This window comes from Chitinophaga ginsengisoli, from assembly GCF_003014595.1.
GTDB classification, from domain to species: domain Bacteria; phylum Bacteroidota; class Bacteroidia; order Chitinophagales; family Chitinophagaceae; genus Chitinophaga; species Chitinophaga ginsengisoli.
In genome coordinates this window covers 115,343-173,013 of the sequence record NZ_PYGK01000018.1, presented here as the reverse complement: position 1 = coordinate 173,013, position 57,671 = coordinate 115,343, and the positions used below count along the sequence as shown (strand labels likewise).

General features: G+C 46.6%; 46 protein-coding genes (1 of these 46 cut by a window edge). 29 read left to right on the top strand and 17 right to left on the bottom strand.

What is annotated here, in order from left to right:
- Positions 1 to 755: 755 nt before the first annotated feature.
- The 16 genes from CLV42_RS29475 to CLV42_RS29405 all read left to right on the top strand — a co-directional run bounded on the left by CLV42_RS29475 (position 756) and on the right by CLV42_RS29405 (position 16,879).
- Entirely contained in the window at positions 756 to 1,379 is a 624-nt protein-coding gene (locus CLV42_RS29475; protein WP_106605532.1) for a DUF4294 domain-containing protein, read from the top strand.
- Between the two features lie 188 nt (positions 1,380 to 1,567).
- Positions 1,568 to 3,973: an ABC transporter permease gene (locus CLV42_RS29470; protein ID WP_106605531.1), complete on the top strand. Its 2,406-nt coding sequence runs from the start codon at positions 1,568 to 1,570 to the stop codon at positions 3,971 to 3,973.
- A 66-nt stretch (positions 3,974 to 4,039) separates the two neighbouring features.
- On the top strand, positions 4,040 to 4,564 hold the full coding sequence (locus tag CLV42_RS29465) for a hypothetical protein (protein WP_106605530.1): 525 nt from the start codon (positions 4,040 to 4,042) through the stop codon (positions 4,562 to 4,564).
- A gap of 40 nt (positions 4,565 to 4,604) precedes the next feature.
- On the top strand, positions 4,605 to 5,336 hold the full coding sequence (gene bshB1, locus CLV42_RS29460) for a bacillithiol biosynthesis deacetylase BshB1 (protein WP_106605529.1): 732 nt from the start codon (positions 4,605 to 4,607) through the stop codon (positions 5,334 to 5,336).
- A 750-nt stretch (positions 5,337 to 6,086) separates the two neighbouring features.
- Positions 6,087 to 6,650, top strand: a complete 564-nt coding sequence (locus CLV42_RS29455) for a peroxiredoxin (RefSeq protein ID WP_106605528.1) — start codon at positions 6,087 to 6,089, stop codon at positions 6,648 to 6,650.
- Between the two features lie 85 nt (positions 6,651 to 6,735).
- Complete coding sequence (locus CLV42_RS29450) at positions 6,736 to 7,323, top strand: carboxymuconolactone decarboxylase family protein (protein ID WP_106605527.1); 588 nt, start codon at positions 6,736 to 6,738, stop codon at positions 7,321 to 7,323.
- 243 nt (positions 7,324 to 7,566) lie between these two features.
- Positions 7,567 to 7,803 carry a 50S ribosomal protein L28 gene (gene rpmB / locus CLV42_RS29445; RefSeq protein ID WP_089836001.1) on the top strand — a complete coding sequence of 79 codons (237 nt, stop codon included), beginning with the start codon at positions 7,567 to 7,569 and terminating at the stop codon, positions 7,801 to 7,803.
- Between the two features lie 31 nt (positions 7,804 to 7,834).
- Complete coding sequence (gene rpmG / locus CLV42_RS29440; protein WP_012790733.1) at positions 7,835 to 8,017, top strand: 50S ribosomal protein L33; 183 nt, start codon at positions 7,835 to 7,837, stop codon at positions 8,015 to 8,017.
- Positions 8,018 to 8,127: 110 nt separating this feature from the next.
- A complete protein-coding gene (locus CLV42_RS29435) occupies positions 8,128 to 8,301 on the top strand; it encodes a DUF4295 domain-containing protein (RefSeq protein ID WP_089835999.1) in 174 nt (57 codons plus the stop codon).
- 123 nt (positions 8,302 to 8,424) lie between these two features.
- Positions 8,425 to 9,387, top strand: coding sequence for a signal recognition particle-docking protein FtsY (ftsY, locus tag CLV42_RS29430; protein WP_106605526.1), 963 nt, complete (start codon positions 8,425 to 8,427; stop codon positions 9,385 to 9,387).
- A gap of 118 nt (positions 9,388 to 9,505) precedes the next feature.
- Positions 9,506 to 9,628, top strand: a complete 123-nt coding sequence (locus CLV42_RS34475) for a hypothetical protein (RefSeq protein ID WP_262510015.1) — start codon at positions 9,506 to 9,508, stop codon at positions 9,626 to 9,628.
- 174 nt (positions 9,629 to 9,802) lie between these two features.
- A complete protein-coding gene (rimO, locus tag CLV42_RS29425) occupies positions 9,803 to 11,110 on the top strand; it encodes a 30S ribosomal protein S12 methylthiotransferase RimO (RefSeq protein ID WP_106605525.1) in 1,308 nt (435 codons plus the stop codon).
- Positions 11,111 to 11,227: 117 nt separating this feature from the next.
- Positions 11,228 to 12,967, top strand: a complete 1,740-nt coding sequence (locus CLV42_RS29420) for a DEAD/DEAH box helicase (protein WP_106605524.1) — start codon at positions 11,228 to 11,230, stop codon at positions 12,965 to 12,967.
- A 210-nt stretch (positions 12,968 to 13,177) separates the two neighbouring features.
- Positions 13,178 to 15,118 (top strand): 1,4-alpha-glucan branching protein GlgB, encoded by a 1,941-nt coding sequence (gene glgB, locus CLV42_RS29415; RefSeq protein WP_106605523.1) that lies wholly within the window; start codon positions 13,178 to 13,180, stop codon positions 15,116 to 15,118.
- A 157-nt stretch (positions 15,119 to 15,275) separates the two neighbouring features.
- Complete coding sequence (locus CLV42_RS29410; protein WP_106605522.1) at positions 15,276 to 16,178, top strand: DUF4382 domain-containing protein; 903 nt, start codon at positions 15,276 to 15,278, stop codon at positions 16,176 to 16,178.
- A gap of 98 nt (positions 16,179 to 16,276) precedes the next feature.
- Complete coding sequence (locus tag CLV42_RS29405) at positions 16,277 to 16,879, top strand: toxin-antitoxin system YwqK family antitoxin (protein WP_146154520.1); 603 nt, start codon at positions 16,277 to 16,279, stop codon at positions 16,877 to 16,879.
- Between the two features lie 128 nt (positions 16,880 to 17,007).
- Here the strand turns inward: CLV42_RS29405 and CLV42_RS29400 are convergent, their stop codons facing one another.
- The 4 genes from CLV42_RS29400 to CLV42_RS29385 all read right to left on the bottom strand — a co-directional run bounded on the left by CLV42_RS29400 (position 17,008) and on the right by CLV42_RS29385 (position 22,525).
- Positions 17,008 to 17,676, bottom strand: a complete 669-nt coding sequence (locus tag CLV42_RS29400) for a phosphatase PAP2 family protein (protein ID WP_106605520.1) — start codon at positions 17,674 to 17,676, stop codon at positions 17,008 to 17,010.
- A 117-nt stretch (positions 17,677 to 17,793) separates the two neighbouring features.
- Positions 17,794 to 18,180, bottom strand: a complete 387-nt coding sequence (locus tag CLV42_RS34055) for a KGG domain-containing protein (RefSeq protein WP_170117699.1) — start codon at positions 18,178 to 18,180, stop codon at positions 17,794 to 17,796.
- Positions 18,181 to 18,763: 583 nt separating this feature from the next.
- Positions 18,764 to 21,157 (bottom strand): glycoside hydrolase family 31 protein, encoded by a 2,394-nt coding sequence (locus tag CLV42_RS29390; protein WP_106605519.1) that lies wholly within the window; start codon positions 21,155 to 21,157, stop codon positions 18,764 to 18,766.
- A 306-nt stretch (positions 21,158 to 21,463) separates the two neighbouring features.
- On the bottom strand, positions 21,464 to 22,525 hold the full coding sequence (locus CLV42_RS29385) for a WD40/YVTN/BNR-like repeat-containing protein (RefSeq protein WP_106605518.1): 1,062 nt from the start codon (positions 22,523 to 22,525) through the stop codon (positions 21,464 to 21,466).
- A gap of 159 nt (positions 22,526 to 22,684) precedes the next feature.
- Here CLV42_RS29385 and CLV42_RS29380 point away from each other — a divergent pair, with 159 nt between their 5' ends.
- Positions 22,685 to 25,798 (top strand): ligand-binding sensor domain-containing protein, encoded by a 3,114-nt coding sequence (locus CLV42_RS29380; RefSeq protein WP_106605517.1) that lies wholly within the window; start codon positions 22,685 to 22,687, stop codon positions 25,796 to 25,798.
- A 104-nt stretch (positions 25,799 to 25,902) separates the two neighbouring features.
- On the top strand, positions 25,903 to 26,535 hold the full coding sequence (locus tag CLV42_RS29375; RefSeq protein WP_223233347.1) for a response regulator transcription factor: 633 nt from the start codon (positions 25,903 to 25,905) through the stop codon (positions 26,533 to 26,535).
- A 254-nt stretch (positions 26,536 to 26,789) separates the two neighbouring features.
- Here the strand turns inward: CLV42_RS29375 and CLV42_RS34050 are convergent, their stop codons facing one another.
- Positions 26,790 to 26,945, bottom strand: coding sequence for a hypothetical protein (locus CLV42_RS34050; protein WP_170117698.1), 156 nt, complete (start codon positions 26,943 to 26,945; stop codon positions 26,790 to 26,792).
- Between the two features lie 420 nt (positions 26,946 to 27,365).
- On the opposite strand from CLV42_RS34050, the gene CLV42_RS29370 reads away from it, so the two are divergent.
- Genes CLV42_RS29370 through CLV42_RS29355 form a run of 4 tightly spaced genes read left to right on the top strand, consistent with a single transcriptional unit; the run spans position 27,366 to position 33,153 of the window.
- Positions 27,366 to 29,285 carry a DNA topoisomerase IV subunit B gene (locus tag CLV42_RS29370; RefSeq protein ID WP_106605516.1) on the top strand — a complete coding sequence of 640 codons (1,920 nt, stop codon included), beginning with the start codon at positions 27,366 to 27,368 and terminating at the stop codon, positions 29,283 to 29,285.
- 23 nt (positions 29,286 to 29,308) lie between these two features.
- Positions 29,309 to 30,190 (top strand): DUF1835 domain-containing protein, encoded by an 882-nt coding sequence (locus CLV42_RS29365; protein ID WP_106605515.1) that lies wholly within the window; start codon positions 29,309 to 29,311, stop codon positions 30,188 to 30,190.
- Between the two features lie 25 nt (positions 30,191 to 30,215).
- Positions 30,216 to 30,614 (top strand): cupin domain-containing protein, encoded by a 399-nt coding sequence (locus tag CLV42_RS29360; protein WP_106605514.1) that lies wholly within the window; start codon positions 30,216 to 30,218, stop codon positions 30,612 to 30,614.
- 4 nt (positions 30,615 to 30,618) lie between these two features.
- Complete coding sequence (locus CLV42_RS29355) at positions 30,619 to 33,153, top strand: DNA gyrase/topoisomerase IV subunit A (protein WP_106605513.1); 2,535 nt, start codon at positions 30,619 to 30,621, stop codon at positions 33,151 to 33,153.
- A gap of 98 nt (positions 33,154 to 33,251) precedes the next feature.
- On the opposite strand, the gene CLV42_RS29350 is transcribed toward CLV42_RS29355, so the two are convergent.
- The 9 genes from CLV42_RS29350 to CLV42_RS29310 all read right to left on the bottom strand — a co-directional run bounded on the left by CLV42_RS29350 (position 33,252) and on the right by CLV42_RS29310 (position 41,380).
- On the bottom strand, positions 33,252 to 34,229 hold the full coding sequence (locus CLV42_RS29350; RefSeq protein WP_106605512.1) for a hypothetical protein: 978 nt from the start codon (positions 34,227 to 34,229) through the stop codon (positions 33,252 to 33,254).
- Positions 34,230 to 34,280: 51 nt separating this feature from the next.
- The gene (locus CLV42_RS29345; RefSeq protein WP_245901763.1) at positions 34,281 to 34,823 is read right to left on the bottom strand and encodes a D-glycero-alpha-D-manno-heptose-1,7-bisphosphate 7-phosphatase; all 543 of its coding nucleotides are present in this window, start codon (positions 34,821 to 34,823) and stop codon (positions 34,281 to 34,283) included.
- A gap of 14 nt (positions 34,824 to 34,837) precedes the next feature.
- Positions 34,838 to 35,533, bottom strand: a complete 696-nt coding sequence (locus CLV42_RS29340; RefSeq protein WP_106605511.1) for a nucleotidyltransferase family protein — start codon at positions 35,531 to 35,533, stop codon at positions 34,838 to 34,840.
- On the bottom strand, positions 35,530 to 36,105 hold the full coding sequence (locus tag CLV42_RS29335; protein ID WP_106605510.1) for a D-sedoheptulose-7-phosphate isomerase: 576 nt from the start codon (positions 36,103 to 36,105) through the stop codon (positions 35,530 to 35,532). The genes CLV42_RS29340 and CLV42_RS29335 overlap by 4 nt, the downstream gene beginning before the upstream one ends.
- Before the next feature lie 28 nt (positions 36,106 to 36,133).
- Complete coding sequence (locus tag CLV42_RS29330; RefSeq protein WP_106605509.1) at positions 36,134 to 37,153, bottom strand: GHMP family kinase ATP-binding protein; 1,020 nt, start codon at positions 37,151 to 37,153, stop codon at positions 36,134 to 36,136.
- Positions 37,154 to 37,425: 272 nt separating this feature from the next.
- Positions 37,426 to 38,559 (bottom strand): glycosyltransferase, encoded by a 1,134-nt coding sequence (locus CLV42_RS29325; RefSeq protein WP_106605508.1) that lies wholly within the window; start codon positions 38,557 to 38,559, stop codon positions 37,426 to 37,428.
- Between the two features lie 6 nt (positions 38,560 to 38,565).
- Complete coding sequence (locus tag CLV42_RS29320) at positions 38,566 to 39,513, bottom strand: glycosyltransferase family 2 protein (RefSeq protein WP_106605507.1); 948 nt, start codon at positions 39,511 to 39,513, stop codon at positions 38,566 to 38,568.
- 50 nt (positions 39,514 to 39,563) lie between these two features.
- On the bottom strand, positions 39,564 to 40,103 hold the full coding sequence (locus tag CLV42_RS29315; RefSeq protein WP_106605506.1) for a DUF4199 domain-containing protein: 540 nt from the start codon (positions 40,101 to 40,103) through the stop codon (positions 39,564 to 39,566).
- Positions 40,104 to 40,120: 17 nt separating this feature from the next.
- Positions 40,121 to 41,380 carry a dihydroorotase gene (locus CLV42_RS29310; RefSeq protein WP_106605505.1) on the bottom strand — a complete coding sequence of 420 codons (1,260 nt, stop codon included), beginning with the start codon at positions 41,378 to 41,380 and terminating at the stop codon, positions 40,121 to 40,123.
- A gap of 236 nt (positions 41,381 to 41,616) precedes the next feature.
- On the opposite strand from CLV42_RS29310, the gene CLV42_RS29305 reads away from it, so the two are divergent.
- The 5 genes from CLV42_RS29305 to CLV42_RS29285 all read left to right on the top strand — a co-directional run bounded on the left by CLV42_RS29305 (position 41,617) and on the right by CLV42_RS29285 (position 50,635).
- A complete protein-coding gene (locus CLV42_RS29305) occupies positions 41,617 to 42,165 on the top strand; it encodes an RNA polymerase sigma-70 factor (protein ID WP_106605504.1) in 549 nt (182 codons plus the stop codon).
- 128 nt (positions 42,166 to 42,293) lie between these two features.
- Entirely contained in the window at positions 42,294 to 43,244 is a 951-nt protein-coding gene (locus CLV42_RS29300) for a FecR family protein (RefSeq protein WP_106605503.1), read from the top strand.
- 222 nt (positions 43,245 to 43,466) lie between these two features.
- Positions 43,467 to 46,886 (top strand): TonB-dependent receptor, encoded by a 3,420-nt coding sequence (locus CLV42_RS29295; protein ID WP_106605502.1) that lies wholly within the window; start codon positions 43,467 to 43,469, stop codon positions 46,884 to 46,886.
- Positions 46,887 to 46,907: 21 nt separating this feature from the next.
- A complete protein-coding gene (locus CLV42_RS29290; protein ID WP_106605501.1) occupies positions 46,908 to 48,377 on the top strand; it encodes a RagB/SusD family nutrient uptake outer membrane protein in 1,470 nt (489 codons plus the stop codon).
- Between the two features lie 71 nt (positions 48,378 to 48,448).
- Positions 48,449 to 50,635: an alpha-N-acetylglucosaminidase gene (locus CLV42_RS29285; RefSeq protein ID WP_106605500.1), complete on the top strand. Its 2,187-nt coding sequence runs from the start codon at positions 48,449 to 48,451 to the stop codon at positions 50,633 to 50,635.
- 442 nt (positions 50,636 to 51,077) lie between these two features.
- On the opposite strand, the gene CLV42_RS29280 is transcribed toward CLV42_RS29285, so the two are convergent.
- On the bottom strand, positions 51,078 to 51,668 hold the full coding sequence (locus CLV42_RS29280; protein WP_106605499.1) for a GNAT family N-acetyltransferase: 591 nt from the start codon (positions 51,666 to 51,668) through the stop codon (positions 51,078 to 51,080).
- Positions 51,669 to 52,117: 449 nt separating this feature from the next.
- Here CLV42_RS29280 and CLV42_RS29275 point away from each other — a divergent pair, with 449 nt between their 5' ends.
- Positions 52,118 to 53,638, top strand: coding sequence for a family 43 glycosylhydrolase (locus CLV42_RS29275; RefSeq protein WP_170117697.1), 1,521 nt, complete (start codon positions 52,118 to 52,120; stop codon positions 53,636 to 53,638).
- A 118-nt stretch (positions 53,639 to 53,756) separates the two neighbouring features.
- Here the strand turns inward: CLV42_RS29275 and CLV42_RS29270 are convergent, their stop codons facing one another.
- Complete coding sequence (locus CLV42_RS29270) at positions 53,757 to 54,503, bottom strand: NUDIX hydrolase (protein ID WP_106605497.1); 747 nt, start codon at positions 54,501 to 54,503, stop codon at positions 53,757 to 53,759.
- Between the two features lie 130 nt (positions 54,504 to 54,633).
- On the opposite strand from CLV42_RS29270, the gene CLV42_RS29265 reads away from it, so the two are divergent.
- Positions 54,634 to 56,967: a glycoside hydrolase family 3 protein gene (locus tag CLV42_RS29265; protein ID WP_106605496.1), complete on the top strand. Its 2,334-nt coding sequence runs from the start codon at positions 54,634 to 54,636 to the stop codon at positions 56,965 to 56,967.
- Positions 56,968 to 56,971: 4 nt separating this feature from the next.
- Here CLV42_RS29265 and CLV42_RS29260 read toward each other — a convergent pair whose 3' ends face one another.
- Positions 56,972 to 57,671: the 3' portion of a helix-turn-helix domain-containing protein gene (locus CLV42_RS29260; RefSeq protein WP_106605495.1), read on the bottom strand. The gene runs 215 nt beyond the window's last position; only the last 700 of its 915 coding nucleotides appear in the window; its start codon lies beyond the right edge, outside the window; its stop codon occupies positions 56,972 to 56,974.

Here is a 57,671-nt window from a genome sequence, read left to right as displayed (position 1 = left end):
CTCCTGACGGAGTCCTATTGCCGCGAATGATGCCCAATTGTCCCAGGGTTACATCAGACCTCTTCCGGTCAAAAATCATGTTGAACTCATGTTATAGCATCCGTTTATAATGCGGATTATATTTATTACCAATAACTAACAAAATAAGTATTTTATATAATCCTTGTAAGGGCGCTATCCTGGCGTATTCAGGGAGATAACCCATATATAACCCATATATAAGCCATATATGACCCATATATAACCCATACTTGAAAGATATGGGTTATATATGGGTTATATATGGGTTTATGAAGGGACGTATATGAGAAAGCATAAGTAAAACACCCTGTTTAGAGTAGGTTTTAATGCCGAACAAACCGGAAAACCGCAATAAAAGAGTGCATCAGCTTTATTGATGGATTGGATATGAGAATTAGCGTAGGGAGACAACCCAGGGAATGCGGTAACGACAACAAAACATGAATCAACCCTGTTAGGGAGGGCTTGTTTGTAGCGGAGAGTGATAACCCCCAGTGATCGGTAACAACAACAAAACGCCGATCAACCCCCTTGGGGGTTGTCTTGTTTGTAGCGCGGGGTGCAACCCCGGGGATGGGTGCAACCCCGGGAAATGGGCGCAACCCCGGAGAATGGGTGATAAACCGCAGGGGAAACGTATGGTGTAACCCCGGGAAAACCCCCGGGAAAGATAATGGAGACAATCACGTTTTTAGCATATCTTTAGTATAGTTTTAAGATTAGTTTAGGAGTTTATGCGTCGTCTCATCGCTTTCATCATCCTGTCAGCCAGCTTGTTGTGCATCACAGGGCGTAGTAGGGTTAGTGCCCAGACGCGCCATGGTGCGGATAGTATTGCGGTGAGTGCGGTCATAGTAGGCTCCGATACCATCCCTTCCATCACCCTCCAGATCGTAGAGGTAATAGATAAACTGCCCAAAAAGTTCCGTAAACAAAGAGAAGCCTGGACCCGCCTGCGTAATGCCGTGTACGTGACTTACCCATACGCCAAATCAGCTGCCCGTATTCTGAAAGATGTGAATAGTCATCTGGCCACCCTGTCAGAAAAGAGGGACCGGAAAAGGTACCTGGCTGATATAGAGAAAAAGATGAAGGCTGAGTTCGGGGATAAGCTGGAAAACCTGTCCGTGTACCAGGGAAAGGTGCTGATGAAACTCATCAACCGGGAGACGGGAGAGAACTGTTACGAGATCATCAAGGAACTGAAAGGGGGCTTTTCCGCCAGGATGTGGCAGACGGTAGCCTTCTTCTTCGGTGGTAACCTGAAGAGTGAATACGATGCCCAGGAAGATAAGGACATCGAGGCTATTGTTCAGGAGATCGAAATGTACCGTGGTGGTTACAGAGCATATAATTGATCCATTTCCTGCCTGTTAAAATTGAATATTCTTTCTACTCCAATAACCCGGAACCTTTCAAAAAACGGACAATCACTGTAACAAAAACGGACAGATCCTTTACTCAAAGTATATGCATACTGTTGATTATGAACCCTCTAATGATGGGGTATATTTTTTGAGCGTTTAGCCATGCCAAAAAGACGATTATGTTCAGCAACTATTGCAGGATTGCCTGGCGGAATTTACGCCGGCACTCGTTCTACACTATCTTAAATGTATTCGGATTATCACTGGGCATTGCCTGTTGTCTTATACTCTTTCAGTTTATTACCTACCATCTCGACTTTGACACCCATCACCAGAAAAGGGACTACTTATACAGGGTTGTTTCCGATCTGCACCTGGATGATGGTTCCATACAATATGAAAAAGGCGCTCCGCTGGCCCTGGCAGCTGCTATACATGCTGAAATTCCGCAGGTAAAGAACCAGGCTTTTTTATTCTGCAATTACAGGGATCAGTCTCTGACGGTGACGGTACCCGGACAGGGAGGAGCCCATCAGCTGTTTACGGAACATGGGAATATCGCCTTTGCAGACCGCCATTGGTTTGAGCTGTTCGACTATGAATGGAAAACAGGAGATCCCGGCATACTGGAAGAACCGAATACGGCGGTGCTGACCAGCAAACAGGCGCAGAAGTATTTCGGACATGCAGATCCTATAGGTAAGACGATCCGGCTGGATAATAAGGTCGATGTGAAAATTGCTGGTGTATTGAAAGATTACCCGGCCAGCACAGATACTAAGGTGGACATTTTCGTCTCCCGGGCTACCATGAAGGTGTTTTATGCTGAAATGTATCCGGGGATAGAAACGGAATGGGGCTGGATCAATTCGTCCAATTCCCTATACCTGTTATTGCCCGGGCATGTTAGCATGGCAGCTGTCAATCGTGCCATTACAGCCGTGAAACAGCAGCATATGGGCGAGATGGCGAAGTACTATGATTTCCATCTGCAACCCTTGAAAGAAATGCATTTTGACGCCAGATATGGAGGAACCGTTTCCCGGTCGCTGCTGATGACCCTGGGTATTGTGGGACTTGTTATCCTGATCATTGCCTGTGTGAACTTTATCAATCTGGCCACGGCCCAGAATGCGGTACGGGCGAAGGAGATCAGTACCCGCAAGGTGCTGGGGAGCAGTGTAATGGGTATCTTCTGGCAGTTCATGACGGAGACGGCTTTCATTACATTATCGGCTACTTTGCTGGCTATTTTGTGGGTGGTATTGGTCTTGCCTTTGCTGAACCCCTGGTTGGGCACAGGACTGGCATTCCATCCTTTACGGGATAAGCTGCTGGCCACAGCATTATTACTGCTGATCATCCTGATCACGCTGATTGCCGGTATGTACCCGGCTCTGATGCTCAGCAGGTTCAAGCCGGTGGCATTGCTAAAAAATACGACTGGCGGTGCCAAACATCCCTGGTTGCGGAAAGGCCTGATCGTTTTTCAGAACCTGGTGGCACAGTCGCTGATCATCTGCACACTGATTATCGCTTTGCAGCTTAATTTCCTCAAAAACACCGATATCGGCTTTGTCAAGGATGGCGTGGTGATGATACCCATACCTAAACAGGGCAAAAAAGATATAGGCTACCTGAAGAGCCGGTTGTTGCAGATACCTGGAGTGAAAGATGCCAGTTTCTGTTTCCGGCCGCCGGCGTCGGCTACCTTCAAGGCGGGGTCGGTAAAATTTGATAACCGGGAATGGGAGAACTATACCGCCCTCAGTACCCTGGGAGATGCGCATTATCTCAATACATTCGGCCTGCATTTATTAGCAGGAAGGAACCTGGTGGAAAGTGATTCTGTCCGGGAATTCCTGGTGAGTGAAGATATGGTCAGAAAGCTGGGATTCCCGGACCCGGCGCAGGTGATTGGTCACCACATGGTAGCGGGCGCATTGAACGACCATCCGGGAACGATTGTGGGGGTGGTGAAGGACTTCCATTTGCATTCCCTGCATAGTAGTATCGGGCCGGTAGTGATGGCTACGCTGAGCAGGGAATATGCTTACGTGGGAGTTAAGATCGGCGGAGCAGGCGCCATGAAAAGTATCGGACAGATAAAACAGCTATGGGAGTCGGTATATCCGGATAATATTTTTGAGTACCATTTCCTGGACGATCAGATAGCCGAATTTTATAAAAAGGAAGACCTGCTGAATAAACTGATCACCAGTGCGGCGGTGCTGGCGATTGTGATCAGCTGTGTAGGATTACTGGGATTGATCTCTTTGCTGACGGTGCAGCGTACAAAAGAAATTGGTATCCGCAAGGTCATCGGTGCGTCGGTAATGAATATCATCCTCTTATTTTCGAATGACTTTCTCAAATTGATAGGGCTCGCGCTGGTGCTGGCAACCGCAATAGCCTGGGTAACCATGAATAACTGGTTGCAGGCATTTGCCTACCGGATATCTATCCCCTGGTGGATATTCCTGCTGGCAGGAGTAGGGAACGTGGTACTGGCGCTGGCGACCATTGCCTATCATGCCCTGAAGGTAGCGATGATGAACCCGGTAAAAAGCCTGAGAGCCGAGTGATGGAGCTTTCCTGCCATCTATACTAAGGGCGGCGGCGTTCTGACAATTCTACCGTACATTCACGATATGCTTTTAAGATTTATCATTATCGTATGCCTTCTTGTATGGAGGACTGCCGCTATGGCACAAGACCTGAGCTCGATACCCGGCGCTCCGGAGAACGCCCTGATCTTTGTGGATAGTGTGGAAAGTAAAAAGGGAATGGAAGGCCTGGACCCCAGTAAAATAGCCCTGATAGACATTGTAAGGGGCTCGAAGTTAAAGGAAAAGTACGGCCCCCGGGGAGAGAATGGGGTGATCTTCGTAGAAACCGTCGATTTTGCCCGCAAACGTTACACCCGGATGTTCGGTGAGATCAATCCGGCGTATGCAATAAAGCTGAAGGAGTATGGAAGCGATAGCGCTTTCCAGTATGTGCTGGACGGTTCTATGATTAGTAATAGCATCCCGCAGATGCTGGCGGCTATGGAGCGAAAAAACATAGAGCGTTTAGTTGTTATGCCGCCTAAAACGGCAAAGGACATGGTAAAGGACTATCAACCTAATGACAAGGTATTGTGGGTACTGATCCAAAGTAAGACGACGAAGTAAACCCTTATCTTTGCACTCCACCAAAAGAAAGGATATTTCGATGAAACTAGACATACTGGCGATAGCTGCGCATCCTGATGATGTGGAGCTGGCCTGTGCAGGTACCCTCATGGTACATGCAGCACAGGGGATGAAGGTAGGCGTACTGGACCTGACAAGGGGAGAACTGGGTACCCGTGGTACCCCTGAAACGAGAGCGGAAGAGGCGGCAGCTGCCGCCAAAGTGATGGGATTGGCAGTAAGAGATAACCTGGGGTTACGCGATGGCTTTTTCCGTAACGATACGGAAGAACAAATGAAACTAATTGCAGCCATTCGAAAGTACCAGCCCGATATTGTACTGGCTAATGCATTTGAAGACCGTCACCCGGACCATGGAAGGGCAGCCCGCCTGATTGCGGATAGCTGTTTCCTGGCTGGTCTGAGAAAGATAGAAACCTTTGAAGATGGGAAGCTGCAGGCCGCATGGCGTCCGAAACAGGTGTTCCACTTTATGCAGGACCGCTACGAACGCCCTGATTTCGTGGTAGATACAAGTGCGGTGATCGAGCGTAAGAAAGAAGCGATCAAGTGTTATAAGACACAGTTCCTGGCGCAGGGAGCAGACAATGAACCGCAGACATATATCTCTTCCAACGCATTTTTTGAGAGTGTGATTAACCGGGATGTGACATTCGGGAAGATAGTAGGGGTGTCTCATGCAGAAGGATTCAAAACAGCTAAGGTGCTGGGAATCAGTAGTTTTAAGGATGTTATTAACAATGTAACATGATGTCTGTGGAGATTTAACTACATGAATGGCAACATTTTGGAAACTACCACAAATAATAAAGCCCGGCCTGTAGGCTGGGCTTCTATATTTTACCCTGCGCCGGCAGGGAGCCTTGTTGAAATTAAAACAATAAGATGCCATCTTCTCCGGGGAGAAGCCGAACATTACAGGACACGGCACCACATTGCGCGTTAACCATTAGATGAACAGGTCTTGCGTAGCATCAAATTCATCATTTTTGCCGAGACTGTTTTTAATTAACGGGATGAGTGCAATTCCAATCGTAAAGATCACCAAGAGTACGTTTTTTAGTTTCATAGCCTGTCGTTTTATTACTTTTTGTTAAAATTTGGGTACTACAATAATAACTAAATAACGTGCCAAATTGTTCCGTTTGGCTGGAAATTATGTTAAGATTGTATTAATGCGCAGTTTTTTGGGGGGAAAAGTACGGGTATTGCAATACGACAGCAGTTTTTACCCGTATATAGAGATTTTCAATGTCGTGCATTTGAAAATCTATTTGATTAATAAATAATAGCGCCGCAATTTTGCACCCGAATAACCAGCTAAGACATATAGGCATTAGGGTGAATGTATCCCGATATAGCGTAGGGGGGATTCGTGTAATCACGAAATATCACGTAAGCAGGATATCGCTAAAACCAACCGGGGTATCAAAAGTGAGATACCGGGTAAGCTGTGTGTCATGTAAACAGGTATTAACGTAAAATAAATCATATACGCGCAATGAAGAATGTAACATTATCATTAGGCTCAAAGTTTCCTGAGTTCAAAAAGACTGCTGTAGTATCTATCGAAAAAGGTAAGGAGTTCTATGAACTGTCTTCCGAAGAACTGAAAAATTCCGGCAAATGGATGGTGATGTTCTGGTGGCCAAAGGACTTTACGTTCGTTTGTCCTACAGAGATCGCTGAGTTCAACAAACACTACCAGGATTTCGTTGACCGTGATGCTATCCTGATCGGTGCTTCAACTGATACTGAATACGTACACGTTGCATGGAGAAGAGATCATGACGACCTGCGTGGTCTGCAGTTCCCAATGCTGGCTGACACTTCCAAGTCACTGGCTGAAGAACTGGGTATCCTGGAAGCTAACGAGAAGATCGCTTACCGCGCTACTTTCATCGTTGATCCGGAAGGTATTGTACGTTGGGTTTCCCTGTACGACCTGAATGTAGGCCGTAATGTGAAGGAAGTACTGCGCGTGCTGGATGCATTGCAGACAGACGAGCTGTGTCCTTGTAACTGGGAAAAAGGTGAAGCTACACTTTCCAACAAGGCTAACTAATTTTTGGAGGTCCATAGTCAGATGTCCTGTTGAGGGGCCGGCTATGGACTTTTTATTTCTGCTAAATATTTAGAAAAATAATATTATGTTCGCGACTTCAAATACTGATACGGCTGTACAGCTGTTGCAGGCAGTAGGGCTGACAGAAGCTAATCTTTCTGACCGTCTGCGTACCCTGGCCAACACTGACGCCCGTTATCTGAAAGATCTTAAAATAAACGTAACCAACTCATTATCAGCCGGCACACTGACCAAAAAGGAAGCATACCTGTTGGGACTGTCTGTAGCTGCGAATGAGAAACATGCGGAACTGCAGGCAGCCTTTGAAAAGCTGGCTACCCAGGAAGGGGCTACAGATAAGGAGATCGCTGAGATCTATAGCTGTACTTCCCTGATGAACGCCAACAACGTGTACTACCGTTTCCGTCATTTTGTAAACAAGGAGTTCTATACAGTAACACCGGCGGGTATCCGTATGAGCATTATGGCCAACCCGGTTTTAGGTAAAGAGTTCTTTGAACTGGTAAGCCTGGTGGTATCTGCACTGAACGGTTGCGAGATGTGTGTGACTTCCCATGAAGAGGCATTGCTGAAACATGGCACTTCACAACAGCGTGTGCTGGAAGGTGTAAGATTGGGTGCTGTGCTGAGAAGTTTAGTTGTACTTTTGTAATCGTTATTGCCATAAAAGCGGCCCTGTTGTAAAATAGATAGCTGATTTTATGTTTTTTTTAAAATGTGGATATCTTAGTTTGAGGTCTTTTTAGGACGATAAAAACTGGTGATATTCAAGGAATTAGGAAGTGTGATTTGTAATTTACATTTACACATTCCACTATTGTTAATAAAATCGGATTGTAATTATTTGCAAAATCAATAAAAAATAGCGACTTTTGCAATCCAAAATTTTTCTATCATGGCAAGAGTATGTCAGGTGACAGGAAAGAAGCCGATCACGGGTCACCATGTTTCCTTCTCTAATATTAAGACAAAGAGAAGATTTCTGCCTAACCTGCAGAAAAAGCGTTTCTTCCTGGCGGAAGAGGATCGCTGGATTTCTTTGAAAGTATCTGCTGATGGTTTAAGAACCATCAACAAGAATGGTTTGTATGCAGTAGTAAAGGACTTGCGTGCAGCTGGACAGAACATCTAATTGTAAGCATTCAACTTAATTTGTATACAAAATGGCAAAAAAAGGTAACAGGGTGCAAGTGATACTGGAGTGCACAGAACATAAAACTTCTGGTCAGCCAGGTACTTCTCGCTACATCAGCACCAAGAATAAGAAGAACACTCCAGAGCGTCTGGAGCTGAAAAAGTACAATCCTATCCTGAGAAAGGTGACTGTACACAAAGAAATTAAGTAATTGATAGTTATTGTTGAGCGTTAATCGTTAGCATGTTAGTGCATTCCCTTCGCGATTAGCAATTAACAGGTAACCGTTGACTTTAACATTAACTTTTAATCTAGAATATTATGGCAAAAGCAGCCTCCAAGAACGCGAAAGTAAAAGATGCTAAGGCAGCCGCGGAATCTAAAGTGTGGACTAAAGTGATCAGAGCGGTACGTTCTCCGAAAACCGGTGCATATACTTTCAAAGAAGCTATCGTGCACAAGGATAAGGTGCAGGAGCACATGAACCAGAAGTAATTCGGCTTTACCAATTATACTAAAAAAGCTGTCCGTTATCAGGACAGCTTTTTGTGTTCTCTCAAAATGGTACCCCGTCAAGTATTTTCTGTATTTTGCGCATCTTAACAACCGACTACCGTCATGAGTTTTTTCAATAAGCTATTTTCAAGGGAGAAGAAAGAAAGCCTGGATCAGGGATTACAGAAGACCAAAGAGAGTTTTCTTACCAAAATAGGCAGGGCCATTGCCGGAAAGGCCAGTGTTGACACAGAAGTACTGGACAACCTGGAAGAAGCGCTGGTATCTGCTGACGTTGGTGTGGATACTACCGTACAGATCATTGACAGAATAGAAAAACGCGTATCGAAAGATAAGTACCTCGGTACTGGTGAGCTGAACAAGATCCTGCAGGAAGAGATCGCCGGATTGCTGGTGGATGCTCCGGACAGTGGGTTCCGTGATTTTGACATACCAGAAGGAAAGAAGCCCTACGTGATCATGGTAGTGGGTGTGAATGGGGTAGGTAAGACCACCACCATCGGTAAACTGGCCTACAACTTCAAAAAGGCAGGCAAAAGCGTTGTGCTGGGGGCCGCCGATACATTCAGGGCAGCCGCTGTTGATCAGCTGACCATCTGGAGCGACAGGGTAGGTGTACCTATCGTGAAACAGCAGATGGGATCCGATCCGGGTGCAGTTGCTTTTGATACTGTACAGAGCGGAGCCGCCAGAAATGCCGATGTGATCATTATTGATACAGCCGGACGTCTTCATAACAAGGCTCACCTGATGGATGAGCTGAGTAAGATCAAACGCGTCATGAAAAAGGTATTACCGGATGCACCGCACGAAGTACTGCTGGTGCTGGATGGTTCTACCGGGCAGAACGCACTCGAACAGGCCCGTCATTTTACGGCGGCTACCGAAGTTACTGCGCTGGCTATCACTAAGCTGGACGGTACAGCAAAAGGTGGGGTCGTACTGGCTATCGCCAATCAGTTTAAAATACCGGTAAAATATATTGGTATTGGCGAGCGCATGGAGGATCTGCAGGTGTTCAACAAGGAAGAATTCGTGGATTCTTTATTCAGCTTAAATGATTGATAATTAATACATAGTATTCGTTTCCTTACAATAATCAGAGAGACCACACCAGGTCTCTTTTTTGTTGCATGCATTGAATGATGCGCTGTGAGGAAAGCTAAATAGATTGTACCGTCTGATGGGATGGAGGGAAAGGAATGACCTGCTGATCATGCAGGCACCGGCGCGGTACTATCATTATAAACGCAAAGCGGAAGCGGGGAACCGAAAAGCTGTTAACACAGAATTCCTGAGGGAATAATTGACAATTCGCAATTTAATGTTACCTTTGCAATTCTTTAGTTAAATAACCCCCACTTAGGCTCATAGTCACATAACAGTAAGTCTAGCTGTTCTCTTCCGTTCGTGTCTGGATGTCTTCGTGGCGGTAAGCAAACGGGTATCAGGCCGGTTTGCCAGATTAAAATATTCGCGCTTGAAGACAAAAACTTTAAAGAAAGATAAGGTTAATATTATTACGCTTGGTTGTTCCAAGAATATGGTCGATTCAGAGGTACTCAGTGGTCAATTACTGGCAAACGAGATCGATGTGGTGCACGAAAACACCAAAAAGGACCATAATATCGTTGTTGTAAACACCTGTGGGTTTATTGACAAGGCCAAGGAAGAATCTATCAATACCATACTGGAACAGGTTGAATTAAAAAGCCGTGGGCGCCTGGAGAAGGTATATGTTACCGGCTGCCTGAGTGAACGTTACCGTGGCGACCTGGAAGCAGAGATACCAGGGGTAGACGCCTGGTTCGGTACGATGGAACTACCGCTTATCCTCAAGAAATTCGATGCTGACTATAAATCGGAGCTGATCGGTGAACGTTTGCTGGCTACTCCGACTCACTATGCTTACCTGAAAATTGCTGAAGGCTGTAACCGTACCTGCTCATTCTGCGCTATTCCGCTGATGAGAGGAGGACACGTATCAAGGCCTATTGAGCAGCTGGTGGCAGAAGCGGAGAAACTGGTGAATTCAGGCGTGAAAGAGATCATGCTGATTGCACAGGAACTGACCTATTATGGTCTGGACCTGTATAAACAACGTCGGCTGGCAGACCTGTTAAGGGCACTGGCAAACGTGAAGGGACTGGAGTGGATACGCCTGCATTATGCATACCCACACAAATTCCCGATGGAAGTGCTGGACGTAATGAATGAATTCCCCAATATTTGTAACTATATTGACATGCCGTTGCAACACGCGGCGGATAATATGCTGAAATCCATGAAACGCCAGATCACCCGCGTGGAAATGGAGGAACTTGTTACCGCTATCCGTGAAAAAGTACCTGGTATCTGTCTGCGTACAACGCTGATCACCGGGTATCCCGGAGAGACGCTGGAAGACGTGGAAGAACTGAAAGCCTTCCTTGAAAAGATGCGCTTTGACAGGGTTGGCGTATTTACGTACAGTCACGAAGAAGGCACCAGCGCATACGAGCTGGAAGATAATATCCCTGCAGAAGAGAAAGAACGCAGGGCGCAGGATATCATGGAAGTACAGCAGGAAATTTCCCTGGAAAAGAACCAGGAAAAAGTTGGCAAGGTTTTCCGTGTGATCGTAGACAAAAAAGAATCAGGCCGTTACCTGGCACGTACAGAGTTCGACTCTGTTGAAGTGGATAATGAGGTGATCATTAACACCAGCAAACGTCTGAAACCCGGAGAATTCGTTAATGTCAGGATCACCAAGGCATATGATTATGACCTGGAAGGAGAACTGGTATAACGCAGTCAGCGATGTCCATTGTGTTGACCAGACCATATAACTTTTAAAAATTAATCAGTTCAGAAGAGCTGAGATAGTATACCAAGGCTCCCGACGGAGCCTGCTCAAAGCAAATCAATGACTACATTTGAAACATTAGGCTTACAGGAGCCCATTTTGAAAGGAATCCAGGACCTGGGATTTATTGCGCCTACGCCGATACAGGAAAAAGCTATTCCTGTGTTATTAGGGGGCGACAGAGACTTCGTAGGTTTGGCCCAGACGGGTACAGGTAAGACGGCAGCATTTGGCCTGCCGCTGTTACAGCAGATCGATATTAAACAACGTCACCCACAGGGATTGATCCTGTGTCCGACACGCGAATTATGTTTACAGATCACCAATGACCTGAAGAACTTCAGCAAACACCTGGGTGATGTAAGCATCGTGGCCGTATATGGTGGTTCCAGCATCGTGCAGCAGCTGCGCGATCTGAAAAGAGGAGTGCACATCGTAGTGGCAACTCCCGGCCGTCTGCTCGATATTATAGAAAGAAAAGCAGTAAACTTTACCAACGTACGTTATGTTGTACTGGACGAAGCAGATGAAATGCTGAACATGGGTTTCCAGGAAGACATCAACAATATATTATCCAATACACCTGATGAGAAGACCACCTGGTTGTTCTCCGCTACCATGCCGCAGGAGGTTCGCCGTATTGCGCAGAAATACATGACAGATCCTTTTGAGCTGACTGTAGGTAACAAGAACAGTGGTAACGTTAATATCGAACACGAATATTACGTAGTACGCCCACGCGAAAAATACGCGGCGCTGAAACGTATCGTGGATTTCAACCCTGAGATCTTCGGTATCATCTTTACCCGTACCAAGATCGAATCACAGGAAATTGCGGAATCACTTATCCGTGATGGTTATAATGCCGATGCACTGCATGGCGACCTTACACAGCAACAGCGTGATAAGGTAATGAAACGTTTCCGCGAGAAATCATTGCAGGTACTGGTAGCTACGGATGTTGCTGCCCGTGGTATCGACGTTGATAACGTAACACACGTGATCAACTACGAACTGCCTGATGACGTAGAGAACTACACTCACCGTTCCGGCCGTACGGCACGTGCAGGTAAATCCGGTGTATCTATCGCTATCATCAGCGGTCGTGATATCGGAAAGATCCGCCAGATCGAAAGAGTGATCGGTAAGAAATTTACCAAAGTAGAAGTACCGGACGGTTTCGCAGTATGTGAAAAACAGCTGTTTGGACTTGTACACAAAGTACACAACGTAGTAGTAAACGAAGAACAGATAGAACCTTACCTGGAACGCATATTCGAAGAGTTTGCAGCCATGAGCAAGGAAGAGATCATCAAACGTTTTGCTTCCCTGGAGTTCAACCAGTTCCTGGAATACTACCAGGATGCACCAGACCTGAACGTGAAGGAAGAGAGAAGATCACTGGAAGGTGGTGCTGACCGCAGAAGCAGCGGTGGTAAATTTACCCGCCTGTTCATCAACCTGGGTTCTGTAGACGACTTTACGCGTGGCGACATGTTACGCTACCTGTGCGATACCAGTGGTGTACGTGGTAACAAGATCGGCCGTATTGATCTGAAAGGTGTTTACTCCTTCTTCGAAGTAGAGAACGATGTGGTGGAGAAATTCCAGCAGACCTTCAAGAAGGCTGAATACAATGGCCGCAGCGTGCGTATTGAAATGTCGCAGGATGGCGATAAACGCCGTTCCGGTGGCAGTAGCCGTCCTCCACGTGAAGGTGGTAGCGGCGGCAGACGTTGGGAAGGTAGTGGCAGCGGTAGCGGATCCGGCCGTTCCGGCGGTTTTAAAAAGAAATATTAATAGCTGAGCGGTAACAGGGGCAACCGCTGACCGGCAGGCATAATATTCAGTCCACAGATGGAAGTCATTCGATGGAAGACTGCTGTCTGTGGACTTTTTCTTTTGTGTTACCGCAGCTGTAACTGGTCTGAAACTTGCGTTTTTCAGTATAGCATGCGGGACAAAATGTGAAAAATTACGTTATATTGTTACCCTTAGTGCACTGTAATTATGACAACAGAAAAAAAGCCGAAACTACAATCCGTAGTACCGTTTTCCTTGTTCTCCGCCAGGGATGTAGAATTGTTCCAGGAAGGAAAACATCCGCATTTATATGAGAAATTCGGTGCACATGCGGTGGAGTATGAAGGGGTGAAAGGTACCTATTTCGCAGTATGGGCGCCAAATGCCGCCTTTATATCTGTGATCGGCGATTTCAACGATTGGGACCATTATAGTCACACATTGTATCCCAGATGGGACAAATCCGGTATATGGGAAGGATTTGTGCCACATGTGAAGAAGGGCACTCTCTATAAATATTTTATCCGTTCCAATTCAGGAGAAGAACTCCGCAAGGGAGACCCTTATGCCAACTACTGGGAAGTACGTCCGAGAACGGCTTCAGTGGCCTGGCAGCTGGATTACAAGTGGAAGGATAAACGCTGGATGGAAAGCCGTAAGGCACATAACAGCCTGGAAAGCCCCTTTACTGTATATGAGATGCACCTGGGCTCATGGCGCCGTCCTGACAAGCATAATCATGAAGTATTCTATACTTACGGGGAGATCGCCGAAAGGCTGATACCCTACGTAAAGGAAATGGGCTTTACCCATGTGGAACTGATGCCGGTGATGGAGCATCCTTTTGACGGCTCCTGGGGTTACCAGGGTACAGGGTATTATGCGCCTACGTCGAGATATGGTTCTCCACAGGATTTTATGGCCTTTGTAGATGCCTTTCACCATGCAGGTATTGGCGTGATACTGGATTGGGTGCCATCCCATTTCCCGTATGATGCACATGGCCTGTACAGGTTTGACGGTTCGCATGTATATGAATATGCGGATATGCGCAAAGGATATCATCCAGACTGGAACAGTTATATTTTCAACTATGCACGTAATGAAGTACGTTCATTCCTGTTGAGTAATGCTGTTTTCTGGCTGGATAAATTCCATGTGGATGGCTTACGTGTAGATGCAGTGGCCTCTATGATCCACCTGAATTATTCCCGGGACACCGGGGCCTGGGAACCCAATATCCATGGGGGAGAAGAGAACCTCGAGGCGATCTCTTTCCTGAAACATATGAACGAAACGATCTATCGTTTGTTCCCGGATGTACAAACCATCGCGGAAGAATCGACTTCGTTCTATGGGGTGTCCAAACCGGTATTTATGGGAGGACTGGGTTTCGGTATGAAATGGATGATGGGCTGGATGAATGATACGCTGGCCTATTTCAAACGCGATCCCTATCACCGTAAATACCACCAGGACCAGCTGTGTTTCAGTATTGCCTATGCGTTTACGGAGAACTTCATGTTGCCTCTGAGCCATGATGAAGTAGTGCACGGAAAATCGCCCATGCTTTATAAGATGCCCGGAGACGACTGGCAAAAGCTGGCCAACCTGCGTCTGATGTACAGTTATATGTTCACGCATCCCGGAACGAAATTACTGTTCATGGGAGATGAATTCGGGCAGACGAGCGAGTGGAACTATCGTTCAGAACTGGACTGGCACCTCCTGGTGCATGAGTCCCATCAGGGATTACAGGCTTACGTGAAGGAACTGAATCATCTGTATAGATCACAACCCGCACTTTATATCAAGCAGTTTGACTATTACGGTTTCGAGTGGATCAATTTAAATGATCAGGAGATCAGTGTAGTGTCTTACCTGCGTAAGGGATTTAAACAGGAAGAGGATATACTGGTGATCCTGAATATGACGCCGGTACCACGGGAAGATTATGCCCTGGGACTGGAACGTGGTGGCGAATGGCAGGAGATCCTGAATAGTGACGATAGCCGTTTCTTTGGCAGCGGTGTGGTCAACACTGGTATCCTGACAGCCCAGGATGGGCCACATCACGGTAAAAGTCATGTATTGCGTCTACGTATACCCCCGCTGGGCGCAACCATTTTAAAAAGAATCATACGGTAAGAATGTAAATGGTTGATAAAGATGAGCTTATAAAACATATAGCAGTTTTTCATTCTCTGTTAAACTTTTGTTTATTTTTGCCATCTAAATACTGCCTTTACTCAGGGAAGCAATCCTTCTGATGCGGGCGTATTATTAACCATAAACCATTCTTTTTATGAAGACCTATCTCCGAACTACCGGATGGGGACTAGCCACACTTGTACTGCTGGCTTTTGTTTTCCATGCCTGCCAGAAGGACAATTCCGCGTCCATGACGCCTGGTGCAGGGCAACAAAGATTAAGTGTTTATTTCGCCGACAATCCGGGCTACTTTGACAATGTATTCCTGGACATTCGTAATGTGGAAGTACTGGTAGATACCTGTACAACTAAAAAGGATGACGACGGCGATGACCGTTGGGACAATGACTACGAACGTTGCGGATGGTGGGAAGACCACCATGGTAACAAGAATGACTGCGATGTATGGGATTCTCTGGGTATCCGTCCCGGCGTGTACGATGTATTATCCCTGCGCAATGGCGCTGACACGCTGCTGGGCAACGGTATCGTACCTGAAGGTAAGGTGAAGAAGATCAGGATCACTCTGGGCGACAACAACTACCTGGTGAAGGACAGCACTACTTATCCGCTGAAATCACCTTCCGGCCAGGTAAAAATTGTTATCCAGGTGCGTCAGGACGAGTGGGAGGAATTCTCTGACAAGAATTTCCGTCTCTGGCTCGACTTTGACATTGATCGTTCTATCGTCCAGACCCGCCAGGGCCAGTTCATTCTGCGTCCTGTGATCCATGTATTCACATTGAAACAGACCGGCAGCATTTCCGGAAAGGTTACGCCATGGAATGCTTTCCCTGTAATCACTGTGTACAACGATCAGGATACTTCCTATGCATTACCATGGAAAGATGGGCAGTATAAGGTGAGAGGACTGAAAGCAGGCACTTACAAGATGTTTGTAAATGCATCGAATGGTTATAAGGACACTACCATCACGGGTATTACCGTGAAGAGAGATGATAATACGAAAGTAGAGGACATTAAATTGAGCAAATAGAGAACATAGGTTAAAACAAAAAGACGACTTATTGAGTACCGGCGTGACATTTGTTGCGCCGGTTTTTTTTTATGAGTAATTTTGCCGAAATTATTCCTATGAGAAAAGTGAGTGTTTTTTTATTACTGCAATTTATGGTGCTGGCTGCTTTCGCCCAGATGCCCCAGATCAGGGCGAACAAGGTGGACGCACAGCAGCGCAAACAGGGCGACTGGCAGGAGGAGATGCCTGAAGTACGTGGGGAACCGGGTTATACCTGGGAGGGTACTTATGTCGATAACCTGAAGGAGGGCGTATGGAAGAAGTACGCGTTATCTGGCGAGATCATTGCCGAAGAAACCTACAAACATGGTCAGCTGAATGGTTACTGCCGCTATTTTTATTCCAATGGCCTGGTAAGCGCCGAAGGGTCTTTTGTGGCAATGGGTATTAATGGTGAGATAGACAATTACAGGATCATAGACCCTGTTACGGGAGAAGAACGGTTTGAGGAAGTAAAGCGGGATGGTAGCTCTCAGCGTAATGGAATGTGGAAGGTATACGATGAGGAAGGCAAAATGACGAAAGAATATTACAGGAGAGGAGAGCCGATCACAGAAGAGGAATTCGGGAAAGAACCGGCCAAACCTGCAGCTGGTACGCAAAAACAGGTGCCACCACCGGCAACGCTGCCACATCAGAAGAAGAAAGGCAAATCATAATTATTTCCGGAAGGAACTTTATAACCTGCAAATCCCCCGGTTTCGGCGGGCAACTGTTACAAGGTCTCAATAACGAAAATCTTCAGGCTCCCTGGTCTATGGCCAGGGAGCTTTTATTTTACGGCATACTATGCAGCATTCTTTTTCCTGCTCAGGGAGGCATTCCAACGGGGATCACTGAGAAAAGGCCGGTTATCGAACCAGGAGAGCCAGATGATGGTCACCACTGTGGCGAGAATAGAGCCTGCCGTAACATCTTCCAGGAAGTGCTGGCTCATATACATGCGGGAATAGGCCACGAGGAGGGCCAGCAGGAGGTAAAGGTATCCGAAGGTTTTCCGCGGCGTAATATACGTTAGTACAAGCGCCATTGTGAAGGCACATACGGTATGCCCGGAGGGGAAGCTGAAATTGTTGGCCAGTACTTCCACATGGGGTACATAGTAGATAGGATGTTGAGAGCCGGCGAAATAGACCCGTGGTCTTGGCGCAAAGAAGAGGTTCTTCAACGGCACATTGATCGCGGTGGTCAGTATCAGGCTGGTGGCCATCAGCACACTGCTGCGGTAACTAACGAAAAGCAGGAGCAGACAGGCTACTACAGCGGAGAAGGAGCTACCGAATTCTGTCATGAAAGGAAAGAAAACATCTCCCGCAGGGAAATGAAGTCCGTTAATGAAGAAATAAATATCCTCTTTTGAATATAGTATTTTGGCGATAAGTACCAGGATAAGCAGGAGGATATACGGTATGAGAAAGGAATAGAGTCGGCGGGTGGTAGCGGTTAGTTTTTGCAAAGATGCTTGTTTTAACGATTGAAGTATTTAACAAATATAAAAAAAAGGAACGCCTGGTATACATGAAATGTATGCCAGGCATTCCTTTTTTAAGGAAAGAGAAATGTGGAATAGCTTTTACACCGACGAATTAGAATTATCCTTCTTGCGTTTGTTGTGAGCAGCCTCACCACCTTTTTTACCTATTTCGGCCATGTGCTGCCTGTTTCTGCTGACAGCTACTCCACCTTTACGTCCGGCCTCCCGGGCTTCAGCAGAGTTAAATTCGTGTGCCACACCCTGAGCATGAGCAGCGCGGCCGCCTTTACTGGCTATAGCGCGTTGCATTGCTGCATCCATGGATGCGAAACCACGTTTATCTTTGCGGTTTGTAGTACTCTTTTCTTCGGATGTAGTTGATTGTTTGTTCTCTGCATGTGCTCCTGAATCTCTTGTTTCGTGCTCTTGATCCCTTTCCAGTTTTTCTTGTTCTTGTGTGAATTGATTGCTTTGTTCTGCAGCCATAAGAATGAATTTTGAAAGGTTAAAAAATGGGTTCCATTTAACGGAGGAAATAGACTCGAATCGTGGAAGTAGGCACAACTATTATGCCGCGTATGCCAAATATGATGTATAACCCATTGTATAACAGCTTTAGCCGGTTGAAATTCTCACAAAAAATGATCATAAGCGTGGAGTACTGTTAACAAACTGTAGCATGAGTACGACACTAATAAAATAAGGGATCAACACTGGTACAAACGATTGATGATGCTAATTAAGTGATATAAAAAGTGAATGAGATGTTAAGAAATGATATTGCTAATCCTATAGGAATCATTTTGTAACCTGTTATTAACATAACTCATCTGTTCAGCGAATTTTATCTTGTTCATTTTGTTCATTTTGGCTCTAGGACGGCCATATGCTTTGTGTATCAGTGATAACATGTTAATTTTGGATAACTCTAAAGTTGGCATAGGTTATGAAAAGGCACTAAGATCTCAATCTAATGTGCCCTTTTTTTTATGAAGGGTTTAAAACTACAAATCCCAAATTCTCGGAAGAATTTGGGATTTATAATCAAAAGCTGACCAGTGCAGTAATATTACCTGATGATGATATTTTCGAATTTTCTATCCACAACAATATTTATCACATTCCCCACAAAGTTAGCGGCAGTAAGCTTTACAGCCGTTCCATCAAGAATGTATTCCTTTGCTTTGAATGGTAAACCATGTATGTGAATATTGTGTTTTCTGTACGCGGCATTATACTGGCCGAAATATTTTTTGCGTAATGCGAAGCGATGTTTTTCTGAAGTTTGTTTAAAACGGATATCGTTATACTGACCGTTTTTATATCCGTAATGATCACCTGCATCTTCGTACAGGAAACTGCTTGCTTCCTGCATAGAATAATACACATGTAAGATCATCTCTTCTGTGTTGCGTTCATCTACGTGCTGGATCTTCGGATAGTTCGGGATTACTGCCCCCGCTTTTACGAAGAGCGGCATCTCATCCAGCGGAGTCGCTATCTTAATTACCTGTCCGCCGTTGTATAGCTGATCATTCCAGTAATAATACCATTGTCCTTCTGGCAGGTATATTTCCTTCTCTTTCATACCTTGTTCAGACACATGACTGATCAACAGGGAATCTCCCAGCATAAATTCATGTGAGCGATCATAGGTTTGTTTATCGTGCTGGGCAACGAAGGCCAGTGGGCGTATCATAGGTGTACCCCAGCGGCTGTATTGCCAGAAAGTAGTGTAGAGATATGGAAGTAAATGATAACGCAGCTGGATGAATTTCCTCGCCACACTTTCATACTCTGTTCCAAAGCTCCATGGCTCCTGGTTAAAGCCGGTTTCATTACTGGCCGAGTGCGTACGCATCAGCGGGTGGAATACGGCTAGTTGTATCCAGCGTACATAGAGTTCGCCATCCGGCTCACCGATAAAGCCACCGATATCGCTGCCAGCAAAGGAGATCCCTGATACGGAGAGGCGCTGGCACTGTATAGAGGCCAGCCACAGATGATCCCAGCTGGACACGTTATCGCCTGTCCAGAAGGAAGTCCACCGTTGTGCACCCGCGTAACAGGAACGGGATATGACGAAGGGCCTGTTAGGCATGAGGTATTTCCTCATACCGGCCGCCGTCGCTTTACTCATCAGGTGTCCGTATACGTTGTGTGCCTTACGATGGCTGACGGCCTCCCCATCATAGTCGTGACGTACATCTTCAGGGAAAGTGCCCATTTCAAACACGGCGGGTTCGTTCATATCGTTCCACACCCCTCTGACGCCTGCGTCCACCAGTTCTTTGAAGAGCCCTGCCCACCATTTACGTACTTCCGGATTGGTATAATCGGGGAACACACATTTACCCGGCCATACATCACCTTCCATGAGTGCGCCGTCCTGCCTTTTACAGAAGTAATTGTTTTGTAGACCCTGCTTATAGATATTGTAATCGGGGTCTACCTTGATACCGGGATCGATAATGACCACCACTTTGAAACCTTGCGCCGACAGTTCCTTGATCAGTCCTACGGGGTCAGGAAATCCTTCCTTGCTCCAGGTAAAACAGCGGAATCCTTCCATGTAATCAATATCGAGGTGGATCACATCACAGGGGATCTGGCGTTTACGGAACTCCGCTGCTATCTCTTTTACCCTTTTATCGGGGTAGTAGCTCCAGCGGCATTGCTGATAGCCCAGGGCCCATAAAGGCGGCAATTCTGCCGTACCGGTGATGCTGGTATACCCTTCTGCTACTTTCAGTAATTCAGGCCCGTAAATGAAGTAATAGTTCATTTCACCGCCTCTTGCCCAGAAGCTGGCAGCATTATCTCTTTCTTTACCAAAATCGAAGATGGTACGGAAGGTATTATCGAAGAAGATACCGTATGCCTTTCCACGGTGCAGTCCGTAGTAAAAAGGAATGTTACGGTATAAAGGATCGGTGTCTTTCTGGAAACCGTAGGCGTCGGTGCCATAGTTCTCCATACGTTTGCCGTGCAAATTCAGATCGGTAGGTTTGTCGCCCATGCCGAAGAAACATTCATCTTCCTGGATCTGTTTGCTGCAGTACACGATCTTGCCACCTTTTTGCAGATAGTACTGCCAATGGAAGCCGAGTTCATCCTGGTTGATGATAAAGCCGTCGATATCGGTGATGGTAAGGCGCATATCATCCCGGGAGATATAGATGCGTAAAGCCTCAGTATATATTTCGAAATTCTCTTCGAATTCGTGCAGGCCGAAGTTAACCGGCGATTCTTCGAGCCGGTCGCTGACAGCGTAGGAGAAGTCTCTTTGAAAATTACCGTCAGCCGCGTAACGGAAGCGAACGATCTTGTCTGAAATGATCCTTACCTCCAGTATGGTTTCTGATGTATAAAAATAGAAGTAGTTGCCTTCTTTTTTCCATTCTTTAATGATATCCGGATAGTGTTTGGCCGAATATTTACCCGATGAGGTTGTTACTTGCATAATTCGCTTTTAAATTTCCCGAATCAACGTTCCGGTGACAACAGCGGTTGTGACAGTTGTAGCACTGCTTTTGAACACCTTGATTCCCATTCCCTTTCAGCAACCAAATTAGATAAAAATATTGTTATAACATGGTTACGATGGATGCTGTTAACTAATCGTTTACTGGTAAAATTAACACATTCGCTAAAATACCAATGTAACATATTCGTGTATACCTTATCTTGAGAATCAATAATGTACTTTTTGTTTTAACCTATTTTTTTCCGGGGGTGCTTTTGCAGCACCCCTTTTATGTGCAGGTACTTATAGTTTGGACCTGCCGAAGCTGGCAAGCTTCTTACTGCCGGCCAGCCACACACGATTGCCGGAGGGGGCTATACCAGCCACATGATATCCTTCCTGACTGATCTTATGCCAGTTCAGACCGCCATCCTCAGAAATATCTGTACCCGATGTTCCCGTTGCAACAAATGTATGATGACCTATGAATTGTATGCAGGAGCGATAACCATCAGGAGGTGTAATAACGGGCTGCCAGATACGGCCACCATCTCTCGTAATGAGGCAGTTACCGGTAGTAACTGTATCCCGGGTATAATCGCCGCCCACGGCAACGCCATGTTGTTTATCTGCGAAAGCAACGGAGAACGCCCCGGTACCGGGACTACCGTGTATAAAGCGCCATTCTACAGGTGTCCATTTTCTCCATCCGCTAATGAAACGGCTGATGTTTCCGCCGGTGATGAAACAGGCTTCTCCGTTGGGCATTATCCGTACACTGGTGCCACTGGCGGCGAAGATGGCTTCGCCTTCTTTCGCAACAGGTAAAGCATCAAAAGGATCTGCCTGCCAGGTATTGCCACTGTCTTTGGTGCGGATAATGGTAAATCTGCCATCGATGGGGTCGCCAATAGCAATACCTTCCTTTGCATTGCGGAAGGCCATGCCATCAAAGAAAACGCCTTTGGTATGATTGGTATAGACCTCTTTCCAGTTGGCACCTCCATCTGTAGTGAGCAGCAGATGGGCGGGTTCTCCTGCATTTAGCAGCAGTGCCCGCTTGTCATTGAAGGCTACCAATGAGCGCCAGTCGCAGGTATCATAGCCTGGCACTGTGATCCAGGTCCAGTGTTCGCCATAATCGGTACTAATGCCTACTTTTCCTTCCGTACCCGATAACCAGATAACGCCGTTAGGGAGAACGTTCATACCCCGTATACTTTTAATAGGAGGGGCTTCATGTTGCTGAATGCTGTACCCGGACTGAGCTGTTGCATATAAAAAAAGTAAAGGAAAGAACAGGGTCAGAATGAATGTTTTATAGTATAATACCTTGATTGTAGCAGCTGAAGTTTTTCCTGGCATATTGTTTTGTGATTTTTAATGGGAGATGTTGCGGGAAGAAAAATACAAAATCATTAGAAAGTGTGCGGTAGATTTATATATTTGCAAGCACTGCGTTATGGTGAACTCAGTATTTTAATAACCTCTATTACTTTAAAAGAATTGCAATCGCGGGCGCAGATGACGAGGACCTTATTATTTTTTTTCCTATGTACCCTATCCGTATCTGTATTGAGTGCACAGGACAAGCCCTACATTTTCGATTCTTATGGCGTTAATGAGGGGCTATCCCAGAACTCGGTATATGATATCCTGGAAGATAATCAGGGGTTTATGTGGATTGCCACGCATGATGGCATCAACAGATTCGACGGATATGGTTTCAATGAATACAGGTTTAGTCCAAGTTTACAGGAACGTGCTGGTCAGGGGAAGGGAAACCTGGTGGTCAGAAACAACAACGGGGGACGTGCATTGATTAACCGCTTTGCCCTGAAAGGGTACAAGGGGTATTCTCTTTACCGTAACCGCCGGCATCATTTATTACTGACGCATAATTACGGCATCAGCCTGTACGACGAGTATAAGAACTCCTTCGAAAGCGTACTGGAAGATACTACCTACGAGAATAACGGCGAGCGCGACAGCGGCATTAAATTCAGAATACTGGGGGAAGATTCCGTACAGCATAGTCTTTGGGTATGGCGACCAGCCAAAGGGCTTTATATACTCGACGATTCCACCTACGCCAAGAAGAAGGTCATACTGTACCCTAAAGCGATGTTACAGAAGGGGATAGCAGCCAGTGCCGTTTATAAAGACGCTAACACCATCTGGATGAATTTCGAACCGGGTGAGCTGCTGGCAATGAATACGCAGAATATGCGGCTAACCACCTACTGCCTGCCGGGTATCACCACCCACATCGTACTCCGCAACCTGAATAAAGATACCCTGATCATTGCCAGCAAAGGACATCTGATCATTTTCAATAAAAAGCTCAACAAGTACAGCGATCTGTCGTTCGACCAGCGTGATCCTAAAGACGCGAATTTTATTCCTCTATGCCTTGAGCTGGACCATAACGGTAATATCTGGATAGGAGGCACTGACGGTGTGATGATTTACAATGTAAAGCGTAATGAGATCGTGAACCGCATCGTTTCCTTCAATGGTTCTGAAACACGATCGTGGAACGTGGTGACCTACCTGTACCGGGATGCTGCAGACAATATGTGGGTAGGCACTGATGGCGACGGTATCAAAAAATATTCTCCTAATAAAAAAGTCTTTAACCTCTACCGTTCTCCCGCCATCACGCACAATATGGTGAGGGCCGTGTATAAGCATGACGACGGCAAGCTTTATGTGGGACTGCTAAACGACGGACTGGATATTTATGAGAAAGGTGGGAAGTTCATGGAACGTATCCCTGGAGACCAGGGAAAGAGCATCTTTCCTGCGAAGAATCTGAATGCAATCTGTAGAGAGGATTTTGAACATCTCTGGTTCCATTTCTCAGATATGCATATAGGTCTTTTTAACGTGCACACCCGTAAGTTTGAAGACCTGACAAAGTATGTGAAAGCCATCGGTTTACCGCCGCAGGAAGATATTTATCCATTCGTCTTTAAACGTACCAGCGGAGAGGTATACTTCAACTATGGCAGTTACCTGTTGCAGATAGTCCGCGGAGACAGGGGAGGATACAAAGTGGCGATCGTACATGAATTTCCTGATGAGATACTGACTACTTATTACGAAGACTACCTGGGAAATAAATATGTAGGTACGAAGGTGGCTGCTTATGTGAAGAAAGTGGAGAGTGCAAGCTGGGAACTTATCACACTACCGCCGGGTACCATTGTAAAATCTATCAGTAAGAGAGCAAGTAAAGAGCTGCTGTTAGCAACTTCCAAAGGCTTGTTCGTACTGGACGATAACAACCTGCGTAAGAAGCACTACAATAGCTACGATTATCCAGCGCTGATCAATGATTACCTGTACGGTGTGCTGCTGGATGACAAGGATAAGATCTGGGTGAGCCATAACAAGGGCTTGTCGCAGATCAATCCTTCCAATGATGAGATCACGACCTACAATTACGAAGACGGGTTGCAGTCCAATGAGTTCAATACCGGCGCCTTTTTCAAGTCAACAGACGGCGAGCTATTCTTTGGTGGAATACGTGGTTCCAATGGTTTTTATCCGAAAGATTTCAAGAACAATCCGTCGAAACCGAAAGTAGTGATCATGCGTATGGAAGTGCTGGACAAGCCGTATGAATCGGATACGGCGCTGTCACTGCTTCGTAGGATAGAATTACCGTATAATCATAATACCATTGCGATTGAATTCGTACCGCTTGAATACACTAATCCGCTGAAGAACAAGGTACAGTACAAACTGGATGGAGCAGATGAAGATTGGGTACAGGCTGGCGCCTTCAGAATGGCGCGTTATACGAACCTGCGGCCGGGCACTTATACGTTCAATGTACGTGCATCGAACAACGATGATATCTGGAACTCAACACCTACGACATTAGAAATAACGATACGCATACCATTCTGGCAGTCACTGTGGTTCAGGTTCCTCTTATTGTTACTACTATTGGGAGTAGCATATTATTTTTCTACGTTGTATCTTGACTATAAGATCCGTCATGAAAAGCTGAAGCTGGAGAAAGAGCAGGCAGTAGACCAGGAGCGGGCGAGGATCTCGAGCGACATGCACGATGACCTTGGATCGGGGCTGTCTACGATCCGTCTGTTGAGCGAGATTGCGAAACGGAAAATAACGGACACTTCGCAGACGAAGGAGCTGGAACGTATATCGGAAGCGGCAGGAGAGCTGGTGGATAAAATGAGCGAGATCATCTGGGCGATGAATTCCTCGAATGATTCACTGGAGAACCTGATTGCTTACATGCGAAGCTTTGCGGCTGATTTTCTGGAACATGCGCATATTACCCATCAGTTTTATATTCCGGAGTCAATCCCCAATATCAAACTAAGCGGCGGTACCAGGCGTAATATATACCTCGCGGTGAAAGAGTCCTTACATAATGTGGTGAAACATGCCCAGGCCTCTGAGGTAGTAATACAAATAGAGATGCATAAGAACATGACGATTATGATAAAAGATAATGGCAAAGGCTTTGATCAGGAGAAAGTGAGGTTGTTCGGAAACGGTCTGAAAAACATTCAGAAACGAATGCAGGCGGTTGGGGGCCACGCTGATATTACATCGCATCACGGTACGATAGTTTTGTTAGATATCCCATTAATTTAGTCTAGATTTGTAAATAACACAATGCGGTATTACGTTGACCTCTGTCTAAACATAACAACTGATATTAAATGACTGTATACTCGAAAAAGAAATCTCAGGATAACATGGATATTATTTCTGTGGCGATTGTTGAAGACAACCATGATATCCGTACAGCCATGGAGTTGCTGATTAATGGCTCGGATGGGTATGCTTGTATAGGAGCGTTCAACAATGCGGAGACTGCAGTGGAGCAAATCCCGAATTTGTTACCAAATGTGGTGCTGATGGACTTTAATCTTCCCGGCGGTATGAATGGGATCGAGTGTATTGCCCGTTTAAAGGGTGAATACCCGGACATGCATTTTATGATGTTGACTGTATACGAGGACGACGACAAAATATTCCAGGCACTGGAAGCAGGCGCCAGCGGATATATTCTGAAGAAGACACCTCCAAGTGAACTGTTGGGCGCCATCCGAGATCTGCATGAAGGTGGTTCTCCCATGAGCTCCCAGATAGCGCGCAGGGTAGTGGCCTATTTCCAGAAGCAGGCGAAGCCTAATCCGGCACTGGAGGCATTGACTTCCAGGGAGAAGGAGATCCTGGACCAGTTATCGAAGGGTTTCCTGTACAAGGAAATTGCCAGTAATCTGTTTATCAGCATTGAAACGGTACGCAGGCACGTACATAATATCTACGAGAAACTACATGTGAGAAGCCGGACTGACGCGGTGAATAAATATTATAACCGGTAAGTAACTACAATTGTAACAGGTAATCAACTACATAACTTATTAATATAAAAGGGCGCAAAGACAATCTTTGCGCCCTTTTTAAATTTTACTTGGATAATGAGTGGTTTACTGCTGTTCATTGCTTGTCCCCAGTTTCCCCAGCCCTTTGCGCACGAAATGTACGGCAAGTGCTATTGAGGCAATCAGTAAACAGGCCAACTTAAATAAGAGACCGGCTTTCATAGGAAATGTCTTATTAAGATCAGGAAATATTGTTATCTCATCATTTGCCAGGAATTGAATCTTTCCAGCAATCTGATGAATTTGCTACTTAGGCTGCTCATAGAGCGTTGCTCTTTTTTAACCAGGTAAGTAACGAGGAGTGCAATGGTCAGCACCGACAATAAGGTGATAAAGAATGTAGTTTTCATAGATTAGGACATAGGTTTGTTTTCAAAAAGACGACTTTGTAAATATAAAATATTAAGTTATATAAATCGTCATTTCTGAGTAACTTTTGTGAATAAATTCTTAAGCCCTTTTGTACAATATCTGAAGAAATTATATTTGTTTTATCGTGGTGAACCGGAAAACCCTGCCAGGAGTGAGGCTACTTTTTGGCGCTGCCCTCAAATAGTTGTTATTCATTTATTTAAGCATAGTGTATAACTAATACTTGGGATGATACGCTGAAACCTTTATTTTTGCCAGCAACCGGATTTTGCTAAAAGTTTTAGTAAATTTGCCTTCCGGCTAAAACGCCCCATTTGACTGATTTTGAGTAACCTGGCATAAATGGTGCGTGGACAGCGGGGCATCGTAACAAAGTAAATTGGAATTTCTATATAATTATGGCTACTACGGATAAGAAAGATCAATTGGGCTCCTATACCGAAGATTCGATACGGTCACTCGACTGGCGTGAGCATATCCGCCTTCGTCCGGGGATGTACATTGGTAAGTTGGGAGATGGTTCCAGCATGGACGATGGCATCTACATTCTTTTAAAGGAGGTGGCTGACAACTGTATTGACGAGCACACCATGGGTTTCGGCAAGCAGATCGACATCAAGGTAACGGAACACAGTGTTACCGTCCGTGACTATGGGCGTGGTATTCCGCTGGGAAAAGTAGTGGATGTGGTGAGTAAGATCAATACCGGGGCCAAGTACGACAGTAAAGCTTTCCAGAAATCCGTGGGGCTGAACGGTGTGGGTACCAAGGCCGTGAACGCCTTGTCTACCTATTTCAAAGTCGAATCTACCCGTGAGGGCCGCACCAAGACCGCTGAATTTGAGCGTGGTGTACTCACAAAAGAGCATAAAGAAAGGGCGACCAATGAGCCTAACGGTACGCTGGTGACTTTCATCCCGGATGAAACGGTATTCCGTAATTTCCGGTTTATCCCCGAATTCCTGGAAAACCAGATCTGGAACTACTGCTTCCTGAACGCCGGCCTGACAGTTAACTTCAACGGCACAAAATACGTCTCTAAAAATGGTTTGCTGGACCTGCTGCAGCGTAAAACCAATGAGGATGAGCTGCGTTACCCGATCATCCACCTGAAGGCGGAAGATATAGAAGTGGCGATCACCCATGAGAATCAATATGGTGAAGAGTACTATTCCTTCGTGAATGGTCAGCACACCACTCAGGGCGGTACCCACCTGGCAGCCTTCCGTGAGGCATTTGTAAAGACTATCCGCGATTTCTATAAAAAGGACTATGATGCGACGGATATCCGTGCCTCCATCTGTGCCGCTGTTTCAGTAAGGGTACAGGAGCCGGTATTCGAATCCCAGACAAAGACCAAACTGGGTTCCCTGACCGTATACGAGAACGGTCCCTCCATGAAGGCGTTTGTACTGGACTTCCTGTCTAAACACCTGGACGATTTCCTGCATAAAAATCCAACTACCGCAGAGGCGCTGAAGAAACGTATTGAGCAGAGTGAGCGTGAGCGTAAGGAGCTGGCTGGTATCAAAAAGCTGGCAAATGAGAGGGCGAAGAAAGCGAACCTGCATAACCGTAAGTTACGTGACTGCCGTTTCCACCTGAATGAAGAAGTGAGCGGTAAGGATAAGAATGACCTGGAAACCAAACGTTTGAACACGACTATCTTCATTACAGAAGGTGACTCTGCCAGCGGTTCCATCACTAAGTCCCGTAACGTGGAAACCCAAGCGGTATTCAGTCTGAGGGGTAAACCGCTGAACTGTTTCGGTCTTACCAAAAAGATCGTATACGAAAACGAAGAATTCAACCTGCTGCAACACGCATTGAATATAGAAGAGGGGCTGGAAGGGCTGCGTTATAACAGGATTGTCATAGCGACCGATGCTGACGTAGACGGTATGCACATCCGTCTCCTGTTACTGACCTTCTTCCTGCAGTTCTTCCCCGACCTGGTAAAGAACGGTCACCTGTATATCCTGGAAACACCTTTGTTCCGCGTACGTAACAAACAGCAAACCTTCTACTGCTACAGCGATGAGGAAAGGCAGAAGGCCATCAAAAAACTGGGAGGAAAACCTGAGATCACCCGCTTTAAAGGGCTGGGTGAGATCTCTCCGCAGGAATTCGGCGCTTTCATCAACGAAGATATGCGGGTGGAACCTGTGATCCTGTCGACAGACACGCATATTCAGAAACTGCTGGAATATTACATGGGTAAGAATACACAGACAAGACAGGAGTTCATTATCAGCAACCTGCGTTATGAGAAGGACCTGGTAGATGAAGTGGAAGGGGAACAGAAAGCAGGTAATTAAATCAGCATTATTTAAAAAGATCAATGGCACTGTTACATATCGTTTTTGGTGAATCATCCGCCACCGCATTAGCTGGTGCTTTTGAGCTGGATGAGCAGCTGAAAGGAGACATCCTTTATTTTGAAGATGACCTCTCGATAGGTCCTCTTTTCATCCTTGATACCAAAGATGGCCAGACTGCCCGCAAACAATGGTGGATGCAGCTGGCTGGCATACAACCACAACCTGTAGCTGAAGGCGCACCTGAAGCCCAGGCAGTGACACCGGTTGCCACTACTGCCACTGCTCCTGTTGTGGCGGAAGAGGAGCCCGGCGACCAGGATAAACTCCGGCAGCTGAAAGCCCTGCTGAAGTCCGAGCCAGAGCAGCAGGTGTACTTATGGGCGGGACAGAATTCCCGGGATGTATGCGGCTATTACTGGCTGATAAGCCAACTGTACGACTTTGCAGGACGTATTCACATCATTTACCTCAATAACCTTCCATTCCTCAACGAAAAGGGAGGCGTATTTTATCCTACCCATCTGCATCAGATCCTGGCAAAAGAATTCCTGAAAGCAAAGAAACTGGCAAGGCCTGTTTCCCTGGCAGAATTTGAAATAGACGGAGATGAATGGAGCAGGATGATGAACGAAAATGCAGGCATACGTTTGCTGGAAGGTGGTAAGAAGATTAAGGGTGAACCTGCTGCGTTCTACGACAAGGAACTGGTGCAGCAAAGCACTGCAGAGTTCCAGAAAGCATCGAAAGTTGTGGGACTGGTAACCGGCAAAATGAAATATCCTGTAATGGACCAGTTCCTGGGATGGCGCTTGAAAGAGCTGATCAAACAGGGTAAACTGGAGAGCAAGGGAGAGCTGAAAACGATCAAAGATTTTGAAGTGAAACTGCCTCCGGCGGAATAATCCTTATCACCATTAATATAGACACATGGTAAAAGTAACGCCTGTACAGCTGGTGGGAGAAGATGAGAGAGGGAGCAACTACGAATGGAACACCGACCGTAGCGGCGATTTCATCCTGTGTTACCGGAAGGCCGGCAGCAGCAGCGGACAGCATTATCATGAAGGGAAAGCGGATTACAAAAATCCGGAGGTGTTGTACCTGGTAAGCGGTAAAGCAGCAATGGATTGGTGCCCTTTAGGCGGGAATAAGATAGAGAGAGTGGAGATGGAAGCGCCGGCAAGAATAGAGGTGCCGGTCAATGTGTGGCATCAACTGATAGCAGTCACTGACTGCTGTTTTATAGAACTGAACTCCATGGCGGATGTACGGAAAGATTCCATACGCATCTGGAGAGATGAATTTGAAAAGATGATCAATAAATAAGATTATGAGCGACATCGATAATACACAACCGACAGACGAATCATTGCATAACACCCTCCATCTGGGGGGCATGTATGAGAACTGGTTCCTGGATTACGCATCCTACGTGATCCTGGAGCGTGCGGTACCCAGCGTGGAAGACGGTTTAAAGCCCGTACAGCGCCGTATCCTGCATGCTATGAAGGAAATGGATGACGGCCGTTTCAATAAAGTGGCCAACGTCATCGGTTCTACCATGCAGTACCACCCGCATGGAGACGCCTCTATCGGCGATGCGATTGTTAACCTTGGACAAAAAGACCTCCTGATCGAGACCCAGGGTAACTGGGGCGATGTACGTACCGGTGATGATGCCGCAGCTGCACGTTACATTGAGGCCCGCCTGTCCAAATTTGCACTGGAAGTAGCATTCAATCCCAAGACTACACAATGGCAGCTGAGCTATGATGGCCGTAAGAACGAGCCATTGTCCCTGCCTATGAAGTTCCCGCTGCTGCTGGCACAGGGAGCCGAAGGTATTGCTGTAGGCTTGTCTACCAAAATATTACCACACAACTTTATAGAACTGCTGGAGGCTTCCATCAAACTCCTGAGAGGAAAGAAGTTTGAACTGTATCCTGACTTTCCTACAGGAGGCATGATAGACGCAGCCAACTACAACGACGGTAAACGCGGCGGTAAGGTGCGTGTACGCGCGCATATCGAAGAGAAGGACAAGAAGACCCTGCTGATCAAAGACGTGCCATATGGCGTTACGACCACAGGCCTGATGGAGTCTATCGTAAAAGCGAATGACACCGGTAAGATCAAGATCAAAAAGGTGGTGGACAATACCGCTAAAGACGTGGAAATAGAAGTACAGCTGGCGCCAGGTATCTCTCCGGATATCACCATCGATGCCCTGTACGCTTTCACGGACTGTGAGATCTCTATTTCACCGAATGCGTGTGTGATCATCGACGATAAACCACGCTTCCTGACTGTGAGCGAACTGCTGAAGTACTCTGTAGACTTTACCCAGGAATTGCTGAAGCGGGAACTGGAAATAAGACTACAGGAACTGCAGGATAAATGGCACTATACTTCCCTGGAAAAGATCTTCTTTGAAAAGGGCATCTATAAGGAGCTGGAGCAGAAACACAAGGACTGGGAAGCGGTGATCGTAGCCATCGATAAAGGATTTGCTCCTTATAAGAAAAACCTGAAAAGGGACATCACCCGCGAAGATATCCTCAAGCTGACAGAAAAACCGGTACGCCGTATCTACAGGCTGGATATCAATGAGCTGAATGAGCAGATCAAAGCGATTGAGGCCGACATGAAACAGGTGAAACATGACCTGGCTAACCTGGTCGATTTCACTGTGAACTATTATGAAAACCTGTTGAAGAAATACGGTAAAGGCCGCGAGCGTGTTACAGAGATCAAAACCTTCGATACCATCCAGGTACAGCAGGTAGCAATGGCCAATACCAAGATCTATGTGAACAGGGCAGAAGGGTTCATTGGTACCTCACTGAAGAAAGATGAGTTCATTGCAGATTGTTCTGACCTGGACAATATCATCGTCTTCCGCAGGGATGGTAAAATGATCATTACCAAAGTAGCGGATAAGGTTTTCGTAGGTAAGGACATTATTCATATTGATGTATTCAGAAAGAATGACGAGCGTACTACTTACAACATGATCTATGTGGATGGCAAAACCGGTATGAGTTATGCCAAACGCTTCAATGTAACAGGTATCACGCGCGATAAGGAATATGACCTGACCATCAAGGGAGAAAAGAACTCCAAAGTGCATTATTTCACCGCTAATCCGAACGGAGAGGCTGAAGTGGTAAGCATCCGCCTGAGTCCTAACTGTGCGGCCAGAAATAAAGAGTTTGACCTGTACTTCGAGACGATCGCCATTAAAGGGCGTAACTCCCAGGGTAACCAGGTAACGAAATACCCGATCCGCAGTGTGAAATTTAAGGAGAAAGGCGTATCTACACTCTCAGGCCAGAAGCTCTGGTATGATACAGAGGTAGGCCGTCTGAATACGGAAGAAAGAGGTGTTTATATCGGCTCATTTGAGGCAGAAGATAAGCTCTTCGTAGCCTTTAAGAACGGTACATACGAGTTGACCAACTTCGAGCTCACGAACCGTTACGATCCGAATGAGCTTGTTTATATTGAGAAATTCAATCCTGAGAAGATCGTCTCTGCTATTTACTTTGATGCAGACAAGAAACAGTTCAATGCCAAACGTTTCAAGGTGGAGACACAGACATTGAACAACAAATTCTCGTTCATCAAGGAAGGTGCAGGCAACTACCTGGAAATGATCACCACACATGCAGAACCTGTGGTGCTGTTGAGAACAGGCAAGAAACGGAATCCGGATGAGGAGGAAGTAGACCTGGCTGAATTTGTGGAAGTGACCAGCTACAGAACGGTGGGCACCCGTATTGCCGGAGAAGAGCTGATCAGTGCCGAACTGGCGTCTGAAGAGGAAGAACCGGATGGAGACGGTGTGCAGGGAGAATTGTTCTGATAATATCTTATCAATCTATAGTAGCCGTCCCGCATTTCGCGGGACGGCTTTTTTTATTATTAATAAAGGCGGACCGTGTGTTGGTCCGCCTTTATCATTTATTGTTTAGACTTTTTCGGCTGTGGTTGTAGTTCTTCATTGATCTCTTCCGCCGTTCGTGGCTTTGTCATCTTCTTCTGTTTCTGATTCAGTGGCGCCGCTACTGGAACTTTACCCTGTGGCAGTGCATCATGGAATACCTTTTCAATGTGTACCCATTTGCCGGCTTTCCATTTAAATCCTTCATAGTCCAGGTCAGGCACGAGGGTAGAAGGCTTGGCAGGCTGGTTACTTTCTGAAATGAGGTGATCGTATACGATCATGTCCATATCAGGGTTGTAGCTTAAACTGATGGTAGCGTCTTTTTTGAATTCCAGTATAAAACGGTTACGCGTCTTTTTAGGAATGGTGTCTTCCATGAAGCTGAAGAAAGGACCACCAAATACAGGCTGACCGTCTTTGAATGTCAGCATATCCAGCAGTTTCTTTTGGCTGCGGAAATTGTTGGCATCCCAGCCGAAGAGGGTGTAATAGTTCTGGTTAAAATAACGGCGCTGGAGGACCTTATAATAGAGACAACCATACCAGGCTTTGTTGCCGGCAATGGTGTCGGTATTGTTCATATAATCGGAGCCGTCGAACAGGGGAAACAGTTTCAGTTCACCACCTTCTGTTCTCATCTGTATAGCGCCGTAGTGATGATAAAAGCTGGTTTCCTGTTCCAGTCCCCAGGTAAAGATCCGAAAGGCACTGTCTGCCGGATACTGGATGGAGATGGTGGTCAGGGAATCGAACCTGAAATCAAAAGAATAAGGTGTTTTCAGGGCTTGTACCAGTTTGGGAATAAAACGGTCATTGGCCTGCTGCCTGGTGGCTTCATCTCTGCCTCTCAGGATGGTTTCGGAGAGGATCTGCAGGGAATCCTGCTGTGCATTGATGGCAGCTTCGTTAGCAGGGCTTATTCTTGTACGCTGGGCCTGGAGGCCGGTATACAGGAAGAAAGTGCAGCATAACAATAGAAGACAGGCTCTGATCATAATTTTATTTGAAACTTTTACTACAGGCTTATTACGTTATATGATACAAAATTATTGTATGATTTCAGAAAATTCCAGCAGTCCTTTACAGCGGTAGTCCATCAGTGGATGGGGGAAGGCCAGCTCCGGTTTGGTGGAGGGGATGAATACGGTGGTCATTCCCTTATCCTTACCGAATTTCATGTCGCTCAGCGTATTACCGACCATTATAGACCGGGAGAAATCAATATCCGGGAAGTCAGCTTTTGCCTGCAGGGCCATGCCTTCATTCGGTTTACGGCAAGGACTGTCGTTGTCAAGGTCCGGGCAATAGTAGATCTTGTCGATCCTGCCACCCTGGTCCGTGATAACGGCCAGCATTTTAGCATGGATATCGTGCAGCCCTTGTTCTGTTAAAAGTCCTTTGCCGATGCAGCGCTGATTGGTCACCATCACAATACGGCCGAATTTGTCTGCTAAAGGGGGTAACGCAGCAAGCACGCCCTCTTCAAAGCGGAACATATCCCAGCTGAGCACATACCCATCTTTAATCTCGTTGTTGATCACCCCGTCTCTGTCCAGGAATAATGTCCATGAAGCATCAATCTGTATCATCTTACATTGCAGGTTTAAGAACGGAAATCTGTTTGTACCTGCTCGTAATCAGCCGGAATTCCGATATCGATAAAATAAGTGTCACTGATATAGCCATATACTTGTCCATTCTTCACTTGCGGTTCCAGTACTTCTTTTTCGAAGGAGAATTGTGCCGGCAGTTGAAGGCTTTCCATATATGCCCTGGAAGTGAGATAAACGCCTCCGTTGATCAATCCTTCCTCACAGTATTTCTTCTCCAGGAATGCGATAATACGTGCATCCTGATCCAGCTGTACACTGCCATAACGTTCAAACTGCAACATTGGTTTCAGTGCCAGTGAGAGCTTGCTGTGTGCCTGCTGATGGAAGTTGTAAAACGCAGGGAGAGATACATCAAAGAACGTATCGCCGTTGACGACGAAACATTCGTCTTCCAGCAGGTGGGAAACAGCGTTCAGGATAGCGCCGCCGGTACCCAATGGTTCTGCTTCGATAGCATAGGAGAACTGCAGTGGAAGGTCTGCCTGTTCACACCATTCGATGACCTGTTCTGATTTATATCCGAGGGACAGTACTACATGAGTAATGCCCTGTCTGATCAGGTATTGCAGCAGGTAATGGAGGAAGGGCCTGTCATTGACAGGCGCCATACATTTCGGTTTATCGGCCACCACACTGCGTAGACGTGTACCCAGTCCGCCAGCCAGTACTATACATTCCCTGATCATGGGAAGAGATTATTTTCAACGATTTCACAAATGATATGTCCGATGGTGATATGTGATTCCTGGATACGTGGTGTATCAGAAGAAGGCACATTCAGCAGGTAATCGCTGCCATCTTTCATTTTACCACCGGAACGGCCTGTCATACTTACGATGATCATGCCTTTTCCTTTGGCTACCTTATAGGCTTCCAGGATGTTGGCAGAATTGCCGGACGTTGAGATCCCCACCAGTACATCGCCTGGCTGACCGATACCTCGCAGGATGCGGGCATATACCTGGTCATAACCATAGTCGTTACCTACAGCGGTGAGGTAAGAGCTATTACAATGTAAGGCCTCTGCGTACAACGGCGTTCTGTCTTTATAAAAACGGCCGGAGAACTCTGCGGCCAGGTGTTGCGCATCTGCAGCACTGCCGCCATTGCCACAAAAGAGGATCTTATGTCCCTGTTGCAGGCTGCCGGTAATGACGGTGGCCACCTGCTGGATAGTATTAATGAGCGTTTCATCTTCGCAGATGGCCTGCTTTACTGCAATGCTTTCCTGTATTGTTTTGATGATATTGTTCGCCATAGCGTGTAAGTCGTTTTGGATTAGGAGATCAGATGCACCAGGTATTGATCCCGTTATGCGTGAAATGATAACGTTTTACATCCCCGCCGAAGGCCTTGAGGGCCTCTACCACATTATAACGGGTGTTGCCCGGGCAGTAGAAGATCATAAAACCACCACCGCCAGCGCCGGAGATCTTACCGCCGGAAGCACCCGCACGCTTAGCTGCTTCGTAGATATCGTCCAGCTGGGAATTAGTAATGCCTTTAGCCATATTCTTTTTATGCTGGAAACCGAAGTCAAGAATCTCGCCAATCTTATCGATACTGCCGCGAAGCAGGGCTTCCTTCATCATCACGGCCTGTTGTTTCAGGTGGTGCATCGCTTCTATACTGGCTTCCTTTTTCTCGTGTACGTTCTTCTGCTGTTCGGAAATAATACTGCTGGATAAACGGCTGGTAGAAGTGTAGTACAGTACCAGGTTATTCTCCAGTTCATCCAGGTATTTTTCTTTTATACGGAGGGGATTCACGATCACTTTATCGCCGTCGTAGAATTCCATGAAGTTCACTCCACCGAAGGTAGCTGCATACTGGTCCTGCTTTCCGCCCGCCTGTTTCAGGTCTTCCCTTTCGATCACATAGGCCAGGTGCGCCATATCGTATTCTCCCAGGGGCAGTTTCAGCCATTCCGCAAAAGCGCCCAATACCGCCACAACCAGGGTAGAGGAGGTACCCAGACCAGAACCGGCAGGTGCATCTACAAAGGTGGTCAGTTTAAAGCCGGAAGGAATGCCGTAATCTTTTGCCACACGGTTGATTACTCCTTTCAGGATCTCCAGTTTACCATCCAGCGGGAGCGGAAACGTAGCATCACAAGCCAGTGTTTCGCCTCTGTCGGCACATTCGAACAGGACTTTTTTATCAGCGATCGGTTCTATGGCTGCACGCGCATAGAGCGAAATAGTGGCATTCAGGATGGCGCCTCCGTACATGTCTGAGTAAGGGCTTACATCTGTTCCGCCGCCGGCCAGGCCAATGCGTAAGGGTGCTTTGCTACGATAAATCACAGTATTTCCGTTTTTATAAGTGCTGCAAGATAAAACAATTGCACATGCATATGCGCCTATCTTGTTTAAAAGAAGTTAAAATATATGTATATGTCCTATAGCAAAAAAATAACCGGAATGATCGGTGGGTGATTGCTCGGGATGCACCCAGGGCTGCAAACAAAAGGACTCCATCGGAGTCCTTTTATGGTTTGTTTAATAACGTTTGTTTATAAGTAAAGTACGTCTTTACCATGCCTTTACCACGCCTTTAGGTTGGACTTAAAGCGCTTTTACCTACTTGCCGCCAGTTTGTGGATTTCCCCCGCCAGGCGTTCCCAGGAATACTGTTTCTTTTCTACACGCACTGCGGCCGTCATATCGGCTTCCCGGTTATCCCGGTAGTATTTCTCAATGGCGGCAGCAATGTCCCCTGGTTCCGGTTCACATTGGAAACCAACGATATTATCAGGCACCATCTCTACCAGGCCGCCAACCCGGGTCACTACCATGGGCTTCTCGAAATGGTAAGCGATCTGGGAAATACCGCTTTGGGTAGCGCTCTTATAAGGCTGCACCACCAGGTCGGCTGCACAGAAGTAATTCTTGACAGCGTCGTTGGGGATGAAATCGGTATGCATGAGCACCTTGTCGCCCAATTGGAGCTGTTCGAGTAGCTGATTGTATGGGGCTGCATCCTCGTAGAATTCTCCTGCCACGATCAGGTGTACATCCAGTTGTTTCATCCGTTCGTCAGCCATGGCTTTGAGCAGGAGGTCCAGCCCTTTATACTGGCGAATGAAGCCAAAGAAGAGAATATATTTCTTGTCTTGTTGCAGTTTCAATTGTTCCCTGGCCACGGATTTAGATACGGGAGGTCCGTAGTTGTCATAGATCGGGTGAGGGATCAGGGAGGCCGGTTTGCCGGGTTCGAACAGCCGGAGGTCGTCCAGTACGGACTGGCTCATGGCAATGAAGGCATCTACTGGTTTCAAGAAGTACCTGGTAAAAGGCACATCTCCGGCCCTTTTTTCGTGTGGTATCACATTGTCGAGGATGGATACAACACGGGTATTTTTACCTTTTCCGAGGCGCAGGAGGCTGCCGAGGCAGGGGCCCATCAGCGGTAACCAGTATTTGGTTACGATGAGATCGGGCTGCCACTTGCGGATCATACAGCCCACTTTCAACCAGTTCAGTGGATTAACAGAGTTGATCAGCCGGCGTATTTTCAGGTGAGGAGGCGCTGGTTCTGTAGCATACTGGCTTTTGCCGGGAAACAGGAAGGAAGGATACTGTACAGTGAAGGTCCAGATCTCTACTTCCGCATCCTTTTGCAGCTCTTCTGCCAGTCGTTCGTTATATGCGGCGAGGCCACCCCTGTAGGGCCAGGCCGGTCCGAGAAAGAGGATTTTCGTTTTGCCCATCAGTGATTATTTGGTACGGTCCAGGATTGTTTCCACGAGATATTCATTCCTTTCAGGGGCATTCCGGGTAACCAGTTCGCCGATGAAGCCGGTAAGGAATAACTGTGACCCTATGATCATCGCCAGCAGGGCGAGATAGAAAATAGGGCGTTCGGTCATTTTATACTGGGAGTAGATGATCTTTTCTATTGCCAGGTATAAAGCGATCCCGAAACCGAGGATGAAGGACAATGTACCCAGGGCCCCGAAAAGGTGCATAGGGCGTTTTCCGAACTTACTGATGAACATGATGGAAGCCAGGTCCAGGAAGCCGTTTATAAAGCGTTCCAGGCCAAACTTGGAGGTGCCATATTTACGCGCACGGTGTTCTACTACTTTTTCACCGATCTTCCTGAAACCGTTCCACTTGGCGATCACAGGAATATAGCGGTGCATTTCTCCATATACTTCGATGCTTTTGATCACTTTCCTGCGGTAAGATTTGAGTCCGCAGTTCATGTCATGGAGCCTGACCCCGCTCATGCGGGTAGTGGTATAGTTATATAATTTGGAAGGGAGATTTTTGGTAACGGCATTGTCATGGCGTTTCTTCTTCCAACCGCTGACCAGGTCATAGCCATCTTCTTTGATCATGCGGTAGAGTTCCGGTATCTCATCGGGGCTATCCTGCAGGTCGGCGTCCATGGTGATGATCACGTCGCCGTGGGCGGCCCGGAAGCCTTCATTGAGGGCGGCGGATTTGCCATAGTTACGCTGGAATTTGATGCCTTTTACATTCGGGTTAGCTGCTGCCAGTTGCTGGATAATATCCCAGGAATTATCAGTGCTGCCATCGTCTATCATCCATACCTCATACGAGTACTGATGTTCCTTCATGACACGGTCAATCCAGGCGGCCAGTTCGGGCAGTGATTCTTCTTCGTTTTTTAAAGGAACGATAACGGAAATATCCATGTTATATAACAATGTGTTTAGGATGCTATTCTATCTAATTAAGTGCCAATCTAAGCAATTTGTTTTTTACGGATAACTACCGCCAGAATAGCAGCGATGATGAAATCCAGGAAAAGCCCTGTGAGATAGGACAGAATGCTTGCCACAAGGGTCAGGCTATAATCCTGTTGCTTCAGTTGTGTCAGTTGTTCGCTCAATCTGCTGTCATTAATGCCGGCTGCCTTTTGTGCTGCTTCCATCTGCTCGAGTGCTTTCAGATCTCCGGCTTTCATGCGGGCAGGCAATCCCGGGTCAACATAGTTGGCGATAATATACATGAACAGGGTGCCCACAAGGGTACCGATCACAAATGTGATGAAAATAGGTTGTAAGGCTTCTTTGAAACTGCTATATCCGCCAGCCTTCCTTTTCTGCTCCAGACCAGCCAGTAAGCCGGTTACAGCGCAGATAAAAAGCTGGATAAAGTTAAATTTCAGGCTGAAAAGCGTTTGCTGGTCAGTATAATACAGGCCCAGACCTGCCAGGACGATCACAACACTGGCTATCAGTCCCCATTTTATACCGGGATTAGGATATGATGCATTACTCATAGTACACGAATGACTTTTTAAAGTTGGGCGTATTGGCCGTTGATGGTCCCCTTCACACTTCCTTTCAATTCCGCGCCAATATACGCTGAATTTTTTGACCTGCTGGCCAGGTGTGCTGCGGTGAGTACCCAATCCTCTTCAGGATCGAATAAGGTCAGATTAGCTGCGGCTCCTTCGGTAAGGCTCAGTTCAGGCAGGTTGAATATTTTGCGGGGCTGTGCAGAAAGCATCTCTACGAGTCTTTCTACAGATACTTCCGGCAGATGTTTGCGGAATACGCCGAAAGCGCTTTCCAGTCCTATCATGCCATTCTTTGCATATTCAAACTCTACCTGTTTGGCATCCCAGTCCTGTGGCAGGTGGTGGGTGGCGAAGCAGTCGATCACACCGGTCTTTACAGCTTCCTGTAGCGCTTTCACATCTTCTGCACTACGCAGCGGCGGATTGAGCTTCAGGTGGGTATCATAGGTCATGAGGTGTGCGTCGGTAAGGGACAGGTGATAGGGCGTTACAGAGCAGGTCACTTTGATGCCTTTGCCTTTGGCATTGGCAATGAGTTCTGCTGATTTACGTGTACTGATGCCTGTGAAGTGGATACGTGAGTCTGTATATTGTGCCAGGTCCAGGTCGCGCTGAATGATCAGTTCTTCGGCGATGGCTGGTTTGCCCGGCATACCCAGCTGGGTGCTGTAGATGCCTTCGTGCATCAGGCCATGGGCAGAGATGCTCAGATCATCAGGGAGCTGGATAATGGTACCGTTGACAGCTTTTACATATTGCAGGGCTTTCAGCATGATGCCGGGCGACTGAATAGGTTTCAGTCCGTCGGAGAATGCTACGGCGCCTGCCTGCTGCATTTCATACATTTCAGCAAGGGAGGTGCCTTCCAGGTTTTTGGTCACCGCTCCGATAGGGAGCACCTGTACGACACTGTTGCGTGTGCGGCTGAGCACATACTCGATCTGCGGTTTGGTATGGAGCGCCGGCTGCGTGTTTGGCACGATCAGCACCGTGGTATAGCCACCCCTGGCGGCGGCGGCAACCCCACTCTGGAGGTCTTCCTTGTATTCCTGGCCGGGATCGCAGAAGTGCGCGAAGATATCCGTCCATCCCAATGAAACATGCAGGTTCTTGCCGGTCACCACCTGCGCCTGAGCGGAAGAAATGTCCTTCCCGATCTGGCGGATGATGCCATTCTCAATCAGAATATCCTGCTGTTGCCCGTGAAACGGGGATGATGGTGCGACTATCTGTACGCTTTTGAGTAATATCTGCATGCTTTAATACTAACTGTGTCTATACCTTGTCTGAGAAAAAATACCGGCTGCAAAAGTAATAGAAATTCAGATTAGGGCATGCAACTAGGGGGGATTTACTTTCTAAAGGTGGGATAGTTGGGATAGGGTGGTGTTTTATTCCCGAAAAATACTGCACCTTTGCGCCGCCCTCTGAAAAAATGAAGGGTTGGATTTAAAGATTATTATTGCTACCTTAAGGCACTTTATAGGCGCATATGTCGTACAGCATATTGGAGGACAATGAATTAATGGACAAGGTCAGGCTTTCTGACGAGAGGGCCTTTGACGAGATTTACCGTCGCTATTGGCGTAAATTATACGCTTTATCCTTGTACCATCTGAGAGACAGCAACGCTGCTGAAGATATAGTACAGGAGATCTTCGTGAGCCTATGGGCTTCCCGCGAAAGGTCTGAGATCAAACATCTGTATACTTACCTGGCTACTGCCACCAAATATTCCATATTCCATTATTTTGCACAACCTGCCAGGAACACAGATTCCCTGGAAGAGCTACATACCCTGGCGGCAGACCACAGTACTGCCGATACCCGTTTCCTGGAAGAAGAGATCCGCCGGGAAATAGACCGTCTGCCGGAGAAATGCCGCCTGGTATTCCGCTATAGCCGGGAAGAGGGGCTTGCCAACAAAATCATCTCTGAGAAACTGAATATCTCCACCAAAGCCGTAGAAAAGCACATGACCCGGGCGCTCCGCCAGTTAAGGGTACAGTTCAAACATATGTTGATGTCATTATTGTTCTGAAACATCCTCCGGAAAAAAATATTTTTATCATGAGGTAGGGTAGGCTCCTTTTTTCTACACTATTATATCGGATACAGTTTGCTGTGATCTGGTCAAGTGAATTTTTTATCTGCATTTACTATCAAATTATGACTAAAGAGCAGCTAACTGACTTAACTGCAAAATACCTGGATGGCACTGCGACAGCGGCTGAGAGGAAAATACTCGAACAGTGGTATTATTCCTTTGAGGGAGAGGAGCTGGTGGTAGAACTGCCGGAAGGAGAAGAGGAGGATGAGTTGGAGCGCCGGATGAAGGCAGGGATAGATGAGCAGAATGCTAAGGAAAGCCGCCGGAAGCGCTTGTTGATGCATATAAAGCCTTACCGGATGGCGGCTGCAGTCGTACTGGTACTTACTGCCGCTCTGCTGTCAGTATTTTTCAGTGGCCGTCAGGTATATAATGCACAACAGCAGCCCCGTTTTGTCGTGCTGAACGATGGCAGCAGGGTGTGGCTGAATTCAGCTACGAAGCTGGTTTATACAGATTTTCCTTTTATGGGAGAACGCCGGCTTAGCCTGACAGGAGAAGCTTATTTTGATGTAGCAAGCGATCCGGAGAAACCATTTATTATTCAGTCGGGCAGTATGGTGACACAGGTGCTGGGGACCGCCTTTAATATTAAAGCATATCCCGACGAACCGTTTTCTGTTACTGTGACGAAGGGGAAAATAAAGTTAGAGGACAAAAAGACCAAAATCATTACCTTTTTAACGCCAAATAAACAGGTAAAATATGCGAACAAGCAGGCGCCGGTAATGGTGGCTGTAAAGGCCGATATGGCCTATTCCTGGACAAAGGGACAACTGGAGTTTTACGATCAGTCATTTGAAGAAATCGCCAGGACTATCAACCGAAAATACAATGTGAACATAGTTTTTGCAAACAAGTCATTGGAACAGTGCATGATCACCGCCACTTTTGAGAAAGAATCGCCTGTTACACGTGTGATAGATCTGCTATGTAAGATCAACAATGCGACCTATACCTTTAGTGCAGACAGCAGTACTATTACTTTGGAAGGAAAAGGATGTCAGTAAGCGAGGGGATTGTCATATTACTTGTCATGGAAAATCACAGAAATTAAGGAAGTGACCAAAATATCAGGACATCATATGCTAAAAATGACAAACAGCACGTAGCATAAATAAAACGTCCCTGCAAAAGAAGATACAGGGAGCGTTTTATGGCAGGGTATTTCATGTCGCCAAACCTGCATACCCTGGATTTATCATTTTATAACAACAAATCGTATTAAAGTTATGAAAAAAACAGCGTATACACGGGAGACGTGTATCCAATACTTATTATTCCTCATGCGATGTTCGGCTTATATATTGGTATTTTTCTATACCTTTTCGCTTTCGCTGTTCGCCAAGAGCACTGAAGGTCAGGATATTAAGGAGGTAAAGATCAATCTCGTAGCCAGCAAAATGAAGCTGGAGACGGTCCTGGAGAGGATCCAGCAGATCACGCCTTTCCGTTTTGTTTACAATTCGTCTCAGATCAAAGCTACAGGACCTGTGAGCATCAATGCCAGCAATACTTCTGTAGAGAAGGTGCTGCAACAGTTACTGGAGCCTAATGAACTGAACTTTGAACAGAACAAAACACAGATCATTATTACCCGCAAATTTGAAGCATCCCGCTTCGATCTTACCCTGGCAGGCGCAATACCTGCTGCGGTGGCAGATACCTCCATTACAGTACGTGGAAAGGTGAAGGATGATAAAGGGCAGCCCCTGATCGGTGTTACGGTAAGTGTAAAGGGAAAGAACCGGGGCATTGCAACAGATGCCAACGGTAACTTTGTTCTCAGAGCAGATCATACAGACTCCCTGGTGTTTAAAACCATCGGTTTCGCCAGCGTAACAGTGAGCGCTACCGGCAACCTGGACAACATCGTGCTATTGCCTGCCACGACCAGTCTGACCGACGTTGTGGTGGTGGGTTATGGCGTACAGACCCGTCGCGACCTCACCGGCGCCATTTCTACTGTAAAAGGTGCTGATATCAAAAACCTCCCGGTAAGTGATGCCGCTCAGGCTATACAGGGCCGTGTGGCTGGTGTAGACATTGTTCGTTCTGACGGATCTCCCGGTACTACACCAAGCATCCGCATACGTGGTACAGGTACTATCAATAACGCGGAACCACTGATCATCATTGATGGTGTGCCCGCTCCGAACCTCAGTGGCCTCAGTGATATCAACAACAACGATATCGCGTCCATGGAGGTGCTGAAAGATGCGTCTTCCTCCGCTATCTATGGTACCCGTGCGGCAAATGGTGTGATCATCATTACTACCAAAAAAGGATCTTACAATGAGAAATTAAATACTAACGTAAACATCTACCGCGGTGTTTCCAATGTAGCCCGTTATATACCATTACTGACCGCTCCTGATCTGGTAAAACTGAAACAGGAACGTTACACTAATGATGGTCTCAGTATACCTGCGTTCTGGCAGGACCCATACTATGCAGTACAGCGCACAGACTGGCAGAAGGCTTTGTTCAATACAGGACATGTGACCAATGCTGACGTTTCCATCAAAGGTGGTAGCACTTCCTCCAATTACCTGTTCTCCATGGGTTATTATGATGAAAAAGGCCTGGTCACCAATACCTATTTCAAAAGATATACTGTTCGCATCAACTCCGAGCACCGTATTAACAGTCGCCTGAAAGTAGGAGAGAACCTGCAGCTGACGGCCCGTAAAGGAAACACGCTCGATACCTATTCTTCCCAGACAGGCCTGATCTTCAGTGCACTGCGTTTCAATCCTGCTATACCAGTGAAGGATGATATGGGGAATTACGGTTCCGCACAGGCAAACAATGAACTGGGCGATATCAACAACCCGGTGTATACTGCAGAAACAACAGATGCATGGACTAAGAACTATCGCATACTGGCTAATGCTTTCGCTGAAATAGAAATTATCAGAGACCTGAAACTGCGTTTAAACTACGCGTTTGATGGAACAATGAGCAACGCTTTCAGCTTCCTGCCTAAAACATTAACGCAGGTACGTACCCGTGACGATGCGGAATTAACACAGAGCAATACCAGCACAGGCACTCACCTGGGCGAGGCATTCCTGTCTTATAATAAAACAATCGCAAAGGACCATCAGCTCAGCCTGACCGGTGGTATTTCCTACCAGAAATACAGCGGCAGCTACTACAGCGCACAGCGTAATGGTTTCGATGATGAATCGCCTTATGTACTGGTACTGGACAATGGTAGCATTGTTTATAATGCTGCCGGTAACTACTATGCTACCAACATCCTGGCATCAGGATTTGCAAGAGGTTTTTACAGCTATAAAGGTAAATACCTGCTGACCGCTACCATGCGTGCGGATGGTTCCTCCAGGTTTGCAGAAGGCAACCGCTGGGGTTACTTCCCTGCTGTATCTGTGGGCTGGCGTATATCTGATGAGAACTTCTTCAAAGACAATGTACACTTCATGAACAACCTGAAAGTAACTGGTGGATGGGGTGTACTGGGTAACCAGAACGTAACTGAATTCCAGTACCTGGCTACTATCATCAAGAACCGTAAGTATAATTTCGGTGATCAGCCGTTCACCGGTATCTGGAACTCCAGCCTGGCCAACCCTAACATCACCTGGGAAAAGGCGCATATGACCAACGTCAGTGCAGAACTCGGATTCCTGAACAATGCATTGAATGCAACCATCTCTTACTTCGATAAGAATACGATCGACATGCTGGTGCCTGCTGCAAAACCAGACCTGCATGGTACTTCAGTGGTGCCTGATGAAAATATCGGTAAACTGAATAACCACGGATGGGAATTTGAAGTTTCTTACCAGGGCGGTAAAAAAGCGTTTACCTACAACATTGCGGCAAATGCAACTGTCATCAAGAACAAAGTAACCCAACTGTATGCGGCCAACACTTACATCAGTTCCAGCAACTATGGTCGTCAGAACCAGGAAATCTCCCGTACTTACGAAGGACAGCCTATCGCTTCTTTCTATGGCTGGAAAACAGCTGGCATCTACCAGAACCAGGCACAGATCGACGGCGATCCTTATATCGCTAAAGATGGCAGAAAGGATAACATCAAACCAGGAGATGTACGCTTTGTGGATGTGAATGGCGATGGTGCTATCACTGAAGCTGACAGGGTATACCTGGGCGATCCTAATCCACGTCTCCAGTACGGTCTGCAGGCCGGCGCCAGCTACAAAGGATTTGACCTGAGCCTGTCCTTTACCGGTGTAGCAGGTGTGAAATTGTACAATGCTGATAAAATGCAGGGTCTGGACCCAACCTATTCATATAACTACTATGCAGAAGAACTGCAGCGCTGGCATGGTGAAGGTACCAGCAACAGCGTACCACGTATGACGTTAAGTGATAACAACGGTAACTACCGTACGTCAGACAGGTTCATTGAAAGTGGTAATTATTTTACACTCCGTAATGCAGCGCTGGGATATACCATTCCTTCCCGCTTATGGGGTAGCAAGTCTTCTACCAACATCCGTGTGTATCTGGCAGGACAGAACATATTCGTCGTTACCAATTATTCCGGTCTGAATCCTGCACTGGGTTATACAGACGGTAATAAACAGAGAGGTGTGGACGTAGCCACTTACCCACAGGCAAGAAGTTTCACTGCCGGTGCTTCAATGAATTTCTAAGCTTCATTTAACTAATGGATCATGACAACACGTATTCACAATAAGTTTTTAATAATAGCTACGGGCCTGTTACTGTCCATGTCTTCATGCGACAAGATCCTGGACGTAACGCCGAAAGGCACTTATACTACCGCCACTTACTGGCGTAATCAATCTGATGCAGTCAACGGTGTGACTGGTATTTACAATGTGCTGCTGGAAGAAGATTTCACCGGACATGCTGAATTTACCTTTGATGATCCTTCTGACGATCAGTATCGTGCAGGCGACCACTCTGAAGATGTGGCTATCGAGAACCTTACCTATGATGCAGCGAATGCGCAGGTAAGATTTGGCTGGAGATGGAAATATGAAATGATCAACCGTGCGAACAGTGCGCTGATGTATATTCCGAAGATCCAGGGCATGGACGAGACTATCAAGAACCGTTGCCTGGGTGAAGCCCGTTTCCTGCGTGCATTCGCTTACTGGCGCCTGTTGCTGATTTATGGCGAAGCACCAGTGGTTACTGAAGAGGATGTAGCAGCAAGCAACTATGTAAAGCCGAAAGTAAGCGCAGATAGTCTCCGTGGTATTATCCAGTCGGACCTGCTGGCAGCTGCAGATCTTTTGCCTGCTAAGTATGAAGGTTCCGACAGGGGACGTGCATCCAAAGGTTCTGCCTGGGGACTGCTGTGTAAACTATATATGTATTGGGATAAACTGGATCAGGCGCTCATCTATGGTGAGAAAGTGCTGAACAGCGGTAATTATAATCTGGCGGCTACTTATGTAGCTAACTTCACACCTGAGACCAGCAACAACGACGAAATGTTGTTTGCGGTACAGACCAGCGATACATGGGGGTATTCTGATTTTACCACTTACTATACACCGCGCGAATGGAACGGATGGAACTTTCACCAGCCATTACAAAGCCTGGTAGATGAGTTTGAAGCAGGTGATGTGCGTAAAGCAGTATCTATTATGTCGCCCGGCGATAAGATCAATATCGGTTCCAGCATTGCTACTTACAGTGCTGATATGTCTGAAACTGGTTATCACTTCCATAAGTTCTCTTACTGGAAACCGAATGGTGGTCTGAACTATTCACTGAAAACACCGCTGTTGAGAACAGCTGATATTGCCCTGCTGGTGGCAGAAGCGAAGATCCGTACACAGGGTGTTGGTGCTGGTGATAATGAGATCAACATGGTACGTAAAAGAACAGGGCTGAAAGATGTAAGCGGCGCAGGTATGGCGGCTGTTATCCACGAACGTCGTTGCGAGCTGAGTGGTGAAAATGAGCGCCACCAGGACCTGATGCGTTGGGACAAAGCTGGTCTGATCGATATCACTACCTACTACAATAAACCCAAGTATGGAAAGGGTGGTAATGTACTGGTACCCGCACGTACGTTTATCCGTCCTAAACACTATTACTTCCCACTGCCACAGTCTGAAATAGACAGAAGCAATGGTGTGCTGATCCAGAATGAAAACTATAAATAACAGGTTATAAATTTTTATCTTGAGGCGATGGCTGATATATATCGGCCATCGCTTTTAAAGTCATTTTCTTCATGCAATTGAAAAAGATCATTGTTGCCTTATTGCTGAGTGGTTTGAGCGTGCCTGTTATGGCGCAGTTGGATAAGACCGCTACAGAAGCATTTTTGAAAAGGATCGTGAAAGACAGGGCTGCTGCTTTTACTTTTGAATACCTGGCTGCAGACAGCGGTAAAGATGTGTTTGAGATAGAAAGTAAAGCAGGGAAGGTTGTATTACGAGGTAACAATGGCGTCAGCATTGCATCTGCATTGAACTATTACCTGAAAAATTATTGTAACAGCAGTTTTACCTGGAATGGCACCAACCTGCAATTGCCGGCAAAGCTGCCAGCAGTGACGGAGAAAGTGCATCATGCTACTCCTTACAAATACCGCTACTACATCAACTACTGTACGTTCAACTACAGCATGTGCTGGTGGAACTGGGAGAGATGGCAACAGGAAATTGACTGGATGGCGATGAATGGCATCAACATGCCATTGGCGCTTACCGGTGAAGAAGCCATCTGGCAGGAAGTGTATAAGGAGATGGGCTTTACGGATGCGGAGCTGGATAAATTCTTCAGTGGTCCGGCTTATTTCTCCTGGTTATGGATGGGGAATATTGATGCCTGGGGCGGTCCTCTTCCCAAGCATTGGAAGGATAGCCACAAAGCTTTGCAGCAAAAGATCCTGGCAGCGGAACGTAATATGGGGATGATGCCTGTATTACCTGCTTTTACAGGACATGTACCGCCGGCATTCAAAGATAAATTCCCCGCTGAGACGGTGAAGAAAACCAACTGGGATGCAGGCTTCCCGGATGTTTACATCCTGGACCCAAGCAGTCCGATGTTTGATAAGATTGGTAAACGTTTTATCGAAGTACAGACGAAGGCATTTGGTACAGATCATTTTTATTCTGCTGATACTTTCAACGAAAACGTACCTCCATCCAATGATTCCAGCTTCCTGGACGCTATGAGCAAGAAGGTGTTTGCTTCTATGGCATCAGCAGATCCTAAAGCGGTGTGGGTCATGCAGGGGTGGATGTTCCATTATAATGCCAGCTACTGGCATCCTACACAGATCAGCGCATTGTTGAAAGCGGTTCCTGACGACCATATGATCGTGCTGGACCTGTATAGTGAAAGTCATCCGGTGTGGTATAGCACAAATGCATATTACGGAAAGCCGTGGATATGGAATATGTTACATAACTTTGGGGGAAATACCGGTATGTGGGGAGGAATGGATTCAGTGGCGCATAACCCTGCTGCTGCGTTACATAGTCCTGCTTCCGGTAAAATGGCGGGTATAGGTCTTACGCCTGAAGGCATTGAACAGAATCCGGCTTTATATCACCTGATGCTGGACAATGTATGGCGCGATCAGCCGCTGAACGTAGACGATTGGTTGAAAACCTATGCAGGTCAACGTTATAATACACATAATGAGCTGATAGACCAGGCCTGGCAGATACTGTATCATACAATATATAGTGGTGGTCCTACGGAAGGTGCGCCGGAGTCTATCATTGTAGCCCGTCCTACGCTGGACATTGCAGCGGACAGGGTGAAGACAAAGCTCAATTATGATCCTGCGAAATTAATACCTGCCTGGGACTTGTTCGTAAAGGCTATTCCGCAGGTAAAGCCAACAGCCGGATTCAGGTATGACCTGGTAGATCTTACAAGACAGGTATTGGGCAATTATGCCAGTCCATTACAGCAGAAAATTGCTACCGCTTATCAGCAGAAAGACCTGAAAGCTTTTCAGCAATACAGCAAGCAGTTCTTAGCATTGTTGGATGATATGGATACTTTGCTGGGTACCCAGGAAGGTTTCCTGTTGGGCAAATGGGTAAGCGATGCACGTGCCAATGGGATTACCGAGGCAGAGCGTAACCTGTATGAGTTCAATGCAAAAGACCTGGTGACATTGTGGGGAGATAAGGAGAGTCCGCTGCATGAATATTCGAACCGCCAGTGGAACGGTCTCATTAAAGGCTTTTATAAGCCCCGTTGGGCGCAGTTCTTCAAAGTGTTGGATGCGGGCCTGCAAAATGGTAAACCGGCTGATTTAGCGGCTTTTGAGGCACAGGTAAAGGCATTTGAATGGAAGTGGGTGAACAGTCATGATAAATATGCTGCACTGCCTAAAGGAGATGCGGTGAAGACCGTGCTAAGACTGTACGAGAAGTATAGAAAAATGATATAGTCATAAAAGAGATTGTAGTCGGTCGATAGTGAGACGTTGACTGGCTGCATGTTGGGCCTCCCTACTCCGGGGGCCCTTTTTTTATGTCAAAAGGATTTTGTAGGAGCTACGTTGTTTGTAGCGCGGGACCGTACCCCAGGGAAGTGACAACCGGTACCGCAATCAACCGGGTAGCAAAACGCTGGTGGACTCCGTAGGAGTCAGGTTGTTTGTAGCGCGGGACCGTACCCCAGGGAAGTGACAACCGGTACCGCAATCAACCGGGTAACAAAACGCTGGTGGACTCCGTAGGAGTCAGGTTGTTTGTAGCGCGGGGTTCGTAACCCCGGGGAAATGATAATCCCCCGAGGAGATGTTTATTGCCGGAGGTGCGTACCCGTGGATAACAAAACAAATTGTATTTTACCCACAAACAATCCTGCTGATAAGAGAATATACATTGTCAGATAACAGACGTAGCCGTTAATTCCCTTTTCAGCAAATACAACTGATGCGGAACTTCAATAGTTTGATATAAGTCGAACCCCGATTTCTCATACCAGTTTACATTCCGTTGTATAGATGTTTCCAACAGAATAGGATAGTTTACGGATGTTGCATGATCAATGACTGCATCCAGTAACGCTGCCCCTTTATGCTGGTTCTGCTGTGACGGTATGACGCCGATAAACCATAGGTATACGTAGTGGCTATAAGGATATTTTTCCTTGATTGTTTTTTGCCTTTTCAGGAGAATGGGCAGCATCGAAATACCAGGGCCGCGAAATGTGCACAACAGGCTTTGCCATATGGAGCGGAGCGTCGTTACCTCTTGCCAGGAGTGGAGTACCAATGCACATCCATCGTTGGACGGATTGATGAATATTTTTCCTGAAGTATAACATTGTTCAAAGGCGTAGTCCATGAGTGCCCTGATCCTGGAGGTGCGACGGGCGTCTTGTGGAATAATGGCATTGACGCTGATGTTGCAGTCGAAAGACGCGCAGAGGATGTCGAGGATGAGTGGTTTGTCGTTGGAAGTGGCTGTTCTCATTCGGGAGGAGATTGTTGATTATGAGGGGTTAAAATTACGGGAGGATACTTGTATTCACGAATTTTTTATGATGGGTTTTACTTGTGTCTGGGGCAGAAATTCGAAACGAATATTCCCGGAATATGTCTTTCCTATTCCTGATGACTTTTTGCCTTACTTTCTCCACTTAGATACCGCTTAGATACCTCTTATCCTCCCTTTATCCTCCCTTCCGAAGGGAGGATAAAGGGAGGATAAGAGGTATCTAAGCGGTATAAAGATGGTACTTAACCAACAAGCTGGTTTTCGCCTGGTTAATAATGTTGCTCAATTTTCCGCCACATGTTTTTGCGTTCCTATGCACACTACTTTGCATCCTTTGGACATTCTTCAGCACCACGTTGAAATCTTTCTTAACATTGTATCACACAGTGGGAAAACCCGCATTTATAACGCTCAAAATAACCAATATGAAAAACAACTATTCAGCAATTTGCTGTGTGCTTGCCCTGTGCGCCTCAATAGCAGGCTGCAGGAAGCCACAGACAGACACACCACGGGTTACCGGTACTCAGGCGTCAACGCACAGTACTTTAAGCACTTCTGTCATCTTCACGAATGCACTACCCTCATCGAATAATGGCAGTTATTATGACCCCTGGGTCATTAGGGTAGGTGATTTTTATTACTACTGCGGTTCTGACGGCGGCCGTTTATGGATCACCAAATCAGCGACCTTACAGGACATCCTGATGCAACCCAAAACTTACATTTTCACACCTCCTTCCGGCACCGGATATTCATCGGAGTTGTGGGCGCCGGAGCTGCATTATCGTAGCGGCCGATGGTATGTGTACTTCGCTGCGGATGATGGCAATAATGCCAATCACCGGATGTTCGTACTGGAAGGCGGCAGCAATGCCAATGATCCGTTGGATGGGGGATACGCTTATAAGACCAGGTTGAGCGCTACGACTGACAGATGGGCTATAGACGGGTCTGTTTTCGACTTCAACGGTCAGCAATACTTCATCTGGTCGGGTTGGGAAGGGGCCAGCAACGTTTCCCAGTACATCTACATCGCAAGGATGAGCAACCCTTATACGATTTCAGGGGAAAGAGTGGAGATATCCAGGCCTGATTATGCCTGGGAACAAGTAGGCAATCCTACTGTCAACGAAGGCCCTACGGCACTCGTCAGCGGTAATACGGTCAATATCATTTACTCGGCAAGTGGCAGCTGGACGAACGATTACTGCCTGGGAAGGCTTACCTGCACCAATGGTAACCTGATGCAAAAGAGCTCCTGGACAAAACCTTCCACGCCCGCATTTTCCAGGTTTGGCAATGTGTATGGACCGGGGCATGCCTCGTTTGTAAAGTCGCCGGATAATATCCAGTGGTGGATCGTTTATCATGCCGCCAATACAGATGGTTCCGGATGGGACAGGAGAGTGATGACACAGCAGTTTTCCTGGGACGGAGATATCCCTTATTTCGGCTATCCCATAGAAAAGGGTATTCCTATAGCCGCGCCTTCTATTGGGCCGGATTATGCTATGCCAATCGCGAATGGTGTGTATCGGATCAAGTCGAAGGTAACAGGGCAGTGTGTAGACGTACCCGACGGTGCGCCAACACCGGGATTACAGATACAGCAATGGACAGATAATGGCTTTACAGCACAGAAATGGAACTTCACCAGCCTGGGAAATGGTTATTACAAGATAACTTGTGTAGCCTCCGGTTTAAATCTGGATGATGCCGGTGGGTTGCTGAATGCGGGAAATATCCTGATCCAGTGGACTGACAACCAGAATATTGCGCAGCACTGGCGCGTGCAGGATATGGGTAATGGATATTTCAAACTGATCAACCGCAGGAGCCTGTTGGCACTGAATGTACCGTACAGCAATCAGACACCGGGCACCAAACTGGAACAATGGTTTGAAAACCAGTATGATGCCGAACTATGGCAGATCATCCCTTAAAAAAATATATGCTTATACGTATCCGGAAAGGAAATTGCGATTTTCCGGATGCGTATAAGTTGCCTGATCGACGAACTTACAGACATAGTTGCCTATTGAAGAAGATGTACGTGTCATGTCACCATGCTTCTTTTAGTCCTGTTTTTAATGCGGCCTGGTATTTTACCTGGTCAAAACTATATAAAATAGGGCTGCGATGTGCGCCTCCCTTTCGTTCCTTATCGTGTTTGATGAAGATGTCATATGCCAGCATTTTACGCTGGAAGTTGCTTCTGCTTAATGGTTTACCAAGGATGGTCTCATATAGTTTCTGCAGATCCGGCATAGTGAATTCCTCCGGCAGGAGATTATAGCCAATAGGCTTATAATTTAGCTGAAAACGCATGTTTTCCAGCGCGGCTTCATAGATCTGACGGTGATCCATCATCATAGCCGGTAGCTCATGTACACTTTTCCATTCACAGGCTGTTGAAATATCGTCTACTACCGGGATGATCTGCTCATAATCTACCAATGCGTAATAACCAACAGATATGAAACGCTGTCTGAACCATATTGATTCGGGCAGATAGCTGAGGTCTTTTTCTGATCTTCCCGTATTACCGAAGGCCTTAAACTGCTCAAGGAATACTTTTTCTGCACCTGTCCGGGACTTCAGGATCCTTATTGCCGCATCATCAATATGCTCGTCCTTGCCCACATATCCTCCCGGTAATCCCCAGTGCTCCTGACCTTTCATCCTGATGAGCAATACTTTTAAGGTGTTGGAATGGAACCCGAAAACCACACAATCAATAGATACATGCGGTAGATAATCCTTGTAAAACTCTTTACTCCGTTCCTCAAACAGTGAAATTTCGTCCATACCTAAAAATATAATATTTGGAGTCCAGGGGGAATATTTTTATCATTGTATCATAATGAGACAATGGGCCATGTATGCCGGAATTGTTTCGATATGCCACATATTTTCTCACCGTTATGAAACATCCAGGATGAAAGCCAGACTTTTTATTGCCTTCGCTATTGCGTGTACCGGCATGAACGTATCAGCGCAAACCCAATTCACCATCGTCAATAATAAAAATGGAGCCACATTAGGATATTCACCTGCATCAGGGGTGAAAATACTGAAGGTAGGCGGATTACAATTCAAGGACCTGAACAGGAACGGCAAGCTGGACAAGTATGAAGACTGGCGCCTTCCTGTGGACGAGCGGGCGAAAGACCTGGTGAAGAAGATGTCTGTGGAGCAGATCGCAGGGCTGATGTTGTATAGCATCCATCAGTCCATTCCCGCAGCTGAGATGGGTTTCCGTTCCGGTACCTACAATGGGAAAACTTTCCTGCACAGCGGGGCCCGGCCAGCTGATCTGACGGACCAGCAGAAAGCATTTCTGAAGAATGATCACCTGCGGCATATATTGGTTACCTCCTTACAGTCGCCCGCCGTAGCGGCGGAATGGAATAACAATGTGCAGGCCTATGCTGAAGGACTGGACCTGGGCATTCCTGCCAACAACAGCAGTGACCCCAGGCATACGGCAACAGCTACTACAGAATTCAATGAAGGGGCCGGAGGGCAGATCTCTTTATGGCCCGACGGACTGGCCATGGCGGCAACATTTGACCCTTCCCTGGTGCGGCAATTCGGGGAGATAGCCGGGAAAGAGTACCGTGCTTTGGGAATCACAACAGCCCTGTCTCCGCAGATCGATCTGGGAACGGAACCACGCTGGTACCGTATCGGTATGACCTTCGGAGAGAGCAGTCAGCTGACCACCGATATGGCAAGGGCGTATATTGATGGTTTTCAGACCTCTGCCGGCGCTGCCGAGATCAAAGATGGCTGGGGATATCATAGCGTCAATGCAATGGTGAAACACTGGCCGGGAGGTGGTCCGGAGGAGGGTGGGAGAGACGCACACTGGGCATATGGAAAGTTTGCTGTCTACCCGGGGAATAATCTGCAGGAACATATCTCGCCTTTCGTGAATGGTGCGCTGAAGCTGAATGAGAAAACGCTAAAGGCGGCAGCTGTGATGCCTTATTATACCATTTCCTATAACCAGGACACGAAGAATAAGGAAAACGTCGGAAATGGGTTCAGTAAGTACCTTATTACAGATCTGTTGAGAACCCAATACAAGTATGATGGCGTGGTTTGTACAGACTGGCTGATTACGGCAGATGAAGGAAAAACACCTGATCAATTTGCGGGAAAATCATGGGGCGTTGAAAAGCTGTCTGTTGCTGAAAGACATTATAAGGTACTGTTGGCAGGTGTGGATCAGTTTGGAGGGAACAATGATGTTAAACCTATAGTTGAAGCATACAAAATGGGTGTGAAGGATTTCGGGGAACAGGCATTCAGGGAACGTTTTGAACAATCGGGTATCCGCCTGCTGCGAAACATTTTCCGTACAGGGCTCTTTGAGAATCCTTATCTCGATGTTGAGACAAGTAAGCAAGCGGTGGGGAACAAAGACTTTATGAAAGCAGGTTACGACGCGCAGGTAAAATCAGTGGTATTACTGAAAAATCATCAGGCTGTTTTACCGGTACAGCAAAAGAAAACGGTGTATGTGCCAAAGATGTACACAGCTGCCGCGAGAGACTGGTGGGGCAATTTTATGCCGGCGAAGTTTGAATACACTGTAGATACCAATACCATAAAGAAATACTACAATTTAACTGCTGATCCTAATGCTGCTGATTTCGCGATCGTATTTGTGAACAGTCCGCAGAGCCCTTCAGGCGGTTATGACAGTAATGACCGCAGAAAGGGTGGGAATGGTTATGTACCTGTTACATTACAATATGAAACCTATACAGCTACGGATGCGCGTGAAAAGAGCATCGCAGCCGGCGATCCTGTAGTAGATCCTACAGTGCTTGACCGCTCTTACAAGAATAAAACAGTCACTGCGGCCAATTTCACTGATCTGCAAACCATACTCGACACAAAGGAAATGATGAGAGGAAAGCCGGTCATTGTTTCTGTGACTGCTTCAAAGCCGATGGTGTTCAGGGAATTTGAATCGCAGGTGGATGGTATTGTATTGAACTTTGGTGTATCTACACAGGCTGTGTTGGATATCATCTCTGGTAAGCAGGCACCTTCCGGTCTGTTACCGGTACAGATGCCTGCCAATATGCATACGGTAGAAATGCAGAAAGAGGACCTTCCTTTTGATATGGAGTGCCATGTAGATGCCGACGGGCATCGCTATGACTTTGGTTTTGGACTGGACTGGAAAGGCGTCATCAGCGATGAACGCACAAAACGTTATGGCCATGAGTCGTCAGCGCTGGCGGGAGTGAAATAAGCTGCTAATTGAATGTTTGTCTGAATGCCAAAGGCGAAAGGTTCGTCTTTGTTTTAAATAATTTGCTGAATGACTGGGGATGTTCAAAGCCTAATTCGTAAGCGATCTCACTTACAGAAAGAGCTGTGGTAGAGAGCTTTTCCTTGGCTATTTCAATCAGTTTAGTGTGAATGTGCTGCTGGGTATTCTGCCCGGTCAGCACTTTCAGCAAGCTGCTTAAATAATTGGGAGATACATTCAATTCACTGGCGATATACTGCACAGTGGGGAGTCCTTTCTTTATCAGGTCATCACTGTTAAAGTAAGCATTGAGAAGTGTTTCAAGGCGGGTAAGTATTTTATGGTTGCTTATTTTGCGGGTGATGAACTGACGGTGGTAAAAACGTTCCGCATAAGTGAGCAATAGTTCCAACTGGGCAATGATGACCGGCTGACTGAATTTGTCAATGTTGGAGTGATATTCCCGTTCTATCTGTTGTATAATACCAGTGACGATGGTTTCTTCTTTTTCAGAAAGATGGAGGGCTTCATTGGCCGCATAGCTGAAAAATTCATACTGTTTTATCGTTTTGGCCAGTGGCGTATTCCAGAGGAAATCGGGATGGAAGAACAGCAGCCATCCCGAATGTTCCAATGCTCTGTCTGGTTCAATAGAATAAACCTGCCCGGGAGCAATAAAGAACATCACACCTTCATCGAAATCA

Bases quoted from the DNA above. Each gene is read 5' to 3' on its own strand.
- CLV42_RS29375 (WP_223233347.1), top strand. From the start codon at position 25,903: ATGGATATTATTTCTGTGGCGATTGTTGAAGACAACCATGATATCCGT.
- CLV42_RS29380 (WP_106605517.1), top strand. From the start codon at position 22,685: ATGACGAGGACCTTATTATTTTTTTTCCTATGTACCCTATCCGTATCT.
- CLV42_RS29295 (WP_106605502.1), top strand. From the start codon at position 43,467: ATGAAAAAAACAGCGTATACACGGGAGACGTGTATCCAATACTTATTA.
- rpmG (WP_012790733.1), top strand. From the start codon at position 7,835: ATGGCAAAAAAAGGTAACAGGGTGCAAGTGATACTGGAGTGCACAGAA.
- CLV42_RS29470 (WP_106605531.1), top strand. From the start codon at position 1,568: ATGTTCAGCAACTATTGCAGGATTGCCTGGCGGAATTTACGCCGGCAC.
- CLV42_RS29355 (WP_106605513.1), top strand. From the start codon at position 30,619: ATGAGCGACATCGATAATACACAACCGACAGACGAATCATTGCATAAC.
- CLV42_RS29285 (WP_106605500.1), top strand. From the start codon at position 48,449: ATGCAATTGAAAAAGATCATTGTTGCCTTATTGCTGAGTGGTTTGAGC.
- bshB1 (WP_106605529.1), top strand. From the start codon at position 4,605: ATGAAACTAGACATACTGGCGATAGCTGCGCATCCTGATGATGTGGAG.
- CLV42_RS34475 (WP_262510015.1), top strand. From the start codon at position 9,506: ATGGGATGGAGGGAAAGGAATGACCTGCTGATCATGCAGGCACCGGCG.
- CLV42_RS29435 (WP_089835999.1), top strand. From the start codon at position 8,128: ATGGCAAAAGCAGCCTCCAAGAACGCGAAAGTAAAAGATGCTAAGGCA.
- CLV42_RS29280 (WP_106605499.1), bottom strand. From the start codon at position 51,668: ATGAGAACAGCCACTTCCAACGACAAACCACTCATCCTCGACATCCTC.
- CLV42_RS29465 (WP_106605530.1), top strand. From the start codon at position 4,040: ATGCTTTTAAGATTTATCATTATCGTATGCCTTCTTGTATGGAGGACT.
- CLV42_RS29290 (WP_106605501.1), top strand. From the start codon at position 46,908: ATGACAACACGTATTCACAATAAGTTTTTAATAATAGCTACGGGCCTG.
- CLV42_RS29315 (WP_106605506.1), bottom strand. From the start codon at position 40,103: ATGAGTAATGCATCATATCCTAATCCCGGTATAAAATGGGGACTGATA.
- CLV42_RS29335 (WP_106605510.1), bottom strand. From the start codon at position 36,105: ATGGCGAACAATATCATCAAAACAATACAGGAAAGCATTGCAGTAAAG.
- CLV42_RS29310 (WP_106605505.1), bottom strand. From the start codon at position 41,380: ATGCAGATATTACTCAAAAGCGTACAGATAGTCGCACCATCATCCCCG.
- CLV42_RS29345 (WP_245901763.1), bottom strand. From the start codon at position 34,823: ATGATACAGATTGATGCTTCATGGACATTATTCCTGGACAGAGACGGG.
- CLV42_RS29300 (WP_106605503.1), top strand. From the start codon at position 42,294: ATGACTAAAGAGCAGCTAACTGACTTAACTGCAAAATACCTGGATGGC.
- CLV42_RS29475 (WP_106605532.1), top strand. From the start codon at position 756: ATGCGTCGTCTCATCGCTTTCATCATCCTGTCAGCCAGCTTGTTGTGC.
- CLV42_RS29365 (WP_106605515.1), top strand. From the start codon at position 29,309: ATGGCACTGTTACATATCGTTTTTGGTGAATCATCCGCCACCGCATTA.
- CLV42_RS29320 (WP_106605507.1), bottom strand. From the start codon at position 39,513: ATGGATATTTCCGTTATCGTTCCTTTAAAAAACGAAGAAGAATCACTG.
- CLV42_RS29390 (WP_106605519.1), bottom strand. From the start codon at position 21,157: ATGCAAGTAACAACCTCATCGGGTAAATATTCGGCCAAACACTATCCG.
- glgB (WP_106605523.1), top strand. From the start codon at position 13,178: ATGACAACAGAAAAAAAGCCGAAACTACAATCCGTAGTACCGTTTTCC.
- CLV42_RS29325 (WP_106605508.1), bottom strand. From the start codon at position 38,559: ATGGGCAAAACGAAAATCCTCTTTCTCGGACCGGCCTGGCCCTACAGG.
- CLV42_RS29420 (WP_106605524.1), top strand. From the start codon at position 11,228: ATGACTACATTTGAAACATTAGGCTTACAGGAGCCCATTTTGAAAGGA.
- CLV42_RS29450 (WP_106605527.1), top strand. From the start codon at position 6,736: ATGTTCGCGACTTCAAATACTGATACGGCTGTACAGCTGTTGCAGGCA.
- CLV42_RS34050 (WP_170117698.1), bottom strand. From the start codon at position 26,945: ATGAAAACTACATTCTTTATCACCTTATTGTCGGTGCTGACCATTGCA.
- CLV42_RS29405 (WP_146154520.1), top strand. From the start codon at position 16,277: ATGAGAAAAGTGAGTGTTTTTTTATTACTGCAATTTATGGTGCTGGCT.
- CLV42_RS29265 (WP_106605496.1), top strand. From the start codon at position 54,634: ATGAAAGCCAGACTTTTTATTGCCTTCGCTATTGCGTGTACCGGCATG.
- CLV42_RS29385 (WP_106605518.1), bottom strand. From the start codon at position 22,525: ATGCCAGGAAAAACTTCAGCTGCTACAATCAAGGTATTATACTATAAA.
- CLV42_RS29270 (WP_106605497.1), bottom strand. From the start codon at position 54,503: ATGGACGAAATTTCACTGTTTGAGGAACGGAGTAAAGAGTTTTACAAG.
- CLV42_RS29275 (WP_170117697.1), top strand. From the start codon at position 52,118: ATGAAAAACAACTATTCAGCAATTTGCTGTGTGCTTGCCCTGTGCGCC.
- CLV42_RS29410 (WP_106605522.1), top strand. From the start codon at position 15,276: ATGAAGACCTATCTCCGAACTACCGGATGGGGACTAGCCACACTTGTA.
- CLV42_RS29370 (WP_106605516.1), top strand. From the start codon at position 27,366: ATGGCTACTACGGATAAGAAAGATCAATTGGGCTCCTATACCGAAGAT.
- ftsY (WP_106605526.1), top strand. From the start codon at position 8,425: ATGAGTTTTTTCAATAAGCTATTTTCAAGGGAGAAGAAAGAAAGCCTG.
- CLV42_RS29340 (WP_106605511.1), bottom strand. From the start codon at position 35,533: ATGATCAGGGAATGTATAGTACTGGCTGGCGGACTGGGTACACGTCTA.
- CLV42_RS34055 (WP_170117699.1), bottom strand. From the start codon at position 18,180: ATGGCTGCAGAACAAAGCAATCAATTCACACAAGAACAAGAAAAACTG.
- CLV42_RS29350 (WP_106605512.1), bottom strand. From the start codon at position 34,229: ATGATCAGAGCCTGTCTTCTATTGTTATGCTGCACTTTCTTCCTGTAT.
- CLV42_RS29305 (WP_106605504.1), top strand. From the start codon at position 41,617: ATGTCGTACAGCATATTGGAGGACAATGAATTAATGGACAAGGTCAGG.
- rpmB (WP_089836001.1), top strand. From the start codon at position 7,567: ATGGCAAGAGTATGTCAGGTGACAGGAAAGAAGCCGATCACGGGTCAC.
- CLV42_RS29360 (WP_106605514.1), top strand. From the start codon at position 30,216: ATGGTAAAAGTAACGCCTGTACAGCTGGTGGGAGAAGATGAGAGAGGG.
- CLV42_RS29455 (WP_106605528.1), top strand. From the start codon at position 6,087: ATGAAGAATGTAACATTATCATTAGGCTCAAAGTTTCCTGAGTTCAAA.